Genomic DNA, 57,671 nt, shown 5'->3' with positions numbered 1-57,671 from the left:
TATAATCAAAAAGCAAAAATGTTATTTTTGAACGAGTTATTTTTTGACTATAATTTTCATACGGTCTTTCTCCGTATACGTGTTGAAAATTTAAAATCACAACGTGCTGCTTTAAAGCTTCCTTATGTGGTGAGCGCCAATGAAAGTCATCCAACATTATTAACGCAGGTTAATAGCGGTGAGGCACAATTTAATTTATTTAAAATTCCAAAAGATTTATTCTACCTAACAACGGCACATCAATTGCAAGAGGGCGAAGAGCAAGCAATGTAGTGTACGATATATATAAAAGAGAAGCTATAAGGTTTTGTCATTTCGACCTACCTCATAGCTTCTTTTCTTTTTTCAAATAGCACTTATTTCTTGTAACGTAAAATTAATGACGCCATTTCATCTGGTGTTTTTGGCTTTTGCGTTTTTGCCATTGTCTCCACCATTTCCACTTTACGCTCTGTTAGTGTATGAACAGACTTCATAAAAGATTCCTTCGTCAACTCGTCTTCCTGTAACACTTCTGCGTAACCTTGTTTTTTAAACAGGTTGGCATTTAAAATTTGATCCCCACGGCTTTTTTGCGCTGAGAGAGGTACTAATAGCATCGGCTTGTGAAGCGCTAAAAATTCAAAAATGGAGTTAGAGCCTGCTCGTGACACAATAAAATCTGCAGCATGCAATAAATCAGGTAACTCTGTTGTCACATACTCAAATTGCTTGTAGCCTGGCATTGCCTCCAGTGATTGGTCAAAATTCCCCTTCCCACATAAATGAATGATGTGAAATTGCTTGAGGAGCTCTGGTAAGTTTTTACGTAGTGCCTCATTTAAGACAACAGAGCCTAAACTCCCTCCCATAACAAGTAACACAGGCTTTAAAGTAGAAAAGCCGCAGAAAGCTAGCCCCCTTGCTCTTTCTCCCTCAAATAACTCAGGACGAATAATGGAGCCTGTGCAAGTAGCCTTCTCTTGAGGTAAATGCTTCAGTGTTTCTTCAAAAATTGTAAAAACATGTGAAGCAAAAGGTAAGGCTATTTTATTGGCAAGACCAGGTGTTACATCAGATTCATGGATGACAACTGGCACACCCGCTAATTTCGCCGCCATCACAACGGGTACAGAGACAAACCCACCCTTTGAAAAGACTACCTGTGGTTTCACTTTTTTTATAATACGAAAAGCCTGCATCATTCCAGCAAGCACTTTAAATGGATCTGTAAAATTTTTCATTGAGAAATAACGACGCAATTTACCACTCGCAATGCCATAAAACGGAACATCGGGGAACGCCTCGCCAATTAATTCTTTTTCAATACCTTGCTCTGAGCCAATATAGTGGACATCATAACCAAGTTCAAGTAAAGACGGGAGTATCGCCTGATTTAACGATACATGGCCAGCTGTCCCACCACCGGTTAAAATGATTGTTTGTTGTTTCACACAAATTCTCCTATTCCTAAAAAACCATTGTAGTTAGCACTACTTTTTGTTTACAGTGTTCTATTTTACTATATGCTGACGAAAAGATATAGATGAAGCATGAAAATTTCAGCTTTTCTCTCTTTACATATGCTATACTTGTTCATTATGTTCATGAAGGAAGTAGAAAATATGTATCAAACATCCACAATTAAGGAAAAATACGTGCTACTCTTAAAAATGATTGTCCCTATTTTAGTGACACAGGTAGCGATTTATCTTATTTCATTTTTTGATATTTTAATGTCTAGTCGTTACGGGACGGTTGATTTAGCAGGTGTTTCGATTGGTTCCTCCATATGGATTCCGATCTATACTGGACTTTCAGGTATACTCCTAGCTATTACCCCAATTGTCTCACAGCTTGTGGGAGCGAAAAAAGAGATGGATGCAAAAAAGGCAGTCCAGCAAGGCATTTATGTCGCGATATTGCTGGCGGTCCTTATTTTTACAGGACTCTTCTTTGGCATTGATTGGATACTTAGTAAGATGAACTTAGAATCTGCTGTACATAGCATTGCAAAAGGCTACATCTATGCGATGTGTGCTGGTCTTTTACCACTTTTCTTATTTTTTGTGATGCGTTGCTTTATTGACGCCCTTGGTCAGACACGGGTCACGATGATCATTACCTTATTGACAACGCCCATTAATATCGTGCTGAACTATATCTTTATTTTCGGCAAATTCGGTGCACCTGAGCTTGGCGGCATCGGGGCTGGTGTAGCGACAGCAATAACGTACTGGCTAATATTCATGATTACAGTATGGATCATCGCTAAACGAGTACCGTTCGAACGATTCCGTCTGTTTTATGATTGGCCTAAGCTTGAATGGCTTCGATGGAAGGAAATTTTATTGATTGGGGTACCGATCGGTATTTCCCTATTTGCAGAAACAAGTATTTTTTCTGCTGTGACCATGATGATGAGTAATTTCAGCACAGAAATTATCGCAGCCCATCAGATCGCCATCAATTTCACTTCCCTGTTATACATGGTTCCACTCAGTATTTCTATGGGTGTCACAATATTAGTAGGTTTTGAGATTGGCGCAGGACGCATGCGAGATGCTCGTATGTATAGTTATCTATGTGTAGGTACAGCCATTTTATTTAGCTTTATATCAGCTTGCATCTTATTTATTTTACGTGAACCTGTAGCGCATATGTATACGACAGATCAGATGGTTCTTGAGTATGCCGTACAATTTTTAGTCTATGCAGCCATTTTCCAGCTATCTGATGCGATACAAGCACCAGTGCAAGGCGCATTGAGAGGCTACAAAGATGTCATGATCACATTTATCATGGCCATTATTTCTTATTGGGTGATTGGCTTGCCAGTTGGGTACACCCTTGCCACACATACGGATTTCGGCCCATTTGGCTATTGGATTGGCCTTGTGGCAGGTTTAACAATGGGCGCCGTTACTCTATTAATCCGTCTGCTGATTGTTCAAAAAAGAGTAACTGTTTAATAAAAAATCGCCTTTTCTCCAAACTTGAGAAAGGCGATTTTTAACGTAAAACACCTGTACGAATGATTTTCACTTGAACAGACGGCACTAGCTGTAAGGATGCATAGATAGTATGCCAATCCTTCTGAAACATCTTGGGGTGATAGGCACGAATATATCGACCAATCCCCAACGTATCCGATTGCTGACCTTGAAGAATCCGCAAAACCTCCTCAAACTCTGCCTGCATTTGATTTTGAATCAGCTGCTGAACCTCCTTGAAAATGGGGTCTTTATATAAATGGTCATGTGCAAATTCCTCAATTTCTACCTCGATGAGATAATCCATGTCTATTCTTTTTAATTCCTCATTCACCGTCCATTGACGCTTGATATGAATGACCTCTGCTGTGATTGGCATCGCTTTTCCATCATGCTTCCACATATAGCTCATCCGTGCTTGTTTGCTAGGTTGATTCATTAAGAGAAGCATCGTGAGAGATTGTTTTGGTGTTAATACTGTACCCGTAAACCTTTGACCTGAAAACAACGTGACGCCTGCCGCAACAGCATGCTTTTTATCCTCACTTAACTGAATATACGGTAGTGCTATATCAATTGTCTGTTCAAATAGCATGGAGCCAACCGTCTGTAAATCTAATTTCGGAAAAATTGTATTTTCCTCTGTACTTTCCATAAAACGTTCATAATAGTCTCCTGAACCCCCTGCCAAATCCTTTGTGAGCTCTATAAACGGCTTGACATCCCCTTCTGTTACAGCAATTTTTATCGATATCGGGTTTTGGGGATTACGAAAATAAATATCCAAAATATCATAAAGAGGCTCTCTTACCGTTTGATCCGATACAAGGATAGTCGATAGCTCAGATAAATCAATTGTTTGTTCTACTTTTAAATTGGCTTGATTCCGTACATCTCTTGGTGAAATGCCGTCCGCTTCAATCACTTCATTTTGCTGAGCTGCTGTATTCGGATAGGCATAATACCCCTTGTATGCCCCCACATATCCGTCCACCCCAACAAGCGTCACAACGGAAGCGTTTTTATAAAGTCGTTCATCCCAACAACCAGCTAAAAGTAACATAGAGAAGAGGAGCATAATCCCTTTACGATACACGTTTTCCCCTCCATTTATTCCAACAAATAATCATCATTGGTAGTAGAATCGTAAACACGATGAGTACGTAGTGTATAGAATTTTTGACAAACTCAATGCGCTGAAATTGCATGACAAATAGCGGCAGGATAGCTAAGAGAAGATGATAAATAACAATACTGCGTTTCGGATGCTTCCGCTTTTTTGACAAATAGAGCACACGAAAGGACAAACCGTAGATCATGACCGTAACAATGGACCAAGAAAGCCAAATATAGATGAAAAAAATATCCAGCCGTTTTACAAAATTCACTTCCTGTGATTTTAAAATATACATAATAGGCTCTGGTATCAGTTGAATCTCCTCCAAAGCAAAGAACATTTGTGTAAAGACAACCGAAAGAAAATAAAAGATAAAAAGGACGAGTTGGTAAATCAATAAGGGCTTTCCCTTCACCTGTAAATCCTGTTTGAGAAATGGACGATAAATGAGGTACATTTCAATCCCAAAAAAAGCATACATGCTATGGATCATGCCCGCCATGATTTGCTTAGTATGATTCCATTCAACAGGGAAAAGATTACTCCACGTTAGATCCGGAACCGCCAGCATTAAAAAAATGACGAAGAGGAAAATGATAGGGATTAGCATGACACCAATGTTGATGACCGTTTCTGGTCTGACGAGGTTGGCATACAAGGATAATCCTACAATCAGCATGACAACAAGCCATTCAGGTGTTTGGGGCAAGACCCATGAGGCCAGAACATACCCCATATAGGCAATTAATACAGCTGTTATTAATAACCAATAGATAAGATAGACCCAGCGAAAGAACCCATTTAAAAAGAAAGATTGATAATAGCGTTCAAAAAAGAACAGCAAGCCGTAATGGAAGAGGCTAGCAAGGATGAAGACAAACCATGCACTATGCTGGCTGTATATGATTAACGGTGTTTGAAACGAAATGTAGACAACACCTGTCTGAATGATAAAGAGTAGTAAAAAAAATTGTGCCTTTGATAGAGAAAAATTCATGGTGTATCCTCATTTTTCCCCTTTTCATCCTTCGGTGGTTGAAAGGAAGTAACTTGGACTGTCGGTCTAATAAATGGCCAGCGTAAAAAAATTTTATAAACAGCTTTCGGTTGAAAAGGTACAATAGGTGAAAAATACGGCTGTTTCAATGACGTTAAACTAATTAAATGAATTAATAGGATGACAACCCCTACCACAATGCCTAAAAATCCAAATAATGAGGCAAGTAGCATAAACGGAAAACGGAGCATGCGAATCGTGCTATTCAATTCAACGGACGGGACGACATAGCTTGAAATGGCCGTTAAGGCGACAACAATAACCATTAAGTTTGACACGAGTCCAGCACTTACAATGGCATCACCGATCACTAATCCTCCTACGATCCCAATCGTTTGCCCTACTGATTGTGGCAAGCGAATACTTGATTCTCGTATGAGCTCCATAATAATCTCAAGTATCAGTGCTTCAATTAGCGGTCGATAAGGGATATCATTAACATCATTTTTCACTTGATTACTTAATTCTAACGGTAATACCTCAAAGTGAAAGCTAATTACCGCAATATAAAATGCTGGTAAAAAAACCGCCGTTACAAACGACAGTAAACGAACTATTTTATAAAAAGAGCCAACCACTACCCGACTATTATAGTCATCAGGTGTTTGATAGAAAGAGAAAAATGTCACAGGGCCAATCAAGGCAGACGGCGAAATATTGGTCATGACCACAACTTTACCCTCCACTAAATGGGCTACGACACGATCTGGATGCTCTGTATTTAACAATTGTGGAAATGGCGATAACACAGAATCCTCAAGGGCATCACTTAACTGGCCAATACTATAAAAATAGTCGATTTTAATGTCCGCAATCCGCTTTTCCATCTCTTTTAAGGTCTCAGGCTTTATGACCCCATCCATATAGAGATAATAAGCTTTTGTGTTCGTTTGTTGTCCAATTGTAAAAGATTTGACCACAAGAGCGGGATTATTCACTCGCTTTCGGATCAACGTTAAATTGGTATCCGCCCGCTCCACAAGCCCTTCATGGGAGCCTCGCAGAATATGTTCATTGTTTGGCTCCTCAAGGTTACGACGAACTTCATTGGGAATCGCTAAAGTCAGCATTTTTCCCATGTCAGGCAAAATCACGAGCGTTTCACCTTGGCAAACCCGTTCAATTGCTTGCGGTAGCGCAAAATTATCGAGTGTTGTAAGGAGGGTTTCACTCCAAAAGGGTTTTTCTGTATCTAAACGTGCATAAATCGTATCCAGTATTTTTTGTACTTCCTTCGCATCAACAAGAGAAGCGTAAAAGCATAAAATAGCCGTGTCCCCTTCATGCCAATCTATTTGTCTGACGGTCAAATCCGAGGAATGGTAGAATGCTTTTTGTAGGCTTTTCATCATATACTCCACTTTATCCATAAAACGCCTCCTCTACTGGAGAGTATAAGCATCTTTCGTGTATTTCAAACGCTTAGATCGTGTGATTCCACACCATGAAAAAAGATGCCCACTAGAACATTTGGGCATCTTCATGATTCGCTATTTTTTAAAATAAGCTTCAATATCCTCATACATAAAGGGCGTTCCCTCTATTTTTTCATGGTGATTATGCAGGGCGGTCATTCGATTGATAATCGGTGCTAATTTTCCTTCATCCTCCTGCGTTAGATTGAAGGCGACACCATAAGAGTAGATTTGGTATTTTTCTTCTAGGGTCCATCTAAATGTGCCCTCTAGGTTAAATGATTGATTCATCAAAATAAAGCTAAATTTAAATTTCATCGTTTGATTAACTGGTAGCTTCAAAGAAGAGCGTATCTTCATGCCGCCTAAGCTAATATTTTCGATGATGATAGGGGTATGTCCAATATTTAGTTTTTGTTCATTCATTTCAATAATCGTCATGAAGCCCTTCACATAGGCAGGGAATTGAAAGCGGTAATATTTGCGCCGTTCCACCACAGGCTTTTTATGAACACTAGCTTTTTGTGGTGTTAAAATGCCTTGTGCCAGCATTTTTTCAAAGGCTTTCGCGGGAACAGCCTTCGTATAAATGCTACCTTGCAGATAATCACATGCTTGCTGCTTTAAAAAGATAAATTGCTCGTAACTTTCAACTCCTTTTGCCACTACCTGAATACCAAGCATTTTAGCTAAATAAATCGTTGTTGAAATGAGTCCATTTTCAATCGGACGATCATGACGAATTTCACGAATAAACGCTTCATAGATATGGAGTGTCGTTGGTTGGAATGTTCGCAATGATTCTAAGGATGAATAGCCTGTTCCAAAATCACCAATAGCAATTTTGACACCAACTTCTTGTAATTCTTTGAGAACAGTCATTACACTTGTACTATTTTTTAAGATGGTACTTTCACTTATCTCGAATTGTAAATAATGCGCGTCAATCGAATTTACCTGTAATTGCTCTTGGACAAACTGAATAAAGCCCTTTTTCATCAGACGAATTGGCGATATCTTAATACTAATTGTTCGCAGCACATGCCCTTGCTGCTTCCAGTGCTGTAACAACGCACATGCTTTTTTAATCACCCAATCTGTAATGATATGAATCATATGGTTTTCTTCCGCTAATGGAATAAATTCACCAGGTGACACAAGGCCCCATTCTTTATGATGCCAACGAATTAATGCTTCTGCGCCGTTGATAATCCCCTTTTGCGGCTCCACCAATGGTTGGAAATATAATTCGAATTCCTCATTTAACATGGCTTGTCGCATATCTCGGTCTAACACGTACTGCTTATAGGAAGTAATATCCTCCGTAAAGGCATAAATATGAAAACGATTCCTTCCCTGCTGTTGCGCGTAGCATAAAGCTGAATAGGCATTTTCTAATAAAATGTTTCTCGTTAGGCCCTCCTCTGGATAAAAGGCAATGCCAATGCTAGCAGATAGGTGCAAGCGATAGTCTTTTATAGAAAAAGGTGTATCAAAGGTTTTCAGTATACGGCTAGCCAGCGCGGAAATATGCTGCTTGCTCCCATATTTTTTAATGACAATGATAAAATGCTGATTGTCTAGGCGTGCCATGTAACTGCGATCATCTGTTAGTGTGGAAAAGTAGTTGGTCACCGTGCGCAGAAGCTCATCACTGATTTTCGTACCTAGCGCATTATTTATGATATGAAAGCGGTTAATCGAAATATATAATAGCGCGAAGGGTTCGCCAGCTAAGCATAATGTATCGACTTTATCATGTAAGCTCAATCGATTTGGTAAACCTGTTAATTCATCATAATACACTAAATAATTCAGCTTCTTTTCTCGTTCGATTTCCTTTGTAATATCAGTTACTAAGCCAAAAATATGGTTGACCTCCCCCTCCTGATCTAGTCTCGGCACAATTTGCTCCAGTAACCACTTTGTCTCATTCTTCCCCGTTAGGATACGATAAATCACTTGATAGCTTTTGCCTGAAGCGAGATGATCTGTATACGCTAATACTTCCTCACGATGTGCAGGATGAATCATATTAATCCATACTTCTGAGTCTTCGTAAAGCTTAGCTAATGGAATACCTAGAATTCCCTCCAGTCCTTTAGAGGCAAACAGCATATTACCACGAATGGAATCCCGCATCCAAATCCCTGCATCTAAATTGTCAAAGATAGAATGATAGTTGGCTAACGTATCATTTAGCGTTTTCTCAAGTAGTTTGAAAGCCGTTTCGTCTTTGACAACCCCAATCATCTTAAAGGGCTTGTCATCCTTCCAAATGACTTCGGCGGCAGCTTGTAAAAAACGCAGTTCATTGGTTTTGCCGTGATAAATTCGGAAGTCACTGTCAAAATTAGTCCCTTTTCGCGCATGATTAAATGCATCATATGTCCTTTCATAATCATCTGGATGAATGAACTGAAATACGTGATCAATCCCATCGTTATCTGAACGCGTAAAGCCAAAAATATGATAAAAGTTATCTGAGCAATAAAGTTTGTCATGCTGAATAAAGTACTCCCAGCTCCCAACTGCCGCAATATGCTGGGCGTAATTTAAATGCTTCTCATGGAGCATTAACTGATGCTTCATGGCGGAATACGTCGACATATCTTCAATGATTAAATAAAGCCCCTCCGAATGATTGTCGTCATTTTTGATCGGTATAAACGTCAGCACTAGGCTTAGGTTTTGTCCTTGATGCTGTAGTCGTTCAATATCAATTTTGACCGACTTTCCTCGCAATGTTCGATTGAATGCTCTTTTTAATCGTTTATAATCTGCCTCAGTCAGAATTTTCTTAAAATCCTTCGCATGGCTAGGTCGATATTGTAATAGTTCAAAGAGTGCTTCTTGATTGACATAAATAATTTCGCCATCTGCCGAAAACACAATCATCATATCAGGGTGATACTTGGCAAAGGACATGGCATATGAAAATAAACGATGGTCTTGAGCTGTTGCTAGCGCAATCGTATGCGGTCTTTCTTCTTTTGCAAAAAACTGCTTTAATAGATTCGGCTTTTTCATCCTTCTCACCTCTCCCTACTTTTTACCCACTACTTATTTATCAATTCCCCCAAAATACAGTTTAAAAACTTCTATCTTATAAAAGAGAAAGAAAAGTTTCATCGACCGGTTTTCGCTGGAGAACTGCTCCTTTTCGAGGGAGAAGCGCTCTTTTTATTAGGTGATGCCCCTATCCAAAGAAATAGTTCATATGTTTTTCTTAAGGTACTACGATTAATTCCATATCCAGTAGCCATCGATCCATAGCTTGCTTTGGATAATAGACATTGTCCCCTACCTTCACATGAGGGATTTCGCTTATGTAACCATTTGATCCGTCTGGCACTTCTGTTAATTTTAACAATTCCACGACACTGATTCCTAAATAATCAGCTGCCTCTTCTTGAGATAATAGCTGGTGTTGCACGGGTTCTTTTGGCTGCTCTTTTAAACTAGTAGCGATGAGCCAGCTTCCTATTAAAAAAGACACCGCCAATGAGAAAATCGCTATTGCTATGCTATATTGTTTCAATTCTATCCACCCTTTCTCATCAAATTTTACCATTATTTCAATAAAAAAAGATGCCCTATAAGCTTTAAAGACTTATAGAGCATCTTTCAATTAATATAGAATTATTTTTGGATAAATTGTTGTGTCCAGTAGTTACCTGATTTCACGTATCCTACACCGATGTGCGTAAAATTACCGTTTAAAATGTTCGCACGGTGTCCTGGTGAATCCATCCACGCTTGTACTACTTCTTGTGGTGAGCGTTGACCTTGAGCAATGTTTTCACCTGCAGCTTTATAAGTGATGCCTAAAGCTTTCATACGATCAAATGGTGAACCAAATGTTGGGCTCGTATGTGAGAAATACTTGTTTGTTTGCATATCTTGTGATTTTTCACGAGCTGCAGCCATTAATTTTGCATCTGTTTGAAGTGGTGATAAACCAGCTTTTGTACGTTCAGCGTTCGTTAATTTCACTACCTCTTGTTCAAATGCGTTCACATCTGAAGTTGTTGTTGATGGTGTTGAAGTAGTTGGTGGTGTTGCTGGCTTTTCGTTTTGTGATGATTGATTATTATTTGGCTTTGTTGGTGTTGTATTATCTGTTGTTGGCGTCTCATTAGATGGTGTAGATGCCTGTGGAAGTTTAATCGTCCACTTATGATTGTTGTTTGACCATTTATAATAATAAACATTACAGTTTGTTGATTGCTGTTCGGAATTCCCCTCTGTTGTATTTGCAGCAGCAGAAGCTATTTGAATTGGAGCTGCTAATAGAAATGTTGCACAAATTGCAGTTAATGTTTTTTTCATGTTTGCAATTCCTCCTTCTCTGCCACTAATCGTAAGGGATGTTTTTCATTAAAATCTTACCAACATCTGCTAGCTACGCCAACGAAGAATAAAATGCCCGAAAAATCACGTTTTTTTCGCGCTATTTTTTAGCAGGTTTAACCAATCTATGAAATACTTACGTTTGAAAGAGGGTTGACACCCCTCCTAAACTAGTAAATATTTTAGAAAATAAACAACTAACATGAATAAAAAATGCATGATTTATACATGTGTTTTTTAGCCTCTTTTTTTCAGTGCCCTCTTTAAATCACCCTAGAGACGGCTAGTGTCGTAGCCTCTTGCCAACCTAATATTACAATTATGTTACAAGAGCGTTACATTTCGTTTACATAAAAATAAAACAACCTGTGTAAAACTTCACAGGCTGTTCAAGTGCAGAAACGCAATGGTTGCTTTATTCTTCAATTAACTCCAATAACAGGTAAAGAACCAACATTCTCTCCAATAATAACAAGTTTTGCTGGCATTTTTAGATATTCTGGGAGCCACTGAACCATTCCATAAGCATATTGGAACAGCATTGGGTTTTTGATGCCCTCAATCGGTACATAGCCTTTCATACGATAAATCGTTTCAGGTAATGCACGCACCCAATCTTCAAACTGCTCCTGTGTAAATTCTTGATCTGTAAAATCTACTAAGCGAGAGCCCAGCTGCATTGAGGCTATTGGCGCTTTAACTATATCTGCTTTATCGACCTGTGTTGTTGCCTTCAGCCCCTCTAATAAGCTGAGTGGTACGCGTCCATTTGTCGTTTGCAATATAAAGGCATGAGGGTTCAAGCCCTGCAGTTCATAGACGACCTGACCTTGCTCTGCCTCTGTTAATAAGTCTGTTTTATTTGCTAACAATAGATGTGCATGGCGAATTTGCTCCAGAAATAAAGAGCGCACTTGTGGTGTTAATGTATCACGGTGTAGCCAGAGCTTAGAATCAGCCACCGTGATAATGCCTTTCACATTGAGCTGATCTGCAAAAAGCGGTGAAAAAACGGCATCCAAAGCTTCTACAGGATGTGCTGCACCTGTTGTCTCGATAATGAGCACATCAAAATCACTATCTAATAGAAGAGATTGAATTTGTGCCTCTGTTTTTTCAGCACCCGAACAGCAAATACAGCCCTCTAGCATCTCCTTTAGCGGGATATCCTTTTCCACTGCCTGCGAGTCAAATGGCAGCTTCCCGAGCTCATTCATAATAACAGCAGGCTTTAATTTCTTTTCTTTTAGCTGGCGAATGACGTCTGTCAGCATGGATGTTTTGCCACTCCCTAAAAAGCCACTAAATAGGTACACATCTTTCATATTAGTTCCTCCCATAAAAAAAGCTGTCGCAGATGCCGTGAAAGACAACTGTTGCGACAGCTACATTGTTAGTTTGTTGTTTCCTCTGTTTTTTCGGCTGTTCCTACAAGAAGCTCTTTCGCTTTTAGTAACTGAGGATCATCGGCTTTCATTTTTGCACGTAACGCATCCATTAATGCATACGTTGTATTGCCTGTTAAAATACCTGTTTCTTCAAGATTGTTCGCGGCTTGTAGTTTTTCTACTGCCTGCGCGGTATTGTCATCGAAGATTCCATCTACTTCACCAGGCTCATACCCTAGCACCTGAAGCATTTCCTCTGCTGCTTTCACAGAGTCAGATTGTAAGCCTGTCTTCATTTCTAAAGAGGCATTCAAGTAAGGTAGAGAGGCATAGGATGGATACGCAACTTTGACATCAGGCTCAATTCCTTTTTCATTAATCCAGTTGCCATTCGGTGTTAACCATTTACCTGTCGTAAATTTTAAATTAGAGCCATCTTTTAATGGTGTAACATTTTGGACAGTCCCTTTACCGAATGATGTTTCACCAACAACTTTAGCACCAACGGACTCTTTTAATGCTCCTGCTAATATCTCAGAGGCTGAAGCACTGCCACTATCAACTAATACCGTGATCGGTAGGTTATATTTTTTACCTGCAATGGCATTTGTTATTTGAGGTTCCGCATCTTTTTCTTGTACCTGAACAATCGCTTTTCCTTCTGGTACAAAGAAATTAGAAATATCAACTGCAGCCTTTAGGTAGCCACCAGGATTTTGACGTAAATCCAATACAATGCCCTTCATTCCTTTACCTTCATACTCAGCAAGGATTTTTTCAAGCTCTTGGGCCGTTTGTTCACTAAATGACGTAATTTGAATATGGGCAATATTGCCATCAAGCATTTCACCATAAACGGTTTCAACTGGGATATCATCACGAACGATGGTCATTTGAATGGGTTCCGTATTTTCGCCACGTTTTACCGTGAGTTTTACGGGTGTTCCTTTTTCGCCACGAATGAGTGCAACTGCCTCTGTTGCACTTAAGCCCTGAATGCTTTTCCCATCAACTGTTAAGATAATATCTTTTGGTAATAAGCCTGCCTTTTCAGCAGGAGAATTTTTGATAGGTGACACAACTGTAATATAACCATTACGTTCTTGGATTTCTGCACCAATTCCTTGGAAACTTGAAGATAAGCCCGAATTAAATTGATCCGCTTCTTCCTTTACCATGAAATCGGAATAAGGATCGTCTAATGCATCAAACATACCATTAATTGCACCATCGACCACTTTTTCATCGTCAATATCTTTGTAATAGTTATTTTTCAGTAAATCAAATGCTTCATATAATTTTGTAAATTCCTCTCGTTCAATCGGAACTTTCACTTCTACTACTTTCTTATCACCAAAGGTTAACGCAAAAATCGTTAAACCTGCCGTAATAAGAATTGTAAAGAACATTAGCATAATAAATTTAAACGGTTTCAGTTGTATAAATTGTCCTGCCGGCTTAATTTCAGCTGGAGTCGGCTCCTGCTGCTGTTCTATACTTTCTTTTTTCTGTTCATCCATCTTGATTGTCACCACTCTCATTTACACTAACTTTGTCACACTACTACCATCTTAACAGGTTATCCAGAAGACGAAAAGAAAAAGACTGTCAAAATTTCATGACAGACCTTGTCCTATCATGCTTCATTTTAACTAGCATTCCAGCACCTATTCACCCATCATACTACTAAGTTTAGGCATATTATGGTACTGCCTTTTAATTTTACTCATTTCCTAGTAGCAGTCAACAAAAAACTCAAAGAATCATAGAAGTGCTATAAGAATATAACGTGCCAGTGTCCAAAAAAGTTGCATCCAATCAGGAATTATTCATGAGTTTTTGCAGTTTTTTATAAACGGAATGCACGGTTAATCGATGAAAGGAAATCAATTGTCCTTTATAAACCACTGAAAAAATACCATATGGCGTCGGTGATTTCTCCATCAGCTCTTCTCTCGTTTGAAGATCCACTAACGCTGGCTGCAGCCCTAATTTTTCGGCAGCTAGTTGAATATTTTCCGTGGCAACGTCTACATAGGGACATTGAAAGGAACGTAAAATCGTTAAATGAGGAAACCTCGTTAATCGTTCCTGCCAATTATCAGGAAAGTATGGCCGTTCATTGCTTTCATGAAATGGAAACACCCATAGTTCAAAATTATCGAGTGCTGTTGCAATATGTTGAAAATGGTGTTGTAAAAATAAATCCTTACTTGGCGTCCAGGAGGTTTGGTCATTCGTTATGACCACCACTCCCTTTTTCCCGCGTTCCTCGGCATCCTTTAAGCATCTCTTCAATAATCGTGTGCCATAGCCCTTGCCCACTGCACTTACCCATAAACAGTGAATTACCACGTAGCCATCTGCATGTACAACTCTTGAAGAGTATTCCGCGTCCGTATATTCTATAAAACCCACTTGTTTTTGATTTTCAAGTACTTGTATGTAATGTAAGCCCTTTTCAAATTGTTGATTAAGCCATTTGTTTTTGTTCTGATAGCCCTCTGTTTTTTTCTTGCTTCGTAAACAATAGCTGCCCTTCCCCTCTAGCAGCTCACCATTCATTTCAATCAGCTCTACATGTTGTGTCAATGCTAGTCCCCCAATCCGTTGATTGTGCTAATTTTACCATTTTTAGTGAATCATTCAACGATTCGGAATCGCCTTTTCACTTGTTGTCGCATATGATGCAAGTAATAACAAATGTAAGGAGGCAAAATAATGGGGAGAACGAATAAACCGAACCAAAATAACGATTCGCTCGAAATTTATGCGGCAAAGTTAGCCTATATTGGTACAGCCATATCAACATTAGGAGATGGTTTACAAACCATCGCAGCAGGCTTAGCTTTAGAAGCCCTCCAAAATGCCAACAATAATTCATCTCCGTCAAATGGTGAACAAACAGTCAAAGTCGATAACATGCAAAAGCAAATTGATTATTTAATTGCTGAACTTAAGCAAATTAAAAAAATGTTAAAATAATCCTTCCTTTACATAAAGAGAAGTGTTGAAGATGTATCGCTTCAACACTACTGTTTTTTTTCAATTCTCTTATTTGTCCTTTGGATTTCCAATAATTCAGAAACTGTCACAAACTGGTAGCCCTGTTTTTCAAGCTCTGGTATGATTTGTTCCATTGCCTTAACCGTTTGTGCTCGGTTTCCCCCGCCATCATGAAATAGCACAATATTACCTGCCTTCACACCTTTTAAAACCGTATTCACGATCCGATGGACACCAGGACTTTTCCAATCAAGCGTATCTAAATGCCAAGACCACATAACAACCTTATAGCCTTTTTTTGAAATTGCATCAATCATCGCATCGGTATATTGTCCTTCAACTGGTCTAAATAATGTTGGCTGATAGCCTGTAATCCCTGCAATCACTTCATCAGTTTGCTGTATTTCTTTCATTAAATTGGCGACATTGGTTCTTAAAGGGTGTGAAAAGGTATGATTGGCCAATTCATGCCCTTCTTCATACATTCTTGTAATCAGCTCAGGATTTTTTTCTGCATTTTGACCGACAATAAAAAAGGTTGCTTTTGCATTATATTTTTCCAGTACATCAAGGATTTCCGCTGTATATTTGCGATGCGGCCCATCATCAAATGTTAAGGCAATGATTTTTTCATCCGTCTGAATTTCCCAAAGAATTTGACCTGCTTCCTCATAATATTTTCTCCCTTTATTTTCAGAAGAACTCACTTTTACATAAAAAAGCGACACCGTGATTAGACTAAGTGGTAGTAAAAGCAATAAAAACTTTTTCACATTTTCACGTCCCCAAATAATTATTTTCGTACTTTATTATTTGAGGATTTCATAAAAAAATGCCTACGTTTCACATTCATTTATTAAAATTTGATGGTTGATATGATGTGCGAGATGTTCCATAAACTCCTCGTTCAACCATGCCAAAGTCCTATGTGGTTGATTGATCCTACCTGGAAGGGCAACGTCTCTTCAGCTAGGTGTTCTTGATTTTTTTTCATGCTTGTCCAAATATCCTCTATTAATGGAACGCGACCCATTGTACTTGGTCGTATGTAGTCACTACATAAGGGGAAAGCTTCATACTCAATTTGAAGAAATCGTTCGAAATTGACAATAGCTGAATCATATAAATGATCGTTTACTTCTTTTTTTCGAAGCAGGTAGCAGGTTCCATCTTCACATGAAATATTTCCGATACTTTTATAAGCCAATCATGAAATCGATCTGCAGTCTTTTGCATGAAGGTCACTCCCCTCAGAAACAATTGTTACGTAATAATCTAATAATGCGATTACTGCTTGCACTCGCTTATGTTCAATTTCAATTTTAAATGAAATCCATATAATGGCGATATGAAAACTTAAGACGGCTAATGCTACAATTTGGACAAGTGACACGTCCATCATGACCTTGCTGTTTATGGCTGTTGCAATGAATGTAAACACGAATAGAATGGCCCCACTCATAGTAATAAACATGGGCTTCATGCGTAGTATCTCATTTGCCTGTACCTTTAAAAGATGGACGATAAATTGTAGCTCTTGTCTTGTAAATTGTTGCTGAAGGATAACAAAATAGGATTGGTACACATCCTTATCAAGCTTTTTATGCAATATGTTTTTATGCATCTTTTGCACAAATTGATCACAGAAATCGTGCGCCAATGCTTGCTCTGGCTGTAGCTGCTCTTCTTTATGTGCTATAAAACCTCCTCACCCTCTCATCATTAAAACTTCATTCCATTTACTATATGAAGGAAAGAGAGCCGTATAGTACGAATTGAAGCAAAGTCGTTTATTTTTGAGTCTCTCTTCGCCATCCTCTACTTAATCCAAAAATAGCTGTTGCGAAAACAAACCCTACCGTACAGAGCTACATTGTCAGCCCATTCCAAGCGCCTTTAGCAATCGTAATATTCACTAATAGCGTTATTTGCATAATACAAATGGCGCTATAAAGCATACATGTGTAACTCAACTGAGCACCGCCGTATTCTATGATCCAAAAGCGAAAACAAGATCCGTTTCACATACGATTTCTCCATCTACCATTGCAATCCCTCTGCCTTTCCCAACTGTACCCTTCACACGCGTGATCTCTACCTCTAGATATAGCTGATCACCAGGCTTAACTTGCTTTTTAAAGCGACAATGATCAATTCCTGCCAATAAGCCTAATCGTCCCTCATTCCCTACCTTTGTCAGCATAATCACTGCACTAATCTGTGCTAATGCTTCAACAATTAGCACACCTGGCATGACAGGATACTGTGGAAAATGACCTTTAAAGAACTCTTCATTCATCGTCACATTTTTCATCCCTACCGCGCGCTTGCCCTCTTCTAACTCCACAATACGGTCTACCAACAGAAATGGATAACGGTGTGGCAAAATAGCTTGTATTTGTTGACTTGTTAACATATGAAAATTCCTCCAAAGCATTTTTTATAGTCTTATTCTAACACTAAATATTAATACTAGGTAACAAAATCATATTAGCATTGTTCATTAGTTTTCTGAATTATTTTTCATTATTTTTTCAATATTTCTTTATCGACAGCCGTACAATAGCTAGAATATAATATTTCATGCATTCACCCTAGAATGATTAGTTTATTAGAATAGGATGGTTTCGCATGTTATCTTTTATCGCAATAGTTCTTTTATTATTTTTAATCCCAGGTCCTGCCGTTATTATTACCATTACCCAAACACTAAAAAGTGGGAAAAAGAATGGTATTTATACAGCTTTAGGCATTGGTCTCGGTGACTTGGTTCATACATTAGCGGCTGTTTTAGGTCTTTCTGCTATTTTAATGAAATCAGCCACAGCCTTTGAAGTGGTGAAATATATTGGGGTGGCATACCTTGTTTACTTAGGCATTCAGATGCTCCTCACAAAACCAAAGAAAATCGAGCAACCAACCGTTGAACAAAGTCCTGCTAGTACTTCGTTTCGCCAAGGCTTCTTAGCAGAAATTCTTAATCCAAAGACGGCTCTGTTTTTCCTTGCCTTCTTACCGCAATTTGTTCAGCATAACGAGCAATCTGTCACAAGCCAATTGCTCACACTAGGTATTACATTTGTCGTGATGAGTGCTTTATATACAATCCTACTCGCAGTTATTACAAGCTTCATTGGCGAAAAAATCTTTACAAAAACAAGCGGCAGTTCACGCTGGCTTGAAAAGACAGTTGGCTTCGTTTATATTGGTCTCGGTGTCCGTTTAGCATTACAGACACAAAGTAGATAAATTGGAGAAGAACACAAAAAGTGTTCTTCTTTTTTTGCAGGAAAATGGAGTATTATAGCCAATAATATTAAAAAAGGAGGGTTACATTTGAATCAACGTCAAGAAAATTTATTTCAGCAGCTAGCCAATTATCGTGGCGAGTTGCTTCACTTACTCGAGCATGTGTCAGAAGAAAAAGCGAACATCATCCCAGCTGGATTTCATAATAATATTCGCTGGAATATGGGTCATGTTTATCTCGATCAATATTTATGGATAGAGGCTTTAACAAAAGAAAAGGATACAGAATTAGAAGCTCTCCAGAAATGGTTTGGCTTTGGTACATCGCCTAAGCACTTTGACGACGAAACGCCAACCTTTGAGGAGTTAAAAATGTATTTGGCTCAGCAGCCTGAACGACTAAAGGAGCGATATGGTCATCGATTGGCTGAGGAATTCCCTCCTATTGATATGGGCATGCAAACCATCGAACAGGTACTGTTACGTACCATCTTTCATGAAGGTATGCATTTACAAGCGATTTTAACCATTCATCGATGCCTAAACGAAGCAACAGACCGAGTTTGACACTGGGTCTGTTGTTCTTGTTTCAAAAGAACAACCTTGACATAATTCATGCTTTTCATCCGTCCTTTTCATCACGTTCATTAACGATATGCCCTGTCCTCGTCCTCGACTGTTAGTTTCCATTATTTGGTATCCTTTCCATTCAAAAAATGGTCTCGTTGTAAGAAGAGCATCCGAATATGGGTAAGACCAATTTTTTTGTATCTGCTTCTATAAATCTAAGATGGCTTATAAGTTGGTGCCAAGCCGCTACTTTAACTGGCTAAAATAATCGCAAAATTTCTTCTAAATCATCGTCATAATAGCTTTGTTAAATCGAGCATTTATTTTCACAATCTATTATACAGATGATAGTATATTTATGTAAAAAATAGTAAGCTTATAGATCCCTATAATCTATAAGCTTTTGTTTTACTGTTTTGGTGTATTGGCTGTCAGCGGGTTTGCATTGGCGACTAATTGTACAGGCGTTGTTGTTTGTTGAAAGCTATCTTTCTGTCCTTGATTTGATTTCCCGTAACCTTTCATCACAGCAAACAATGCTGCACCAACAATGCCCCATGTCAAAAACTTCATTTAAAAACCTCCTTTCAGCGTTAGTATTCGAGAACAAATTCAGATTATACGCTGTCAAAAAGTAGCTATTAGCGATGGTGATTTTGTGTCATTATGCATCTGATAATTAAAACGTTTATTGATTTTAGAGAAAAAATAGTAAAATTTTTATTATATACTAAAGAATATTATGGTAAAATTTCGAAGGTGGTAAGTGTTTTGAGTAAAGGAGGTTTATTACCATGAAGAAAATTTTCACAGGACTATGTCTAACAACGATGCTGTGGATGGCAACGCCCGCAGATGCTGCAACAACACAAATCAAAATCGACGATGTTGTGGTAAAATCTGATACAGCACCTGAGCAAAAAAACAATCGAACAATGGTGCCATTACGAGTGATCAGTGAAAATCTTGGTGCACAAGTTCATTGGCAGGATTCCCAAATCACCCTTGCAATGGATCAAACAACCATTAAATTGAATCTTAATAACCGAACAGTCATTAAAAATGGTGAAAAAGAGCAATTGGATGTACAACCATACATGAAAAACAATCGCACCTATGTACCAATCCGCTTTATTGCTGAAACATTTGGCAGCCAAGTGCATTACAATCAAGGCACAGTGAATATTACGACTGAACCATTGCTAATTGAAGATGAAAAAATCAAGGTGCTACGCTATGAATACCATATGACAATGGGCGGTGTCATTCAGGACATCAAGGGCAATGCCTATCACCAAGCGCTTTTCAAAATTTTCCAAGAAAAGAAAGGCGACAAAGTTGAGGCTCCAAAAGAATATTATTGGCACTTCAATTTAGAAGCACCTGGATCTTATTATAAGCTCGGCCAATTTGATTTTATGAGCCATGATCAGAACAGTGTCAAACAATATGATATCTATACATTAAATCAACCTTTCCCTGAGGAACTATTACAGGGCTATCCTAAAGTTCTCCTACATGATGCAACAGAGGATAACTGGTATCTATTCTCTGAACAAGCTGTAAAGGCAATTCAGCAGCTGATTAATAGCGCAGATAGTAACGGCTTTAGCAAAATAATTAGTAATACAGTCGCTTAAATAAATTTTTTTATGGCAGCTATACACAACATATTCTGTAAGAAAATGTGCAAAATATTCATATCAACGATTGATTGATGGAGGTTTGCCTCATGCAGAAATTCCTGTCATTAAGTATAGCGCTACTATTCCTCTTATCTGCTTGTTCGTCGGAAGAAGCTCCGCCCAGCGAGGAAGCAGAAGCCAAAGAACAGACCGTAAATGCGCAGCCAAAAGAAAATTTAAACATTTTGAACGATGACAAAGGTTGGGCAATGGCTGAGTAATAAGAAAAGCGTGTTTTGATATTTTTTTATCAAAACACGCTTTTATACACTATTTTTGTATAATCTGAATAAGGTTGCCACATGTATCATTAAAAACTGCTAGTGTGACTTCTCCCGCTTTTGTCGGCTTAATTGTAAATTCAACACCTTTCTCCAGTAGGCGGCTATACTCCTTTTCTAAATCACTAACGCCAAACATTGTTGCTGGAATGCCATCAGCGAAAATCTTTCTTTGATAGTCCTTTGCTGCAGGATGCTCATCTGGCTCAAGTAATAGCTCAGTGCCCTCTAAATCATCAGGTGACACAAGCGTTAGCCATCTATGTTTTCCTACTGGGACATCCACCTTTTTTACAAATCCTAGCTTTTCCGTATAAAAGGCTAGTGCCTTTTCCTGATCTTGTACAAAGATACTGTTGACAATAATATTCAATTGATTTTCCTCCTTTTGAGTCGTTTAAGAAGCATCCTTCACATGTAAGCTTTACTCTACCCATCCCTTCAGTAAATCTTTAAGGGGTTCCTTATTGAAGAAAATGACTCGATATTTTCCCTTCCGCTGTGATAGGACGAGTCCAGCACCCTCCAATACAGAGAGATGCTTAGCAATCCCCTGTCTCGAAATTGAAAGCTCATGTTTCATTAGAAGACGCACCGTCAGTTCATACAACGTCATCTCTTCACACTCAGCTAGTTCATCTAATATAAGTCTCCGAGTCGAGTCCGCAAGTGCTTTAAAAACAGCGTCTTTATCCCAATTCATAGCTTGATTATAGGCAACTAAATGGTTGCATGTCAACTATAAGCAACTTATGGGTTGCATGATTTTTGTGCGGGTGATCGCTTTATTCGAAGCAGGGCTAATCTCTCGTGATCGGGGTTCTACTGATTTAGGGCGGCTGCTAACCTTTCATGAGTAAATTTCACCACTCTATAGAGAAAATAACAAAAGATCCTCATGAATACTAAAAAACAGCAAGCCTGAGTTAACTCACTCAGGCTTGCTGCTTTCTTCGATAGGTAATACCGTAGAATATTTAATTTCCCGTAAGGATAAATTCGTTTGAATTCTAGAAATGCCAAGCTTATTTAATTTTCGGATGAATTGATCTAAGCCTTTGCGGTCTCGAATTACGACCTTTAACAAATAATCATAGGCACCCGTTAAGCAATGACATTCCAAAATTTCCGTCATTGTTTTCAAGCTGTTTTCTAACTCCTCTATTTCCTTTTCCTGATGAATATTCGTGCTCATAAAAATATAGCACAATAAATCAAAACCTAGCTTTTCCTGATTTAAAATTGCCACTTGTTGATCAATATAGCCTTCATTTTCTAGGCGTTTCACCCTTGTATGGGTTGCTGGTGGGGACAAATTCACCCGTCTAGCTAATTCCGCATTGCTAATTTGAACCTCTCGCTGCAAAATCGCTAAGATTAGCAGATCCACATTATCTAATCCTTTATTTTTTAAATCCTCCATTGCTTTCTCCTCTTTTGATTATTTTTAGATAAGTAAGTTTTTAGCACGATTTCAAAATATTATTTCAATAATCGTTAAATAACTTTTAATTATTTCGAATTTATCCATCTATACAAAATATTATACTGACAAATAACCAATAATGCTATGATTCTTATTATATATGAAATTAAAAGGAGTGTTCCTATACTGTGGCAAAATTTTATATGGGCTTAATGCTCGTCACAAGCTTACTATGGGGAGGCAATTTTGTTGTGGCTAAGACGCTAGTGGCTCATGCTTCTCCAATGACATTAACGATGGCCAGATGGTTAATTGCGGTAATCGTCCTTCTACCGTTAGTTTGGTGGAAAGAGAAGAAATTGATTCCTGCTAAGGCCGCTCTTGTGCCATTATTCCTGATGGGCATTACAGGTGTTGCCTTGTTTAATCTATTTCAATTTTTAGCGTTAGAACGAACAACATCCACGAATGCTGGTCTTATTTCTACAATGAATACCATGTCCATCGCCCTTTTTTCCTTCGCCTTTTTGAAAGAAAAAATAAATGGCTTGCAGCTTCTGGCGATGGTACTCTCTTTAATTGGTGTCGTTCTTGTCCTTTCAAAGGGAGATTGGCAGCTGTTATGGAACGTCCAATTGAATACAGGAGATTTATGGATGGTGGCAGCCGTTTGCGTATGGGGACTTTATTCTGTATGTAGTAGGTGGGCTATGCAAACAACCTCTCCGTTAATGGCGACATTGTATGCAGGTTTGTTTGGGGTGCTCATCCTAGTCCCATTCACGATTTCGAATTTTTCCTTCTCTGAAATCGACTCCACTTTCATTCTTTCACTTCTTTATACAGGGGTCATCTCTACAGTGGTTTGTATGGTGTTTTGGAATATTGGCGTTCAACAATTAGGTGCCACAACCTCTGGTATTTTTCTAAACTTTAATCCCATTTTTACAGCTCTGCTCGCCTTTTTATTTATCGGAGAACAGCTAAGCTGGCTGCAAGGCATTGGGGGAATAACCGTGATTATGGGGTGCTACTTATTTACACATTTTAAATCGAAGACGCCTCAGGCTGTGCTTTAAATTCATATTTTTCAAACATGCAACTAAATAAAAGATGCATTCCCCTCTTAATACTTATCGAGAGGCAATGCATCTAATGGTGTTTTTGCTACTACAACAAACGAAACCGACGTTCCTTCGTGAAGCTTGCTTGTAATACGTAAGCCTTGACCATAATGGTGTTGCAATCTTCTATGGGTATTGATTAAACCAATACTGCTGGATGAACGTTCTTTAGGCTGCAGTAGTTTTGCCAATTGCTCTTCATCCATTCCGACGCCATTATCCGCTACGGTAATTTCAAGATGGGTATCAATATTGATCATACGAATATGTATCGTTCCCCCCTCAGAACGCTTTAAAATACCATGCTTTAATGCATTTTCAATTAATGGCTGGATAGTCAATGATGGAATAAGGACATTTGTCTCGGCCTCTAGTTGCCATACAACCTGAATACGCTTACCAAAACGCTCCTGCTGAATATAGAGGTAGGCTTGAACCAACCTAAGTTCATTTTCTAGTGGAACAAGTGCTTCACCATTTTGAAAATTATAGGACTCTCTTAAAAAATCGCTCAATGCCTCTACTAATTTACTTGTCCGCTCACTATCTAATTCGCTTAACGTCAATATGGCATTTAACGTATTAAAGAGAAAATGTGGCTCGATTTGTGCCTGAAGCCATGCAGCCTCCATACGATGTAGCTCTTGAATGGAGCGCTTCACCTTTGTTAACGCCTCAACACGAGATCGTAGCTCCAAGGCATCCACAGGCTTGACGACGTAATCATTGGCCCCTGCTAAAAAGCCATTTTCAATATCATGGGGTTGACTGCGCGCTGTCAACAATAAGACAGGTAAATCGGTCATTGTAAATTGCTTGCGAATGCTACGTACTAACTCATATCCAGACATTTTCGGCATCATCACGTCTGATATCACTAAATCCCACTCCTCAGACAAAAGGCATTTAAGAGCCTTCAAACCACTTGTCACAGTCACCACTTCATATTTTTCATTCGTTAATATCGTTTCGATTACTCTTAAATTTATGGGCTCGTCATCTACGACTAAAATGCGGGGACGGTTACATACTGTTAAACGCTTTTTCTCCACGTCTGACTGTTCAACTACGCTTTCCTGTTTTATGTGATTCTGTTCTTTCTCATAGGTACCTTGAATCTCTGCTTCGTCCGATAAAGGTAAGGTAAAGGCAAAAGTTGAGCCTTGCCCTACTATAGATTGTACCTCTAGTGTTCCCCCATGTAATTCAATAAGCCGTTTGCTAATATTGAGCCCTAGTCCAAATCCCCCTTCGACTATGGTCTTACTAATGGTCCCTTGTTCATATGGCTCAAATATACGCTGCATTGTCTCCGCATCCACACCAATGCCAGTATCTGCTATAACAATTTTCGCCATACCCTCTCCTGTCGTATAGCCTGATAGCGTAATAGCTCCTTCATCGGTAAACTTTACTGCATTATGTACTAAATTAAAGACAATTTGAATCACTCGATTTTCATCTGCTAATACCTTGTGAAAGTCCCTTGGAATTTGGTTAACAAAATCAATCGGCTTCCCTTCAATCATAAAGCGAAGCATTTCTAACACTGCCTCGACAATTGTGTGTATGGAAACAGGACCTAGATGAAGCTTTTTCGTATTTTCGTTTAGACTCATTACATCAAGTAAATCATTTAACAATAAGGACATGCGTTTGCCAACAGCTAGCACCGTTTCTAAATCATTGACACTTTTATGAGTAAGAACGGCTGATTCACGCTCTAACACGGCTTCTGACATATTGATAATACTATGAAGTGGATTACGCAACTCATGAGAAGTACTAGCTAAAAATTCATCCTTGAGTCGATTTGCCTTTTGTAGTTTATGTGCAAGTTCTTTTGTATCGGCATGTACTTTCACATAATCCTTAAACCACAATGTGGCTAAACAGGCAATGGTAATAATCAAATCAAATGGATACGATATTACCTTAATCCCTGTAATAAGCAGCAAGACATCCCAAAGAATGCTGTTGACAAAAGCAAGGATGGCTAAAAGTAGAAACACATTATGACGTATATCTTTTATTGTCCTTCCTAGCATTAATACCATTGTAATAACAATAGGCACAGCTAAAAGGACAATATAAACACCTTGCATTGTGACAGCATAACGTGTTGGTAAAAGAATCGCCAATACGACTGCACAAGCACAAACAAGGGCAAAACCCTGTTTAGCACGATGGATATGGCGGGGTAACCATGGATCAATACATTGGAGCAGTGAATATCCAATGCCAACCATCGAAAGATGAACGAATTTAAAGCCCCATTCATAATTGATTGGAAACCAAAAAGAGAGAAGCTTATCATCACTCCCTAAAAGGTAATAAAACATAATACTAATGGTTAGAACAGAAAAGAATAGTAAACGTCTATCCTTATTGCCAAGTAAGTACAGAATAACAGAATAGATAGCATGTAAGATTAACACAACTGCTACAAGAAGCTGCATTGTGATAGATAATTGTGTTTCCCGAAAAATCATCTCTTCTTGTCCGAATTTAATGGAACGTACAATCCCCCCATTCCGTGGGTCTTGAAAGTTCGCAGCCTGCACGATAATGTCGATTTCACTACGTCCTTTTGTTTCAAACGAAGCGGTAAACGGTACATTTTTGGCAACCGTTTGCTGTCGATTTTCACCTAGTTCTCCTGCAGCCGCAATTAAATGCCCATCCACATATATTTCTGCAGCACTACGAATACTTGGTACTCTCATACTAAATGTAAAAGCTCTTTCAGGGTCTATCAATAGTTTCAAATGATAAGAACCATAACCATATGGTGTCCATTCATCCTCTTGAAAAACTTCGTCCCAGCCATCTGGAACCTGTATATATGTCGTGGACGTCGGAGGATTGTCCTTGTCCATCAACCAGCCAGATGGATAAAATAACCATTCCCCATCTAATGTCAGCGTGCGATGTTGGAAATCGAAATCTCGTAAATCCATTTGTCCCTTTTCAGCATAGGGTTGATGTGACTGTATAAATAATTGCAACCATAACAATCGCGAGCCTGTTAACAATAAAATAAAGAAGATAATAATAACTACCATCTTTTTCATAAGCGATCTTGGCAAAAGGTGATGTTTTAATGAATGCCGTCATAGTGTCATCCGTACCAACCTTTTTTATAAAACATCAGAAAGGCTAATGGGGATATGGATCTTTTTAATAACGCCCCCTTTTTTAGTGGATGGCTGAAAGAAGCAAATCAGTATTCATGTCTGTCCTGATCCAACACTCTTTTACAAAATACACCTATTCACTTTTGCCTATTTCACCTCCTAGGTCACGATCCAATGATGAATAACATCTGTTCTATGAACGCAACCATTGTACTAATCGCACATCTACACCTCCTGAACAATTAAAAACAGGTGAAATTAGCGCTAGACTACAGGTATAATAAAATAAAAAAGTAAACTAGATTGGAGATACCATGAACATTCGATTAGAAAAATTAACAAGGGATGATTTTGAAAACTTATTTGCTTTTGAGGTTAAAAATAGGGCGTATTTTGAAAAAACAGTACCAAGTCGAGGGGATGACTATTACCAATTACCAAATTTCATAAGAAAAAACGACATGCTATTAGAGGAACAAGCACAGCAGCTATCCTTTTTCTATCTAATAAAAAATGAGCTTGAAGAAATTATAGGCAGAATCAATGTAATTGATATTGATAAGGATCAACGATTAGGTCATATCGGTTATCGAGTGGGAGAAGAATATAGTGGAAAAGGGGTTGCCCATACAGCCTTACAATTAGTCTTAGACCTTATGCGCCAGCAAGGCATGCTCATCATTGAGGCACAAACAACGACGAACAATAGAGCCTCTCAAAAAGTATTAGAAAAAAACGGCTTTAAACAATTGGATAGAAGCGGAGAATCATTTGAAATGAATGGTCAAAACTTCACTTTTACTTATTATCGGTGGATTAATTCCTAGAATGATCTGACAAACCGTATTGTCAGATCATCCAATTTAAAAGCATGTGTCTAGTCTAATGAAACACCTTTAATCGCTGTTTTCAATTCCTCTAAGCTCTTAATCATTTGCAGTAAAGAATGATATTCAGCTGCATTCAAGTGGTCACCATGCATTGTTATGTATCTTTTGATACTACTTTCCATCGTTTGAATTTCTAGCATAGCTTTTGATTGAACGTCAGGTGCTTGCTGTCTACTCTTCTCTGTATTTTGTTGGTTTCGATTTTGGGGCACTGCGGTTTGATAACTCCTTTAACATATCGTATACCTCCATAGATATACATATTTTGCATGACAAATTACTAATAATGAAAGGTAATTCTAGTATAATAGATATCCTTTCATTCCTTTCTCATTGTAAAAATACAATTATTGAAGCCTACTTTATAATATAGCACGCTACAAATTCTATACAACGCAAAAAAATCAAAATGAGCACCTAGCCATCTTGATTTTTGCATGTGAAAGCCAATAACTTTCACACCTTTTGTGGTGGAATAATGCCTGTTACAAGTAAAATAAAGAATACCAATCCAATAAGGAAAAATAATAGTGACGCTATAAATACGGGGCCAAGTTTAACCTTGAACCGTTCCCGCTCATGAATGATCCCTGTTTGTGCACTCACTTGGGATGTATAAAACCTTGACATGGCACCACCGCTACTCGAAAAGTAAAACGTTCCTAAGGTAAAGGCAACGCCCGTGAAAAACATCACTTCGATAAATCGCACAGAGAACATTTTGGCAACCCAATACGTCAACGATATTTCTACAATCCATGCAATGATGATAATAAGAATGTGTTTCCGTGGCATTCAAAGAGCCCCCTTCCCTTTTTCTTTAACTTCTTCTACGCAACTTTTTAGAAGAAGTTTCATTTTTCTGTTCTTAGAGCTCATCAATCAACTGTGTTAATTGTTGTTGAGTGAGTTCACCTTTCACGCTGTGCTGTAATTTCCCTTCTTCATCAAAGATAAAGGTACTAGGATAATTCATCACTTCAAACGTTTTCTGTAGTACTCCCTCTTCGTCTAGGAAGATAGGAAACGATAAATCATAGGTGTCTTTAAATGCTACCGCCTTCTTATAGCTATCATAGGCTGTGGCATTAATGGCTAGTAGCTCGACATCCTTTGATTTTTGTTGATAGAATGCCTCTAGTTCAGGTGCTTCCTGTTGACAAGGTCCACACCAGGACGCCCAAAAATTCACTACTACTATTTTGCCCTTATAAGCTTCAAACGTTGTGGAGGATTGATCTAGCTTAGTTAAAGCAGTTTCATAATTAATTTGTTTTGTGCCATCCTCCAAAACAGTCATAGCGGGTGTAAGAGTTGCTTGAAAAAAAACATTTTTTAATGCCACACCAATAAAAATTGCGATAATAAGTGCTGAGATAATAAAACTTATTTTTTTACGATTCATACTACTTCTCCTTTTAAAATATACAAATATTTGTATATTTTACCATACTATCAACTAACAGGATATAAACTTTTCCTAAAAAATAGCCCCTACTCTGAAAGTAAGGGCTACTCTTTCTTACGTGAAAGATGTTTTATTTTTATAGGCAATCACACTTACGAGAAGTAGCAAACTAGCTGAAAGGAAAAAAACAACTCGTATCCCATACCATTCTGACAACATGCCCATCATGAAAGATGAAAGGCCGAATACCCCTGTCACAATGACATTCAACGATGTATAGACCGTTGGTAATTTCTCCTTTGAGACACTTGTTTGAATGATGGTTTGCTGTGGAATGTTTTTTAATTGCCCACATAAGCCAATCAGTAAAGAACAGAGTAACGCCATAAATGGTGTGATACTCACCGCAAAGCATAATGTAAAAATAGCGGATAGCAGCGCACCTCCACTTATGAACATAGCCTTTTTACGCTCAATAAATTTGGTCCATTTTAAACAAATCATACTGCCTATGATCATGCCAATAAAAAAAATGCCGTTGAGATAACCCCACCATTGAGAAGAAGCCTGCAATGCTTCTTCTACAAAGACTAGTAAAATCGCTGCGACCCACACTGCTCCTGCCATCGATTCCAGTAAATCCATACGTGCAGCTACTTTTAGTACAGGCGTTTGATGGATGGATTGCCACCCTTCCATAATTAACGGCCATTTCTTTGTTTGTGGACGTTCCATACGTGCCACATCTGGTAGAAGCTTTAAAAGCAAGGTTGCGATGAAAAAAAGGACGACAACCCCCCATATAAGCTGTGATGGAGTAAAGAGAAGAAGCAAGGAACTGCCAACAAACCAAGAACCCACCTGAATGGATTGGATAACCGTTTCTGCAATGCTATTTGCTCGTAATAAATCCCTTTCTTCCACATAATGAGGCAGCAAGGATTGACGAATAGGATTGGCACAGCCATCCAAGAACGCAACCATCGCAATCAATAAAAACACAAGGACAATCATCGGCTGGTCACCTACCCATTGTACATACAAGGCGAGGCCCAAAAGGACAGCGGTTTTAACGCCCTGAGAAATAGTTAGCAATTGATTCAATGAGATTTTCGCCGTAATAAGAGGTGTTAGCAGACTGGAAATCAACATACAAGTAGTAATAATAAACGGTACGAAGGAAGTAGCAATCGCCGAGTTGGTTAAACGATAAATTATACTAATCACGCTTACAATATAGAGAATATCGCCAATATCCGCTAAAGATTGACCTGTTAATAAAAGTGAAAAAGATCGGTTTTTAAACACGTTTTATCCCCCAAAATTAAGATTTTATTTTTTCTTGGGAGATTTTTAAATTGGACGAGCCTGCATGTCTGAACTCCTTTTTACGCCTAGTTGAAAAAAACAATGGGGGATTTCATTTTTTCCATTTCTATGCGTGATTTTGATCGCCTTGCTATTAATTTCAAGAAAATTCTAAAATATTACTCTTATTTTAGCATTACAACAGCTTTGTTGCCAGCACACAAAAAGACCAGGTATCCTCAAAAAATTTGAGCCCTGGTCTTTTTGTGAAAAGTGAAACCTACTAGTTTGCTTTAGTGTTTTGTATTCTACTAGTACAGTAGTCGTGCCAGCTTGGCAAAGGTTACACATTTTTGAAGAAAATTTCGCAAAACATATTTTCCTCATTTAATCTTTGAACCGTATTAAGTTGTACGCCTTCAAAAATGCATTGATAGATATCCGGTTTAGATGTATTTTTCCAAAAATCATAGCCATAACGGGTATCGAAATAATGTAAGATGATTGCCATAATATTACCATGTGTACCGATGACAATTGTTTGACCTGCATATTTCTCTAATAGATGAATGATTTCTGGCATGGCTCGATTTAGGACATTCCTGCTCGATTCTCCACCCTCCAAACAGTAATCGAGGTCTTGAAATGATTTTTTTATCGCTTCATCTATTTCTTCGGCAGGAAGTTGATAAGCTCCCTTTAACTGTTTTTCTCTTAAACTTTCAATTATGCGTATCTCCAGCTTGTGATCATCAGCCAATCCTTGGATTGTTTGAATAGCTCGTGTATAAGGACTTGAAACAATCACATCTATGTTAAATGAATGGAGCACTGTCGTTATTGCACTCGCATCTTCCTTACCCTTTTTAGATATGCCTCTTGTCCGTTCCTTTCCAAAGAGTAATGGTGATTCTGCATGTCGAATCATTAAAACGGTTGTTTCCATTGCTATCCCCCTTGCCTTATTACTTATCTGCATATCTCCTCGCAAAAGTGGAAGGCTTATAGAATACCTTGTATGTATCGGCAAGCTCTGCTCTCACCCGTTCTGTTAGCTGCATTCCTTGCTGATTAAATCGGTCTTCTAATTCAACGCCATGCGGAAAAATGCCATCATTCTTCCAATCAATCCATTCTCCATATTGTCGAATCCATATTTCTAATTCGTGTTTTAATGGAGCTGATAGTGGGACATCCTCTATATTTAAATTACAAAAACAACGATGACACCAAATTGGGTCTGCCCCTATATCCCCTTCTACTCTTAGCTGATCGGTCATTTGTGATGGACATGCACATTCCATGTGTGAGTCGACTCCTTTAACTAAATCTGAACTTACAACAATACCAATAATACCCTTTTAAAAAGGATTTATCAAAACGAGTGAATTATAAAATCCACGTCATACAAGAGGGGAAACAGTGTATTGGATTGATCTAAGCCATGAGATGCGCAATAAAAAATTGTATCCAACACTTAAACCAGGACTCACCCTTTTGATGAGACCTGGTTTTATGCTTAGTTAAGCTTAAACTGTCCTACCTGACTATTTAATTCTTCCGCCATTTTTGCAAGCTGATTGGAGCTATTCGAAATTTCCTCCATCGCACTCGAAGTTTGCTGCATTGTTGCGGAGGTTTCTTCCACCCCTGCTGCAGATTCCTGAGATATCGCAGCAATTTCTTCGATGGCTTCATCAATTCTTACAGAGTTTTCTACTAGCTGATTTAAATTTTGAGAGACACTTGTAATGTTTGTGGCCATCTCTCTAACAGCCTGATCAATCTCGATAAATGTTTGATTCGTTAAAGAGATTTGTTCTGTCCCTTGCTGTACCTCTTCATAGCTACGCTTTAAAGAATTTGTGACATCATTGGTTTCCTCTACAATTTGCCCAACGATGAGTTCAATATCGATAACAGACAATGACACCTGCTCTGCCAATTTACGAACTTCTTCTGCCACCACGGCGAAGCCCTGACCTTGCACGCCTGCCCTTGCCGCCTCAATCGCTGCATTGAGTGCCAATAAATTCGTTTGTTTGGCAATATCATTTATAACAACGACTAGCTTGGAAATATCCTGAGATTTATGATTTAATCCCTCTACCTTATCTACTGCATCATGGACGATGGCATCAATCTTTGTCATTTGATTAGTAGACGCTTCAATTAAATGTTGACCTGAATTCGTGAGAGAAAGTACATGATTGGAATTACTCTGTACGTGTTCACCATTTTGACTTGCCTCATTCATTCGAATGACAAAATCACTCATTAGATTGGATAGGTCACTCGTATTATTTGCCTGTGATTCTGTGCCCTCCGCAATATCATTCATTGTCAGTGCTACCTGCTCGGTTCCTGACTTTATTTCGATGGAAGATTGTAGAAGTTGTTCACTGTGTGCAGCCACCTCATTGGACACATCTTGAATTCGCTGAAGCATGTCCTTCATTTTTCCATTCATCATATTGGTGGAAACACTTAATTCTCCTATTTCATCTTTGGCCTTAATGGTTAGCATCTCATGGCTTAAATCACCCTCCGCAATCAGCTTCACTCGTTCAGAAATTTGCTGAACAGGTCTAGAAATTGACAATGCAGAAGTGAGACCCGCTCCAATTGCTAATAATACAACGATACCAAATGCCACCATACTAATTGTATTGAGACGGTCAATATTCGCTATTAATGTTTGTCCAGCCTGGCGAATTGACTCCTCACGTGAGCTTGCCAGCGCTTCAAAGCCTTCACGCACTGCCTTAATTTCATCCTCTTTACTAATTAGGTTTTTAACGGCTAATTCGGGATTACCTCCTTCATAGATTGGAAAGACATTTTCCTCCACATATTGACGCCATGCCTTTGCTCTTGCCGCCACTACCTCCAGTTCTGGTGATTCAATTATTTGACGAGCTTTTTCCTCGTTTGCTAAAGACAATTTTGTATATTCTTCATATGTATCTTTGTATACTTTTTCGCCTGTTAATACATACCCTCTGGCAGCACCAATCCTCACCGAAATGGAGTTGGCTAAGTGCTGATCGACGATGGACAATTCCAGCTCACGATGCACCATATCTTCAATCTCTTTATTCATTTTGATATTTGAATAAATGATATAACCACTTTGTATCATAATCCCTATTAGAATGATGAAAAATCCAAATAAGATTTTTGTTCGCAATGATTTGAACTTCATAACGATCCCCCTCTTTTATTCAATAATAAACCTTTAAATGAAAATTTTTACACTATTTAATCTAGTAATACTTTCCCTCTGCGTAATCAAGGGAATAGGCCTTCATTGCTACCATGGATCAGTTAGCGTTCTTATTATTTTTACTTTTTATTGATGATATTTTTACTTTTCCACAAAAAATCACTATTATAACCTTTAATATTCATAATTATTTCACCACCATCCTTAATAAATAGGCACATCCACATAATTTCTAGGAAATTAGAAATAAACATGCAGTATTTTTGTAAGGATTATTTTACTTCAATTTTCCTAAATTGGAAAGGGTTTAAATTAAATTTTTTAATAGATGAATTTTTATACATTAATTTAATTAACACTGCAATACTAAAAAACCAGGTACTGTTGAACAATACCTAGTTTAATAGAGAATTTTTATTCTATTTTGTTGGCAGAAAAGGTAGCCGTTTAAAGATTTTTTATGAGACTTATATTATAGAAGCAGCGACATGCTACTATGAAAACTATCACTTTTTTACTCTATACTACTATAGTATCTAGGAAAATATTTTACAGGCTAAATGATGTAAGCTTTATTATGAGCTGTTCATCATTACGCTACTGAACTCATAAAGCTATCCTATCATATTATTTCACAAACAGTTTAGATATTTCTTCAGGTGGATATGGCTTGGTTAAGTATTTTTTAATTTGAAATTGGTCCACCATTTCTTTTACCTCATCTAATGCTGAAGATATAATAATTGGCAACTCTTTTGTTTGCTCTCTTTTCCTTAGTTCACGGACTAAATCCCAGCCGCTCATTTCTTCGCCAAGCATTATGTCAATCACCATACCAAGTAAAGGCGTATTGAGTGTATCTTCAAAAGCTTTTTTTGGGTCATGATGATGAATTACGGTAAAGCCCTTGCTTTTTAGCTCTTCTGACAACAGTAAAGCTAAGCTTAAGTCATCCTCGACAATCATAATGTTTAAGCCACTGCTATCCTCCATTACATCCTCTTCATCGAAGGTGATACTGTTATTTGCAAGTGGTAAAGTAAAGTACACAGTAGTACCTTGTCCTTCTTCGGATTCTATCCATATTTCGCCTTCATGCTTTAAGATGATTTCTCTACAAATGGAGAGACCCAGTCCAGTCCCTCCTATTTTACGTCTAAGACTATTATCGATTCGTTTGAATTTTTGGAACAACTGAGCAATATCCTGTTTAGGAATACCAATGCCCTCATCTTTTATACTCACTTGAATTCTATTATTTATGTTTTCTAACAAAATCTCCACATCTCCCCCTTGTGGAGAAAATTTGATAGCATTCCCTATTAAATTAATAAATAATTGAACGAGTCTATCTTGATCTGCATTGACATAGACCTCTCTTGCCTTATCAATTAGATGGACATTATGCTTTTGCTCATGTCGGAATCGATTGACAATTTCAAAGGCTATTTCATTTAATTGTAGTGTCTCCATGTTATATTGCTGCTTGCCTGACTCCATTCGCTGTAAATCCAAAAAGTCATTTATAAGATTGGTTAGGCGTACCGCTTCTCTATGAATTGTATCGATATATTTAATTTGTCGTTCGGGTTTTATCGTTTTCGTTAACAGCAGCTCTGTAAAGCCAAGTACGCTCGATAATGGCGTTCGCAGCTCATGACTTACCGTACTCACTAATTCGGATTTCATTTGATCTACTTCATATTCTCTAGTGATATCACGATGTACAAAAATTGTACCTACCTTTTCCTGACCATCAAAAAGACAAGTTGCATACACCTCAACAAAGATTTCATGTTCAATCGTCATACAATAGCGGTATTTTCGAGTATCCTGAAAGCTCTCCATAATAGATGCCTCTAAAAATTCAATTAATTCATCAGGTTGGGCACTACATTTTTTGAAGTGCTGGAGCCAATCCTTTTTAGGGATACTTGTTTCCGTTGTCAAGTTAAGGAAGCTGACAATGCCACATAGTGCTCTATTGATTAGAACGGTATCGCCTGTAATAGAAACTAACTGGATACCCTCGTTGACATTATCAATAATCGTTTGATTTAACGTCCTCGACTTTTCTACCTCTTCATACATAAGAATGCGTTCAAATGCGATGGACACACGATTTAATAGCCCGTTTAAACTATCTATTTCCCGCTCATTATGAGGATGTCCCTCTCGTGTCGCCATTAAAATAGCGACTAGCTCTCGTTTAGAATTAAACACGGAAGAATACAAGTCATAGGCATAATAAGACTCTTGTGCAATTCCCTTTTCTTTCGCTGTCAATTGACGTTTAATAACAAAGGATTTTTCCTGCTTTAATCGTGCCTGTTTATCCATGTCAAAATTCTCGACTAGGGCTGCAGCAGATTGGTGTGATAAACCTTTCGTCGCATACACATTGCCCTCCATCCAATAAAGCACACTCGTATCATATTGATAAATGTCGTTTAAATAATTATGGAGATTATCTATTAATTTCTGTTTATTTAATGTAAACGTCAGTACATGATTTAATTGATTATACTTTTCTAAATAATTTAATGAATTTTGTAATTGTAGTTGATTTTCTTGAAGCTCGTCCTGCTGCGCTAAAAGCTCCTCATTTTGTGTAGTCAGTACCTCTTCCTTATCCTGAATGGACAGTATCATTTTAAGAAATGAGTTTGCTAAAATGCCTAATTCATCTTCCTTTTGCACAAGATTACCTAAATCAATGGATTTCCCTGAAGCCAAAGCGTTTGTCGCAAGTGTTAATTGTTCAATTGGTCGAATCATATTATTCAGTACTCTTCGTAAAATGACGCCTACAAATAGTAAAATAAGAGCGCTTATCATTAACGAAATAAAAGTGAATAATTGCCCCTGCTCCACTGTCTTGCTAAAAATTTGGTTTAAGGAGTGGTCTGTTTTTTTCTTATAGGATTTTGTATAGGCAATGAATTTATTAACAAGGTCATTTGCTCCGCTATTCGAAAGCTCTCGCAAAGCCTCATAATCCCCCATTTTCGCAAAGCTGATCGCTTTTGGGAGTGTAACCGTTTTGTAATTATAGTGAAACTCAACTAGCTCATTATAGAGCCCTCGTTCTTCTTCCGTTAAATCGAGTTGCGAAAACTGCTGTAATAGGACCTCAAATTTCTCCAGGTTTTCATACAATAGCTTTAATTCCTGCTCATTCTGAAAGGCATAATAGCCTCTTGCCCGAAAAAATATGCCATTAAAATTTTCTTCCAATTCATCGACAAGCATTGATTTTTCATACATTTGCTCTCTCTTCTGCTGTAAGGCATTTTGACTTGCATTGACTACGACAAGAAAAGCAGCAATGATGATTAAAAAGCTAACAACAAGAAAAAGCAGCATTTTAAAGAATTGGCTGCGTATACTTTTATTCAGCAAGGGTGTCGACTTAATCATTTAAGATGTCCTCCACCAAATTCATTAGCTTAATGGGACTAAATGGTTTTGACATAAAGTAATCGGCCCCTAAATCAAATACCTTTTGACGATCACTTTCCTGTGATTTAGCTGTCAGCATGAGAATAGGCATCGACTTTTTAATCTCTTGTGGGAGAAGTTCAATCACCTCAATCCCTGTTAAATTCGGCATCATATAGTCGAGTATCATTAAATCGTAGGTGCTTTCCTTCAGTTTCTTAAGGGCTTCTTCGCCATCCTCTGCCTCATCAATATCAAACTCTAAATCTTCTAATGTTTCACGTATTAACATGCGTAATATTTCTTCATCATCTACTACTAAAATTCTAGCCATCTTGTCTTTTTCTCCCTTTCCCATTAAAGAAACATTTGATGAATTAAACGAATAATACGTTCCGATACTTCAGCTACATTAAATGGCTTCACAATATAATCGTCTGCCCCATTAATTAAAGCTTTCATGACGTATTCTTCCCCCACACGTGAAGTGAGCATGGAGACGATTACATCACTTGAAGCATGCTGCTCTCTTATCTTACTAAGCACCTCGATGCCGTCCATTTGCGGCAATATCCAATCTAATAAGATAATGTATTTGCATCCAGGGTCATACCAATTGGATTCCAGAAAACTAATGCCATCAGGGAAGGCCAATGTTTCAATCCTATAATCCTCATTTTCCTCCAAATGCTTAAAATGATTGGTAATCAGATCACGAATAATATACACATCATCGATGACAATGATCTTGATTTTCGCTTTTCTTTTTTCCACAGCAGCTACATGATCAAAGATGATCGTCTGATTTCTCCCTAATTGCTTGGCCGTATAAAGTGCTTGATCTGCCTCTTCTAGCATCTTTTTAGGATGTAAATTGGAAGAAGTGGCTTCCATGATTCCACTAGAAAATGTAACATGAAAATTTGTTCCATTTGCTGTAAATATCTTTTTCTCCATAGAGGTACGAAGTTTTTCAATAAAAATAAATGCCTCTTTATTTGTTGTACGAGGCATTAAAATTACGAATTCTTCTCCTCCATAGCGACAAGCAATTTCCTCATCTCCTTTTAGTTCCTTCACCAATGAAGCGAAACCCTTGAGCACCTCATCCCCCACTAAGTGACCATATGTATCATTTACTTTTTTAAAATAATCTAAATCGATAATCGCAATTGAAAAATGCTCTTTGTTTTGCTGATGGTATTTAATGAAAAGCTTCATTTGAGATTCCATAAATTTACGATTATAAATTTGGGTTAATTCATCAATGACGATGGCCTGCTCTAATTCTCTTTTATAGGCTAAGCGATTGGAAACATAAGCGATTAATAGCTCTTCATCGATTGGCTTCGCCATAAAATCCATAGCCCCCATCTCCAATGTACGAACGCGATTTTCTTTACAATCATTACTACTAATCACGGTCACAAACATGAGCTCTTTTTTCGTCTTTTTAATATTGTCTAAAATTGAAAAGCCACTAGAGTCAGGAAGCATGATATCTAAAAACACGATGGATGGTTGCAATTCATAAATTAACGCTAATCCTCGTTCGCCATTATGAGCTGCAATGACAGAGTAGCCCTTTTTCTCTAAAACATTTTTTAAATAGGAAATAAATACAACATCATCATCTATAATCAGAATAAAATCTTGTTTTGCTGGATTTTTAATGATGGTTGCAGGATGTTCCATATTTTGTGCCCTTGAATCATTTTCTTGATAAAAATGTACGCTTTCTATAAAAGGAGCAAGATACTTTTTCCATTCAGATTTGGTCCATTGCTTGTTACGATCTCCAGTCAAAAGCTCTAGCTTTTCACTAGCAATCGAAGTTAATTCATGTAAACCGATTGATCCAGCTGTGCCTTTTAACGTATGTAAAAATGAATAGAGCTCGTCTTCTCTAACAAAGTCACTATTATCCCATTTTTGTAAATTTTCACATATACGTGTATAAACCATTCGGTGATATTTAGCTGTTTCCATCCTCTTTCTCTCCAATCAATCATACTTCTATAAATTATAACTTACTATTTTGTAAAAACCATTGCAGAATTTGAACGTTTATTGTATTGAATTGGTTACGCCAAGCCCCTATTTAGTTGCTCCCAAAAGAAAAGGTTCCAACTTTCTGCTTTTCGATTGACTTATAGAAGCGTGAATGCTAAATTTACTAAAGCAGTAATTTACTAAATTACTAAATTTGAAATGATAAGGAGTACGGATCCATGAAAATTCCAACACATTTAAAACATAAACCTGTCATCGTGGCCGAAAATTATGCCAATATTGATGGGCGCACGGCTTATCAAACAGATGCACAAGGGCTTTCACTTGGTCTGGCCCAATGGAATGATCGAGGAAAGGTTGATATTTCTGCGAAGGTTTGGCGACATACAGGTGGCAAATGGTCTCGCCAATCAGAAGAACTTCCCCTCCATCGCGTGCTTGATCTCGCTATTTTAGTGTGTGAAACAGAGCTTTATTTTAAGGAGGCTTATCGTCATGAGCATTTATATGATGAAGAAAACCCTGTGATTAACCGTGTAGGCTTACAGGGAGATGCTATGACAGTGGAAGTTTGCACAGAAAATGAACAGATTAAAGAGGATATTCAGCTTTTTCAGCAAGCACTTAATAATGATGGTGAGCTCATTGGAGAACGCCTACGCACACTATCAAGAATCTTAAAAGAAATGGGTTATTAAAACTCAAGAGGAACTTAATTATGAACGAACAAATGTTACAGGATGATCAACAGCTACGCAAAGCTTTTTTTAATTTCTTAATTCCCGTGATGCTAGCGAATGTGCTGCAATCTGTCGGCCAAGTATTTGCTATGTTTATCGTCGGACGCAATTTAGGGGTCGATGCCCTAGCAGCCATTTCGGCATTTTTTCCCTTTTTCTTCTTTTTAATGGCCTTTGCGATTGGCATTGGCTCAGGAAGCTCTATTTTAGTCGGGCAAACATTTGGAGCTGGTAATCATGCGAAAATGAAAGAGGTTGTTGGCGTAACACTCGCCTTTACAACCATTTTATCCATTGCTGTCGCGATTTTTGGTGGCTTTTTCATTGAATGGATTTTACGCTTTATGCAAACACCTGCGAATATTTTAGATATGAGTATTAGTTATGCACAAATACTTTTCTTCACGTTACCGATTATGTTTTGGTATTTGGTGTATACAACCTTTATGCGTGGAGTCGGTGATTCCAAAACACCATTTCTATTTTTAGTAATAAGTGTCGTGTTAAATATTGCCTTCCTACCACCTTTAGTATTTGGATGGTTGGGGTTGCCTGCGTTTGGCTTAAATGGGGCTGCCTATGCTTCCGTGTTATCAAACCTGGTGACAATGATCCTATTGTTAGCCTATTTGCATAAAACAAAGCATTTACTACGTTTTGATAAAACAATTTTACAGCATTTTAAATTAAAAAAGGATATTTTAACATCCTTATTAAAGCTAGCCATTCCAGCCAGTATTAGCATGGTTGCCATTTCAGTGGCCGAAATTGCCGTTATTGGCTTTGTCAATGCCTATGGTTCAGATGCCACTGCCGCTTATGGCGTTGTCAATCAGGTGGCTAGTTATGCTCAAGTCCCAGCAATGAGTATTGCCATTGCCACATCTGTCTTTGTAGCACAGGCGTTAGGGGCCAATTCCACGGAGATGATTAAAAAAATTCGACAAATGGGTGTGCGCATTAATTATCTTCTAGGTGGGGCCATCATACTCATTATGTATCTGTTTGCAGAGCCTATTTTGGCTTTCTTTATTGATTCACATGAGACTGTGCTTATTGCCAAAAATTATTTATATATCGCCTTTTGGAGCTATTTAATTTTTGGGCACACACAAACTGTTTCTGCCACTATGCGTGCTACAGGTGTCGTATTATGGCCAACCATCTTCTTAGTCATTACAATTTGGGTTGTACAGGTGCCATTAGCGTTCCTATTATCTCACTATACATCTCTAGAATTAAATGGCGTTTGGTTAGCCTATCCAATCACTTTCTGCGTCCATTTCATTATGCAATATGCATACTTCAAGCTAGGCTGGCAAAAACGAACATTAAAAGCTATGCTAAGCGAATAAATCATCGAGGAGGGCATGCCATAGGTGCATGCCCTCCTTTTATTATGGCAACAAAATAACCAGGCACTCAAAATTGAGCCCTGGTCATTTTGTGAAAAGTGAATGTTACTACTTGCTTTAGTTCTTTTGTATTCTACTAATAGAGTAGTCGTTTAATATTGAAAAAGGTTACAATAAATTTTTAATTTTTTTCTCGCTTTTTCTAATGGTAGTAATTACCAAAATATAGAAAATGAACTATTTACTTTGAATACAAATCTCCTTCTAAACCGTATCTAGATGTTTAATTCCCCATTCAAAACTTGAACTGCTGCACCTGCAATCAATACCTTGTCGTGGTGAGGGGTCACATACATTACACCTCCACGTTTAGAAAGCTGCTTGCTGACAAGTTGCTGTTTGGATAATTTCTCACACCAATATGGACCTAGTGCACCATGACTTGAACCATTTACATGATCCTCGTCAATGCCTTGGGCTGGAGAAAAAAAGCGAGATACGATATCAATGCCTTCTTCCTTCGACTTGCTAGTTAGACATATTCCTCGAACAGGAAACTGCTTCATCGCAATAAAGTCAGGTTCAAAGTGTGCGATTTGGTCTTCATTGCCTACTTCCACGATATAATCTAATTCAGTTCTCCCTACAAAGACGGGCTTACATCCTAACCAGTCCTCCAATGCTGAAGGACATTCCATTTCAGCAATTGGATACGTTTTGATGGCGATTTCCACTCGTTCATGTTGCCACTTGGCATGTAAAGGACCACCTGCTGTATGAAATGTAATTGTATGCTCCTTTGGCACAATTCCTTGCTGCCAAAGCACAAAGGCACTAGCAAGGGTGCCGTGACCACAAATGGGTATTTCCATATGTGGCGTAAACCATTTCAGCGAAAAATCAACCTGTCTTTTTTCAATAAAGGCTGTTGTTGGGACAGGTATCTCCTGTGCAATTTTTTGCATGGTCTCCTCAGAAAATTTTTCATCTAATAGACATACTGCTGCAGGATTCCCTTTATACAGCTCATTCGTGAATGTATTAATTAGACAATATGAAACACGAGTCACAATCTCACCTCCTTGCCTCATCATATCTGAAAGTTGTCTCATTGGATATAATTTTCCAAATTTCATTTCCTCAGCTAGCACTTTATAAAAAAGCCATCTTTTGTCTAAGCTAACACTATAAAATACAACTGTAGAGCAATTCGAGTGGAGAAACCATGAAAACTTATTTCAAATTTTTATTGATCATCGGATTGACGACCTTACTCGCTGGATGCTGGGATATTACGGAGCCGCAAAGAATGTACTATATAAATGCAGTAGGTGTAGACTACCAAAACGACGAGTATATTGTCTATTTACAAGTGATTAATTTCGCCGATGTCGCGAAATCTATACAGCCTAGCGCAACGGTGGCGCCTGCTGAAGTGGGGCGTGCCACTGGAAAAACAATAGAAGAGGCGATTTACAAATTGTATCGCTCCTCGGATCAGGAAATCTTTTGGGGGCATATGCGGTTTATGGTCTTTTCGGAGCAAGCTATGGAGAATGAACACATTATTCCAGTCATTGATACATTCATACGCTTTCGCGATACAAGGTATCAAATCTGGGTATACTGTACAAAAAACCCAGTCGAAGAAGTACTGCTTGTCACACCTATTTTAAGGAATTCATTATCCTCATCAAAATTAAGTAACCCCATCAACCCAACAGAACAAGAAACATTTGTTGAACCAAAAGACTTAAGAGATGTTGTCATTGGTTTAAATGAGCCAAGTCATGAAGTAACAATTCCCTATGTGTCCATTAAAGAGGTTTGGCAAACTGATAAGGAGCAAATAAAGGAAACCTATTTTTCAGGGGTTGGTGTCCTGTCGAAAGATGGCTTTAAGGGGTTCGTGCAAGATACTGCGGCGCGCGGCAGTCAATGGATGCATAACTATACAAATCGTGGAGAGATTACCTTTCAATTAAACTCAGATGACCAGGACGAACTAACGGTCAGTATTGAAAAAATACATGTCGATGTGAATCCACATGTCAAACAAGAGGATGTAACATTTGAAGTTGAATTGAGAATTAATGCGACCATCAATGGTTTTAAAGGGAACGTCACCGAACAAGAGCTGAAAGAGCTTATTATTAAAGAAGTGAAAAAGGAAATTCTGGATACCTATAAAGAAGGCTTAAAATTAGATGTCGATATCTTTCGTTTGTCTGAATATCTCTATCGCGATAACGTCAAGGCTTGGAAAAAGTTTGAGAAAGATGGGAAAATTCCATTATCAGAGGATTCAATTAGTAAAATTGATGTGGAAGTAGCCAAAATCAATCCAGGTCGAAAAACATTTACAGAAACAATAAAAAAATGACCAGATGCCGACGTAGGTATCTGGTTAACATTTTATTTTATGAGTGAGTAAATATAAGTATCGTGTGGCACATTGTTTTGATGCATATATTTTTTTAATAGCCCTTCTTGGTCGAAGCCTATTTTTTGCAATAGTAGATTAGAAGCTTCATTTTCTTTAAATACAATGGCGCCAATCCGTACTAAATCCATCTCTTCAAAACCATAGGAAATGGCTCGTTTCACAGCTTCTTGAGCATAGCCCTTGCCCCAATATTCAGGAACAAGTGCGTAGCTGATTTCTGCTCTTCGATGCTCTATTGACCACTCTTGAAAGCCGATTGTACCAATAATTCCTTCTTGATCCTTTAATGCAATGCCCCATTTAATACCCCGTTTTAGAGCGAAATTGTTTGCGAAATTTTGAATGATTTGCTGCACTTGAACTAAGCTCGTTAAGGGTTGTTGTCCATAATGGCGCAAAACTTCAGGATTCGAAAAGCAATCAAGGAGAGCTTGTCCATCAGAACTCGTCAATTCTCTTAATTCTAATCGTTCAGTATGTAATATTGGAAACATCGTATACCTCTTATATCGTGGATTTATTAATCCACATTTTACATTTGCCAACTAACTATTGCAATCTTTATTTCCATTTGATGCCACTTTGATAAAAAGGATGAAGATTCCCACAGCAATCTAGAGATTCTCTCAACAAACCTTCAACGAGTTCTCAACACACGACTGCATAAAATTGGCCTATTTGCCCACAATAAGTACTAAATAGTAATGAGAGGTGAACGGAATGGAACACTTTCCACTAATACATACAAATTTTTGGGATGCCGTCGTTGCAGTCCCTGTTGTTATGATTATTACCCAGCTAATCAAGAAAATGTGTCATATAAAGCCTTTTTGGGTTCCAAGCATTGCATTAATTATCGGCTTACTCATTTCCATTTTCATCAGCCACCGACATAATCTTCTTGCTGGACTATTCATGGGCTGGTTTTATGGCTATGCAGCAATTGGGAGTTACGCTTCCTTAAAAACTTCTTATCTTACCTATAAACAAAAGAAACGAAGAAAACAGAAGAACACTGCTCCTTAATGGTAACAATTGCACCTACATGCACAAAAGTTTATACTAAATTTTAACAAAAATACTTAATAAATTTTATACTAGTTAAGTTGCCTTTTGACAAACAATGAATTGGAGAGGAGGAAAAAATATTTCAGAATGAGATCTTACACCTGAAGAAATCGATGCTATTTTATGACAACAGCAATCACTTTTGAACTAGAAAAAGAAACAAAAGCTGAAACATCGAATGAACAAATAATCAACAATTAAAGCAATTGCTAGAAAATTATGCTACTTACACTGTCTATATTAATGATAATTCAGCCGACAGCATTTTCTATTCTTTTTACCAAAGAAAAAAAGTTTATTTACAAATATCAACGACATTCAATTTCTAATAATTCGCCCATGAATGTACACGCTAGAAAACGGAGGAAAATCAACGTGTCTAAACTCATTACGTTTACCTTTAATACGAAATATACCGATCAAATTCAGGAAACATTTTCGTTTGAACAATTAGGGATTAATGAGCAATTACCTAGCGATGAAATAAAAAAACAAATTGATCATTTATTTAAAAATTGGGTATGTGATCGTCTCAACCTATCCTATAGCATCGTTGTAGAAGAGAATGAATGACCGTTGTATCACCTTTTACTTTTGAATTTCTTTACTTGTTCTCGCAAAGTGGTAATGAACACTCGGATTTGTTCCATCGTCACAATAATACATAATGCAGGCCCACATTCTCTTGCACCATGATGATTCTTCTCATAAGCATCTAGTACAAATACTAATTTATAACGTTGCTCTGCTTCCTCCCTCTCCTCTTTAGGAATTTGAAAGATACCGTATCCAGGAAAAAAATATTCACCATAATGAGGGATATGATAGATGCATAGGCCAGGATCATGCGGCTCCAGCATACTTAAATAAGCAGGCTCCAATTGTGTTATGTCTTCTAATAATTGAAGGAAATCTCTTTTTAAACAATAAATCTCCGTATTTATCGCTGGGAAAGCTGGCCCAAAGCGAAATTCAATACGAAACTTTACACTTTCCTCGTTCACCATTAAAATATTTAGCTCTACCTCACAACTAGGATGACTCGAATCATCTTTTAAAATTGCCACTATACCGCCCCTTACACTTGCTTAATCGTTGTTCTCTTTACAATATACTACGAAACTATATTTTTACCATATAAATGAAAAATATACACATTTATGTATGGTATAATAGATTTTATTCATTTTTTGGAGGTGAAGGTGTTGAAAAAGTATTTGGTGACAAGCATTGTAGTAGGAGCCATCTTCCTGACAGGCTGTGATAAGGATGAAAAAGCCTCCTTACCACTATCTACATCGGTAGATGAACAAATAATAGAAAAGGAATCTGTCATAGCACCTGTTCCATTAGTTTTAACACTGGCACAGAAAGAACATTACTATAAAGAATATTTGGCTATTGTCAATCAACTAAATGAAAAGTATGGTACAAGCTTAAAGCTAGATCCTATTACAACATTTTCAGCGGATTATTGGCTTGAATTAAAAGATTTTGAGGACATGTTAAAAGGTAGAATAGACACTTCATATGTCGTGATCGATAATAAGGAAGTTTTCTCTCCAGTTAAAGTACCAAAATTCGTTGAATTACATATGGGGTCACAGCAAACAATCATTCGTGTTGATGGTTCATTTGACACCCAGCTAAGCAAGGATATGCCTGGTGGAAGACAGCTATTCTCGGTTATGCATTCATTGTCGTCAAAAATTGAACAGGGCGAGGGTAACTGGACACAAACAGGATATGACCCTTCCATTAAAGATCAGGGCAGTGCTTACAATATTACGATCGGTGGCTACTATTCATATAATGGTGTATCCTCACCTCATATAATTGAGGTCGAATATTATTGTAATATATATGGTGGCATTACTTAATAACTAGTAACAAGGCTTGTCTGTAATCTTTTTTACAGACAAGCCCTTTTCCTTTCATCATCTTAAATGCTCCCTTTGAACGACAACTTTGATGATGGTATTTCAGTATCGTTTATTCACTGTTGTTCTTAATCCAGACACCATAACCATCACTTTCATTCAATTCTACATGAGACAAAAGCAGTTGATTCGTTAAATCTTCGTTCAACAGCTTAAAGTTCATGAGTACACACCAGAACTTTGCCATATCCTCCCCTGTGACAAATACACCCACCAGAACCACTTTTTTACAGAAGATGTCCTATTAGCTAAAATGTCCTTACGAGCATAAAGCTAAAGTAAAGATGCTTTCCCTCAAAAATCCAAAATTTAAATCGAATAATTAAACTGTATTAAAAAGTATCGTTGCTGAAACACCATTTGAAAACGCTCCTCCAGTTGTACTTACTTGTACAGCGAGAAGTGTACAACTAGTAATTGGGTAATTTGCTACCACTTTTGCACAACAATTTGGTGTTGTAGATGAATTTGGTCCTGACACAGACGCAATAATACCTGTAGCAACGCTAGTAAAACCACAATTTGTACTGACAAATATTTGTGCTGAAGCTGTTTGACCTGCACTTAGAGCATGATCCCGTATATTCAGAGTTAAGCTTCTAATTATAGCATTTTCAGGAATAACAATAGAACTCCTAACAAATGAAGCCGAAGAATTACCAGTACCAAGAAAATCATTATTACTAACTGATTGATCTGTAGAGAGAAAAACTTCCATTAAACCTGAACCACTTGGACCCGTTGATCCAGTAACACCTGTAGTCCCTATGGCACCAGTGGCTCCTGTTACTCCCTGCAATCCAGTCGCTCCTGTGCTACCCGTTACGCCTTGGGCTCCTGTTGCCCCTGTCATTCCTACTAGACCTCGTTCTCCTGTTGCGCCAGTTATTCCAGTGGCTCCTGTTACTCCCTGCAACCCAGTCGTTCCTGTGCTTCCTGTTATTCCTCGGACTCCTGTCGCCCCTGTACTTCCTGTCATACCTTGGGCTCCTGTCGCCCCTGTGCTTCCTGTCATACCTTGGGCTCCTGTTGCCCCTGTGTTTCCTGTTATTCCTTGGGCTCCTGTTGCTCCTGTGTTTCCTGTTATTCCTTGGGCTCCTGTTGCTCCTGTGTTTCCTGTTATTCCTTGGGCTCCTGTGGCCCCTGTACTTCCTGTTATTCCCTGGGCTCCTGTTGCCCCCTGTGGACCCGTCGATCCTGTGACTCCGACTACTCCTTGAGGACCTGTTGCTCCCTGAGAACCCGTTGCTCCCGTGATTCCTGCTACTCCTTGAGGACCTACTTCTCCCTGCGGACCCATGACTCCTGCTATTCCTGGAGGACCTGTTGCTCCCTGCGGACCCGTTGCCCCCGTAACTCCTGCTATTCCTTGAGGTCCTATTTCTCCCTGCGGACCCGTTGCTCCAGTGACTCCGGCTATTCCTTGGGGACCTCTTTCTCCCTGCGGACCTGTGACTCCTGCTATTCCTTGAGGACCTGTTGCTCCCTGCGGACCCGTTGCTCCAGTGACTCCGGCTATTCCTTGGGGACCTATTTCTCCCTGCGGACCCGTTGCTCCAGTGACTCCGGCTATTCCTTGGGGGCCTGTTCCTCCCTGCGGACCCGTTGCTCCCGTGATTCCTGCTATTCCTTGAGGACCTATTTCTCCCTGTGGACCCGTGACTCCGGCTACTCCTTGAGGTCCTGGTTCTCCCCGCGCTCCCGGGGGACCTGTGGCACCTGTAGGACCAGTAGCGCCTGTTGCTCCTGTTACACCTATTGGTTCTTGAATTCCATAAACATAGGGATATCCATTACAACCAAATTCATTACATTTATATTTCAATGGATAATTACATTTTGCATCACATTTAAAATTATCAAAATTACGGATGTAACTAAACCTCAATGAGATTTCACCTCCTGTCCTTTTTCATCATATTCAAAGGTATAATTGTAAGGATAATGAATGCACCTAGAATATTAGAATGAAATAAATATGAATCTTAAAATAAAAAGAGCATTAGGCTCCTTTAGAACCTAATGCTCAGAATATGTTTCAAAACTATCTATTAGCTTTTGTCATGTCTCGGTAATTTGCAACTTTAGTAAGTTTATGTTGGATATACCATTCCATCACGATAAAATTGGGCACCCAGCATAGCCAAGCGATGGAGGCGTAACTATACTCAAAATTATTAAAGCCAAATAATACCGTAAACAATGGTAGCCAGATTCGCAATGTGACAGCTGCAAAGGTTAATGCATAATTTCTTAGCATCCATTTCTGATGGCCTTGGATATTTCTTTTTTTAATCTGGACCAGCGCTTGAAACATGGTAAAGAGCCACCCTAAAGATAATAAAGCAAAGCCTAGCTGTGCCACCCATCCACCTGTTGCGTTTAGGGCTAAATAAAGTCCTGCCAAGCCGCCAAACAAAATACTGACCATATAGATATAGCCTAATATTCTATGGCGTTTCACATTTTTCTCTCGTAACTTTGATGACAACGTAAAAGGACCAATGACGAGGGCTAATACACCGAATACAATATGTAGATAGAGCATGATATACCAAAATGAATTCAATGTTGCACTAAGCATAAGCTTTAATTGAACAAATCCCGCCTGTCGTGCATCGAATAGTAAATATTGAACAATCGAATAACCCGCTATGAACAAGGCCAAGCCACATACGATCCACCACCACAACCTCTTTTGCATTTTTATAACTCCTTTCTATTTTAGTCTATCATCCAAATTTACTAGCTTTAATATAATCAAATAACAGGGCGTAAAAAGCACCTAAGTGGACGATTATCGACAGTACAACGAATTGACCATTAGGTAGTGCAGTTTAATAGACAGGCAAAACGCTCCACCCCTGGGTATTTTTCTCCTAAGCTCGTAATATGAAAGCCAATATTTTTATAAAAGAGTACGGCTTCTTGATCTGTTTCTGCATAAATGGAAGAAAAAGCATGATGTTCTTCTACATACCGAATCATCTCACGTCCAATGCCTTTTCCACGATAAGCAGGCGATACGGCTATATGTATAATTTCACATTGATTTGCCTCTCTTTTAACAATCCCTATACAACCGATAGTGTCTTGTGCAAAGGTATAGCCATACAATACTCTTTCTGGACATGCAATGTACAATGAGTATTCCTTCTCCACTTTCTTTTCGGATGTGGCATAGGATAATAATGTTTTCACTTCGGGATGTATCTTGCTTGAATGGATCATTTTCATGGACTTCTACCTTTCTGGACATCGTCTCAACTTACTAATAATACCTTTAAATTACTATAATTGTAAATAACGTATTCGTATTATCACTAAATACTTCCATAATATACTAAAATATTTTCTTTTATGTTATGATGGCTTTAAAATTGAGGAGGGTGTACCTTGCTGGTGAAAGGCTATAAATTTAGTTTACCACGCTTTTATTGGTTACTTTTCATCCCTATCTTTTTGGGGACGAGTTACAAAGCATTGTTTTTTGATTGGCACATACAAACATATACTTTTCATGAATTAGAAGATTTCGGTCGTTATGTAATGATACTTTCAACAAGCTTAATTGAAGCTTTTATCTATCTATTCATTATTCGATTGATTGTCTATCTGCTTCAACTCGTTTTTCAAAAGTCTAATACGAATTAGAGCTAATGAGCAGGAGGATGAATAATCCATTGAAGATAACAGAAATTTTGCTGCTGGCATGATTTCCTATGAAGCGTTTATCGTTCTTATCAGAAGTAAGGGATCATGTGCTATCGATTGTTTTCCTACCCATTATTTTGTATTACTGCTTATTGTGGTCATCGACACTGGTTTAATTCTCTTCAAATAGCATCAAAAAAAGGGTAACCTTTTAGGCAAACCCTATTTCATTTCCCACCTCAATTAGTATTCATGCTAGGAATAAGTTGATTCCACGTAATGATTTCCGCATCGTCTACATTGACATTGCCTAAGCTGAAGAGATGTGGAACATACGCAAAAAGTCCAAAGTTCTTCCCTTTTCCTTTTTCCGTTTGGAAATAGTCAATGGTTGCTGCTGGTAGCTGTTCTAGTTCTCTATAATCATGTAACGACAGAAGTATTATATCCTCTGCTGCAATTGCCCCTGCTGGCCCGTTATAGCGTTCCTTTGAATACAAGTACATCGCATTTTGATTAGCTGCTAGTTTTTGGATTGGAATTTGATAAAACATTAGGTTTTCTTTCGTTTCAATATCTAGCTCTGTTAATGCCTTATAGAGATGACTAGGATGGATTGGTAGGAAATGGACAACATCATTCCACAAGCAATTTAGTTGAGGGATTTCTTTCATTAAAAGCTTCGGTCTCTCTGGATGATCAAAATATTTTTTCGCATAGCGTTCATATAAATCTGGATACATTGCCCCTAACCTATTCAGTGGCATCAGCTCCTGACCGACCATTTCCCTTGGAACCATATGATAAACATAGCTCTGCATAACAAGCACCTCCACCTAACTAATTCTTCAACCATTTGGAAATTCCTGTTACAATCAATGTAAAAATAAAAAGTAGGTGCAAGATGGAATTATTAGTTATCATTCTTATTTTTGTGGGGATTTTTGCTATATATGATTCGATTAGACGAGTCAACAATACTATTTTGGAGCAAACGGAGGAACTAAAGAAATTACGAGAAGAGCTGAAAGGCAAGAATAAAAATTAGAAGAGCTAATACTTTTGCTTTGGATAATCAATTGAATTAGCAATATCAATCAGGACCTCAGCCGTTGCTTGATCTGCAACATCACGATCAATACTAAAGACATATTGCCAATCGTCTCTTTCAAAAACGAGTAAATGAAAACCAATTCTTGGATTTTCAATATAGGCTGCCTCACTGCCATTTTTCAGCTTGAATACATCCATTATATATTTTTCAAATGGCATTTTATGCTCAACTGGTCGAACCTTGATTTTGAAATGATTTTGTGGCATTTGATCACTAATCATTACCACCTCCAGCTGATCATTCATTTCTCCTTCTAAATCACTAAATCTACCAAAATGATGTGTAAAGCTGATCGGCGGTACTCTTAGAGGTAGCTTCAGCTCTTTATTATAGTGGTGTTCGAACTCTTTTACGGCTACCTCTACTGTTTTATAGCCGATTTCTGGAAGAAACACTTCAAGAGGTTGTGGCGAATCACTGTCCTTGGCAGAAACGAAATTAAGAGGGAAAAAAGACGTAAATAAAGCTAGTCCAATAAGAATACGCTTGTTCATATTAACGCTCCTCTATCCTGTTTAAGTATTGATTAACCTACTGAATCAAAATTATGCTGACATAGATCACTAATACTGCGTAGTCTTATCGTTAATAATGGATGTAAAGTAGCCTAGTGTCGGTACTACTTTATTCGCGTGAAACATTTTTTCAACCTCTAGCTTTGTGACCCATCGAATTGCTGTCACTTCCCCCTCTTGAAGGATGGTCTCACTAATTTCAAAGCTTTGGTCAAATAACCACACATCGTAAAAATCATTGAAGCAATCACGACGTTCACTCTTTACTAATTGTCCATTGGTCCTCAATAATGGTATCCCTATTTCCTCTTCCACCTCACGAATAGCCCCGTCCAAACTGCTTTCACCCGTTACTATAGAGCCTCCCGGACATTCCCATAAATGAGGATAATGTTTATTGGGATGTCTTTTTGTTAAAAGGAATTCTCCCTTGTTATTGCGAATCCATACGTGCACAACGATATGGTAATCTTCAGCTGCTAATTTTGTCCCTCGCACATGACGCTTATTTGTTTTTTGGCGATTTTTATCGTAGATATCCCAGACTTCCATAGAGCATCTCATTTCTGAATTTGAACAAGCACATACTGCTTCGTCCACATTTCCGTTGTCACAATGGAACGTTCCCCATTTTTTTCGAAAAATAACCCGCTCCCCTCTTTTTCAAGAAATGCCCATCCTTCATTAGCCATCATTTGCTGAATGTCCTCGTCCACCTTCTGTATGCCCCTAGCTGAAATGGCTGTGAGGTACCAAGTTGCCTTCTTATCATTAGAGAGCGCCACTAAATCAACGGGGGATGCATTTAATTTTTGGATGGCTTCCTTTGGTGTAAGGGAATCGATTGGCAAAGGAGGATATAATAATTTATTGCTATCAATCAAGACCCCAATTACTACGAAAAGAGCTGCTAGTAGTAAACCTATTTTTTTCAAGGCTCACACTCCTCCTTCTCTGGTTAAGAATCGGCTGCTGAAATCTATCTGTAAAAGAGAGCTTCTATTTTGAAGCGGTCATACGTACACGATAATAAGTATTAAAATGTCACATATACTTATTTTTCAAAAATATACCACCATAAACCTATACATTTCATATTTTACCTCATTAAGTAAATAATCTGTAGAACATGTTATCATTCCGATTAAAGGTAACTTTCCATATATTTAACATCATAAGATCAATCAATACGATACAAACTTTTACCTACCGTCTTAATGTCTATGAAAACTTCATCAACGTCAACAATTATTCCTCCTGTCTCCTATGCTTTTATTTTTAAAAAGTTTAGAACTTTACCAAAACATGATAAAAGAGAATGGCTAGGTAAACGTACAACAAGCCTAGCTCTTTACGCATAAAGTAGCCATATATGACTGAAAGGATGTCCTGTGTGGGGAAAGAACATAAATATTTAAAAAAATTCAAGTTTACGTCAAATCCAAATTGTCATTGTCGCTGTTGTTGCCCTTGTTGTCGTTGTAAATGTAAGCCCCCATTTTTACCCATACCACCAAGTTGCCATTATCTCGTCTATGTGACAGATGCTGGGCAGCTAGCAACGCCTGATAATAGAGTTTCTGTAATTGATACCGCAACAAACACAATCGTCGCTACCATTCCAGTAGGGACTGCTCCGCTAGAAGTAGCGATTACACCTAATGGTGCGTTTGGTTATGTTCCAGCGTTCTTCTCAGATAATGTAACGGTTTTTAGCACTGCCACAAACTTGCCAATCGCTACCATTCCCGTGGGTGTTAACCCTCTTGGTGTTGCCATTTCGCCAAAAGGAACGCTTGCTTATGTATCCAATCACGGATCAAACACTATATCGGTCATTAATACAGCCACCAATACCGTAACAGCCACTATTCCAGTAGGGCTACAACCTCAAGGTATTGCCTTTACGCCAAACGGTGCGTTTGCTTATGTTGCCAACGAGAATTCCAATTCAGTATCGGTTATCAATACTGCCACCAATACGGTGATTGCTACAATCCCTGTGGGAATTCGACCTAGATCCATTGTTTTGACTCCAAGCGGGCAATTTGCTTATGTGACAAATGAAAATAGCAATTCGGTATCGGTTATTAATACCACTACCAATACAGTAGTGGCTACCATTCCTGTTGGTACAGGACCTGTAGGAACAGCGATTACCCCTGATGGAACGCTTGTTTACATTGTGAATAAAGGCAATAATACCGTATCTGTCATCAATACAGCCACCAATACGGTGATTGCAACTATCCCTGTAGGTGCATCTCCAGACCAAGTAACCATCTTGCCAGATGGTACTTTTGCCTATGTTACAAATCAAGTAGACAATACGGTGTCTGTCATCGACATAGCAACAAACATGGTAATCGCCACAATCCCAGGATTTAACGGGCCTACTGGCATCAAAACTGGAACAATCTGTCTATAATTCCCACAAAAAAAGCAACCGACTACTTCCACCCATCTTAGAAAAATGGTCTGTTTTTTTGTCGGTTGCCTACATTCATTATAAAATTAAATATGTCTAAAGTTAGCTTAGTCTTGAATCGCTGCGTCTAATGCTACCACAATCATGTCATTGAACGTTGTTTGACGTTCTTCAGCTGTTGTTACTTCACCTGTAATGATGTGGTCACTTACTGTTAGAACAGCAAGTGCTTTACGGCCGAATTTTGCTGCTAATGTGTAAAGAGCTGCTGATTCCATTTCTACAGCTAGTACACCGTATTGAGCTAATTTTTCGTTTTGGTGCTCATCTGAGTAGAATAAATCTGCTGTGAAGATATTCCCAACTTGTAAGTTAAGACCTGCATCTTTACCTGCATTATATGCTTTTAATAAAAGATCAAAGTCAGCGATTGGTGCAAAATCGATAGCACCACCCCAAATGATTTGGTTCATACGTGTATCAGATGTTGCTCCTTGCGCTAAAATCACGTCACGCACTTTTACATCTTTTTGAATTGCACCACAAGTACCTACACGGATTAATTTTTGAACATCGTATTCTTGCATTAATTCTGTTGCGTAGATTGAAATAGATGGCACACCCATACCAGTTCCTTGTACAGAAATGCGTTTTCCTTTATACGTACCCGTATATCCGAACATATTACGTACTTCGTTGTAGCAAGTTACATCTTCTAAAAATGTTTCCGCAATGTATTTTGCACGTAATGGATCTCCTGGAAGTAAAATTGTGTCAGCGATTTCACCTTTTTTTGCATTAATATGAATACTCATACTGCAATCCCTCTTTTCTGTCAGTTATCACTATAAATAATACTGTGTTTCTGTCATTTACGCAATGCTAGACGTCTAGCAACTGCAAAATTATTTATAGTTTTCGTACAATTATGCTTGTTCCTCATAAAGTGTCCACAAAGAATCAAAGGTCTGGATTGTTAAGTTTTCCGTTGCATAGGTTTCTATATAGTCGGACAACTCATGAAAGTCTGTGCTCTGCTTTGGAAAATTATGCTCATGAAACACTTCCTCTGCAAAGCGTACTTTAGGGTCGGACCAATCGCCACCTCGATAGGTTAGGACGTATAAATAAAAACTTTTCTTCATCAAACAATTTCCCCTTTTATGCATTGGCTTTTCGCTAGTGTATCAAAAAAATTAGCATTCGTCATAATTTCCACTACTACTATATTGTACCCACTTATGATTTTAGAACTATCTTCACGGTCTATCCTGACTTTTGTCATAGTTATTTTATCTGAAAAATTTTAATTATTAGAAATAAAGATAGAAAAATCTAGTAAAATAAGATAAAATTGAAATCGATTATTTAAAAAAATAGGAAGGTGATGGCGATGAAAAAGACTAAAAAAACTCATGATACAGCGAAAAAACGCCCGTCTCTCTTTACTTTTAGCTTTTTTAAGAAGAGGAAAGCTTCTACACAAGGGGAAACTGGGAAAAATCCCCCTCCTATTAAAGAAAAACGACAACGTTTTTACCATTTAATTCGGGGTAAAGTGCTTATTATGTTTGCACTTCTTATTGTAATTAACGGTATAATGGGTATATTGTCCTATGTCAATATACAGAACTTGCAGCAGCAAATGGAAGACTTTACAAAGAAAAATGTGCAGGAGCAACTAACGGTGAATCAACTTGCCTATGAAATTGCTAGACTGACCAATTTAGAGCAATCGTATTTAATTACAGGTAACGGCATTTATTCTACTTCCTATCATTTAAAAATTGATACCATTAATAAAAAGCTGGCTGCTTTAAAAGATCAATTTCAAGATCGACAAGTAGAACTCGGTCATATGCAGGCAATCGAGCAATATTATAAAAATTACCTTGATTATTCAGATAAAGTCATGACAATGCGTGATGAACTTGGTCTTGAGCAGGCACGTAAGCTGATGATGGGTGCTACTGGGGAAACTATGAAAACCCATATCGATAAAAATATTGAGACCATCAATACTGTCATGGACGATGCGAATAAAACAAAATTAGACAAGCTTAACCAGCAGGTAAACCTTTCTATCACTACATTCTTTCTCGTTTCCATCGTCGGTTTTTTAGCGATTGTAATTTTTGGCTTTATGCTATTTAAATCATTAAAACGTAATACACAGGCGATTAATGACTCTATCCTTGATATTGCGCAAGCTGGAGGCGATTTGACAAGACGTGTAAATGTGCGTAATCGTGATGAATTTTCGATAATTGCAGCCTCGACGAATACGTTAATTGAGTCGATTTCTAACTTAATTCGACGGGTGAGTGAATTGGCGGATCATGTATCAAGCAGTAGTCAGGAGCTAATGTCATTAGCAGATGAAAATGCGCGTACAATTCAGGATATTGCGGATGCGACAGCGGATATTGCGAGTGATAGTGACAATACGATTTCCAGTATGAATAGTGCGCAGCAAAAAATGAGCGACTTAGAGCATTCAATGCATCAATTAAATGAGCAAGCGAGTGCTGTCCATCGTGCCTCTATCGCCATGCAGCAAGCAGCCGATGAAGGTAGCCGCTCTGTGGAACAATCATCACTTGTGATGCAATCTATTGAAGAAACAATGGCTTCTACAACATCCACTGTAGAGGCGTTGGGTCGTAAATCTGCGGATATTACGTCCATTATTGGCACGATCACGGCCATTTCTGAGCAAACGAATCTCCTCGCTTTAAATGCGGCGATTGAAGCGGCACGAGCTGGCGAGCATGGACGAGGCTTTGCGGTCGTAGCTGATGAGGTTCGCAAACTGGCAGAGCAATCCCAAAGTGCAGCGAAAGAGGTTACATCAATTGTCACATCCATCCAAGATGAGGTCACATCCATCATTGCCCAAAATCACGAAGGTGTGACAACCGTTATCCGAGGCGTTGAAGTGACAAATGAAACAAATCAATCCTTAGCCAACATTTTATCGCATACCGAGGAAACAACATCAATCATTGCAGCCATGGTGGATAAAATTGCGACAACGCTTGAAAATAGCAATGCAGTGGCAAGTGACTTCATTCATGTCAATGCCTACGCAGAACAATCCGCGGCCAACACCGTGACATCTGCGGCAGCAGCCACACAAGGCTCCGCCTCCATGCAGGAAATCAACGCCGCAGCCACTGAGCTTGCCCAACAAGCAGATAGCCTACGCAACCTCGTGAGCGAGTTTAAAGTTTAAGCAAATTGAACGGCAGAGGGAGAACCAATTTTTTATTGGTTCTCCCTTGACTTTGCTGGGCTATCCTTCACTTTAAGCATTCTATCCGCTACTTTTTCTGGTTTATCCTT

At 38.3% G+C, this 57,671-nt stretch carries 60 protein-coding genes (1 of these 60 running past the window's edge); 19 read left to right on the top strand and 41 right to left on the bottom strand.

The annotated features are described in order from the left end of the window. Positions 1 to 273 carry the end of a GNAT family N-acetyltransferase gene (locus tag CD31_RS15790; protein ID WP_036078985.1) on the top strand. It extends 276 nt beyond the left edge of the window, so 273 of the gene's 549 nt are visible here — the last part of the coding sequence; the start codon falls outside the window, past its left edge; the stop codon is at positions 271 to 273. Between the two features lie 83 nt (positions 274 to 356). Here the strand turns inward: CD31_RS15790 and CD31_RS15785 are convergent, their stop codons facing one another. Continuing rightward, positions 357 to 1,433 (bottom strand): undecaprenyldiphospho-muramoylpentapeptide beta-N-acetylglucosaminyltransferase, encoded by a 1,077-nt coding sequence (locus tag CD31_RS15785; protein ID WP_036078983.1) that lies wholly within the window; start codon positions 1,431 to 1,433, stop codon positions 357 to 359. 171 nt (positions 1,434 to 1,604) lie between these two features. On the opposite strand from CD31_RS15785, the gene CD31_RS15780 reads away from it, so the two are divergent. Then, positions 1,605 to 2,951 (top strand): MATE family efflux transporter, encoded by a 1,347-nt coding sequence (locus CD31_RS15780; RefSeq protein ID WP_036078981.1) that lies wholly within the window; start codon positions 1,605 to 1,607, stop codon positions 2,949 to 2,951. 40 nt (positions 2,952 to 2,991) lie between these two features. On the opposite strand, the gene CD31_RS15775 is transcribed toward CD31_RS15780, so the two are convergent. From CD31_RS15775 to CD31_RS15735, 9 genes are all read right to left on the bottom strand, one after another. Further along, a complete protein-coding gene (locus CD31_RS15775) occupies positions 2,992 to 4,068 on the bottom strand; it encodes a Ger(x)C family spore germination protein (protein ID WP_036078978.1) in 1,077 nt (358 codons plus the stop codon). Continuing rightward, positions 4,058 to 5,086, bottom strand: a complete 1,029-nt coding sequence (locus CD31_RS15770; RefSeq protein WP_036078976.1) for a GerAB/ArcD/ProY family transporter — start codon at positions 5,084 to 5,086, stop codon at positions 4,058 to 4,060. The genes CD31_RS15775 and CD31_RS15770 overlap by 11 nt, the downstream gene beginning before the upstream one ends. Beyond that, positions 5,083 to 6,516, bottom strand: a complete 1,434-nt coding sequence (locus tag CD31_RS15765) for a spore germination protein (protein WP_036078974.1) — start codon at positions 6,514 to 6,516, stop codon at positions 5,083 to 5,085. The genes CD31_RS15770 and CD31_RS15765 overlap by 4 nt, the downstream gene beginning before the upstream one ends. Positions 6,517 to 6,636: 120 nt before the next feature. Continuing rightward, positions 6,637 to 9,591: an EAL domain-containing protein gene (locus CD31_RS15760; RefSeq protein ID WP_036078971.1), complete on the bottom strand. Its 2,955-nt coding sequence runs from the start codon at positions 9,589 to 9,591 to the stop codon at positions 6,637 to 6,639. A 199-nt stretch (positions 9,592 to 9,790) separates the two neighbouring features. Then, the gene (locus CD31_RS15755) at positions 9,791 to 10,102 is read right to left on the bottom strand and encodes a helix-turn-helix domain-containing protein (RefSeq protein WP_036078969.1); all 312 of its coding nucleotides are present in this window, start codon (positions 10,100 to 10,102) and stop codon (positions 9,791 to 9,793) included. A gap of 101 nt (positions 10,103 to 10,203) precedes the next feature. Next, complete coding sequence (locus CD31_RS15750; protein ID WP_036078967.1) at positions 10,204 to 10,893, bottom strand: CAP domain-containing protein; 690 nt, start codon at positions 10,891 to 10,893, stop codon at positions 10,204 to 10,206. Positions 10,894 to 11,336: 443 nt separating this feature from the next. Then, positions 11,337 to 12,239 carry a CobW family GTP-binding protein gene (locus CD31_RS15745; protein ID WP_036078965.1) on the bottom strand — a complete coding sequence of 301 codons (903 nt, stop codon included), beginning with the start codon at positions 12,237 to 12,239 and terminating at the stop codon, positions 11,337 to 11,339. A gap of 68 nt (positions 12,240 to 12,307) precedes the next feature. Then, a complete protein-coding gene (locus tag CD31_RS15740) occupies positions 12,308 to 13,822 on the bottom strand; it encodes a lmo1851 family serine protease (RefSeq protein WP_036078963.1) in 1,515 nt (504 codons plus the stop codon). A 298-nt stretch (positions 13,823 to 14,120) separates the two neighbouring features. Then, positions 14,121 to 14,894, bottom strand: coding sequence for a GNAT family N-acetyltransferase (locus CD31_RS15735; protein WP_036078961.1), 774 nt, complete (start codon positions 14,892 to 14,894; stop codon positions 14,121 to 14,123). A gap of 129 nt (positions 14,895 to 15,023) precedes the next feature. Between CD31_RS15735 and CD31_RS15730 the strand changes: the two genes are divergently transcribed. After that, positions 15,024 to 15,287 (top strand): hypothetical protein, encoded by a 264-nt coding sequence (locus CD31_RS15730; RefSeq protein WP_016994046.1) that lies wholly within the window; start codon positions 15,024 to 15,026, stop codon positions 15,285 to 15,287. A 47-nt stretch (positions 15,288 to 15,334) separates the two neighbouring features. Here CD31_RS15730 and CD31_RS15725 read toward each other — a convergent pair whose 3' ends face one another. The 3 genes from CD31_RS15725 to fabZ all read right to left on the bottom strand — a co-directional run bounded on the left by CD31_RS15725 (position 15,335) and on the right by fabZ (position 17,724). Beyond that, complete coding sequence (locus CD31_RS15725; protein ID WP_036078958.1) at positions 15,335 to 16,081, bottom strand: polysaccharide deacetylase family protein; 747 nt, start codon at positions 16,079 to 16,081, stop codon at positions 15,335 to 15,337. Between the two features lie 434 nt (positions 16,082 to 16,515). Then, the gene (locus CD31_RS15715) at positions 16,516 to 16,917 is read right to left on the bottom strand and encodes a hydroxymyristoyl-ACP dehydratase (protein WP_238542924.1); all 402 of its coding nucleotides are present in this window, start codon (positions 16,915 to 16,917) and stop codon (positions 16,516 to 16,518) included. Positions 16,918 to 17,298: 381 nt separating this feature from the next. Next, positions 17,299 to 17,724 (bottom strand): 3-hydroxyacyl-ACP dehydratase FabZ, encoded by a 426-nt coding sequence (gene fabZ, locus CD31_RS15710; RefSeq protein ID WP_036078956.1) that lies wholly within the window; start codon positions 17,722 to 17,724, stop codon positions 17,299 to 17,301. A 215-nt stretch (positions 17,725 to 17,939) separates the two neighbouring features. Here fabZ and CD31_RS15705 point away from each other — a divergent pair, with 215 nt between their 5' ends. Next, entirely contained in the window at positions 17,940 to 18,557 is a 618-nt protein-coding gene (locus tag CD31_RS15705; protein WP_004230157.1) for a LysE family translocator, read from the top strand. A gap of 87 nt (positions 18,558 to 18,644) precedes the next feature. Then, positions 18,645 to 19,124, top strand: a complete 480-nt coding sequence (locus CD31_RS15700; RefSeq protein ID WP_016994050.1) for a DinB family protein — start codon at positions 18,645 to 18,647, stop codon at positions 19,122 to 19,124. A gap of 411 nt (positions 19,125 to 19,535) precedes the next feature. On the opposite strand, the gene CD31_RS23570 is transcribed toward CD31_RS15700, so the two are convergent. After that, positions 19,536 to 19,700, bottom strand: a complete 165-nt coding sequence (locus tag CD31_RS23570; RefSeq protein WP_004230164.1) for a hypothetical protein — start codon at positions 19,698 to 19,700, stop codon at positions 19,536 to 19,538. A gap of 221 nt (positions 19,701 to 19,921) precedes the next feature. On the opposite strand from CD31_RS23570, the gene CD31_RS15695 reads away from it, so the two are divergent. Both CD31_RS15695 and CD31_RS23565 read left to right on the top strand, forming a co-directional pair. Next, positions 19,922 to 20,767 carry a copper amine oxidase N-terminal domain-containing protein gene (locus CD31_RS15695; RefSeq protein WP_036078954.1) on the top strand — a complete coding sequence of 282 codons (846 nt, stop codon included), beginning with the start codon at positions 19,922 to 19,924 and terminating at the stop codon, positions 20,765 to 20,767. Between the two features lie 92 nt (positions 20,768 to 20,859). Next, positions 20,860 to 21,033 (top strand): hypothetical protein, encoded by a 174-nt coding sequence (locus CD31_RS23565; RefSeq protein WP_167334369.1) that lies wholly within the window; start codon positions 20,860 to 20,862, stop codon positions 21,031 to 21,033. Between the two features lie 49 nt (positions 21,034 to 21,082). Here CD31_RS23565 and CD31_RS15690 read toward each other — a convergent pair whose 3' ends face one another. From CD31_RS15690 to CD31_RS15680, 3 genes are all read right to left on the bottom strand, one after another. Continuing rightward, positions 21,083 to 21,466, bottom strand: coding sequence for a VOC family protein (locus CD31_RS15690; RefSeq protein ID WP_036078951.1), 384 nt, complete (start codon positions 21,464 to 21,466; stop codon positions 21,083 to 21,085). A gap of 51 nt (positions 21,467 to 21,517) precedes the next feature. After that, positions 21,518 to 21,796 (bottom strand): ArsR/SmtB family transcription factor, encoded by a 279-nt coding sequence (locus CD31_RS15685; RefSeq protein WP_036079349.1) that lies wholly within the window; start codon positions 21,794 to 21,796, stop codon positions 21,518 to 21,520. Between the two features lie 228 nt (positions 21,797 to 22,024). Next, complete coding sequence (locus tag CD31_RS15680) at positions 22,025 to 22,516, bottom strand: Lrp/AsnC family transcriptional regulator (RefSeq protein ID WP_036078949.1); 492 nt, start codon at positions 22,514 to 22,516, stop codon at positions 22,025 to 22,027. Positions 22,517 to 22,722: 206 nt separating this feature from the next. Here CD31_RS15680 and CD31_RS15675 point away from each other — a divergent pair, with 206 nt between their 5' ends. Beyond that, complete coding sequence (locus CD31_RS15675; protein ID WP_244905029.1) at positions 22,723 to 23,598, top strand: DMT family transporter; 876 nt, start codon at positions 22,723 to 22,725, stop codon at positions 23,596 to 23,598. Between the two features lie 47 nt (positions 23,599 to 23,645). Here CD31_RS15675 and CD31_RS15670 read toward each other — a convergent pair whose 3' ends face one another. After that, positions 23,646 to 26,717, bottom strand: a complete 3,072-nt coding sequence (locus CD31_RS15670) for a hybrid sensor histidine kinase/response regulator (protein ID WP_052125392.1) — start codon at positions 26,715 to 26,717, stop codon at positions 23,646 to 23,648. Between the two features lie 377 nt (positions 26,718 to 27,094). On the opposite strand from CD31_RS15670, the gene CD31_RS15665 reads away from it, so the two are divergent. Beyond that, on the top strand, positions 27,095 to 27,607 hold the full coding sequence (locus CD31_RS15665; protein ID WP_016994060.1) for a GNAT family N-acetyltransferase: 513 nt from the start codon (positions 27,095 to 27,097) through the stop codon (positions 27,605 to 27,607). A 50-nt stretch (positions 27,608 to 27,657) separates the two neighbouring features. Here CD31_RS15665 and CD31_RS15660 read toward each other — a convergent pair whose 3' ends face one another. The 10 genes from CD31_RS15660 to CD31_RS15615 form a co-directional block, all read right to left on the bottom strand. Continuing rightward, on the bottom strand, positions 27,658 to 27,882 hold the full coding sequence (locus tag CD31_RS15660; protein WP_016994061.1) for a hypothetical protein: 225 nt from the start codon (positions 27,880 to 27,882) through the stop codon (positions 27,658 to 27,660). A gap of 244 nt (positions 27,883 to 28,126) precedes the next feature. Then, entirely contained in the window at positions 28,127 to 28,465 is a 339-nt protein-coding gene (locus CD31_RS15655; protein WP_016994063.1) for a hypothetical protein, read from the bottom strand. 73 nt (positions 28,466 to 28,538) lie between these two features. Then, positions 28,539 to 29,075, bottom strand: coding sequence for a TlpA family protein disulfide reductase (locus tag CD31_RS15650; protein WP_036078943.1), 537 nt, complete (start codon positions 29,073 to 29,075; stop codon positions 28,539 to 28,541). 117 nt (positions 29,076 to 29,192) lie between these two features. Beyond that, complete coding sequence (locus tag CD31_RS15645; RefSeq protein WP_036078941.1) at positions 29,193 to 30,386, bottom strand: MFS transporter; 1,194 nt, start codon at positions 30,384 to 30,386, stop codon at positions 29,193 to 29,195. A 343-nt stretch (positions 30,387 to 30,729) separates the two neighbouring features. Then, entirely contained in the window at positions 30,730 to 31,332 is a 603-nt protein-coding gene (locus tag CD31_RS15640) for a histidine phosphatase family protein (RefSeq protein WP_036078939.1), read from the bottom strand. Positions 31,333 to 31,351: 19 nt separating this feature from the next. Further along, positions 31,352 to 31,690: a hypothetical protein gene (locus CD31_RS15635; protein WP_016994068.1), complete on the bottom strand. Its 339-nt coding sequence runs from the start codon at positions 31,688 to 31,690 to the stop codon at positions 31,352 to 31,354. 215 nt (positions 31,691 to 31,905) lie between these two features. After that, the gene (locus CD31_RS15630) at positions 31,906 to 33,591 is read right to left on the bottom strand and encodes a methyl-accepting chemotaxis protein (protein ID WP_036078937.1); all 1,686 of its coding nucleotides are present in this window, start codon (positions 33,589 to 33,591) and stop codon (positions 31,906 to 31,908) included. A 648-nt stretch (positions 33,592 to 34,239) separates the two neighbouring features. Beyond that, positions 34,240 to 37,032, bottom strand: coding sequence for an ATP-binding protein (locus tag CD31_RS15625; protein ID WP_036078935.1), 2,793 nt, complete (start codon positions 37,030 to 37,032; stop codon positions 34,240 to 34,242). Then, complete coding sequence (locus tag CD31_RS15620) at positions 37,025 to 37,387, bottom strand: response regulator transcription factor (protein WP_036078932.1); 363 nt, start codon at positions 37,385 to 37,387, stop codon at positions 37,025 to 37,027. Before CD31_RS15620 ends, CD31_RS15625 begins: the two co-directional genes overlap by 8 nt. A 23-nt stretch (positions 37,388 to 37,410) precedes the next feature. Further along, positions 37,411 to 39,042 (bottom strand): diguanylate cyclase, encoded by a 1,632-nt coding sequence (locus CD31_RS15615; RefSeq protein WP_036078930.1) that lies wholly within the window; start codon positions 39,040 to 39,042, stop codon positions 37,411 to 37,413. Between the two features lie 242 nt (positions 39,043 to 39,284). Between CD31_RS15615 and CD31_RS15610 the strand changes: the two genes are divergently transcribed. Together CD31_RS15610 and CD31_RS15605 are read left to right on the top strand one after the other, a co-directional pair. Next, positions 39,285 to 39,764, top strand: coding sequence for a DUF6530 family protein (locus CD31_RS15610; RefSeq protein WP_016994140.1), 480 nt, complete (start codon positions 39,285 to 39,287; stop codon positions 39,762 to 39,764). 20 nt (positions 39,765 to 39,784) lie between these two features. After that, a complete protein-coding gene (locus tag CD31_RS15605) occupies positions 39,785 to 41,161 on the top strand; it encodes an MATE family efflux transporter (protein WP_036078928.1) in 1,377 nt (458 codons plus the stop codon). 275 nt (positions 41,162 to 41,436) lie between these two features. Here the strand turns inward: CD31_RS15605 and CD31_RS15600 are convergent, their stop codons facing one another. Next, a complete protein-coding gene (locus CD31_RS15600; protein ID WP_036079347.1) occupies positions 41,437 to 42,231 on the bottom strand; it encodes a PhzF family phenazine biosynthesis protein in 795 nt (264 codons plus the stop codon). 155 nt (positions 42,232 to 42,386) lie between these two features. Here CD31_RS15600 and CD31_RS15595 point away from each other — a divergent pair, with 155 nt between their 5' ends. Next, positions 42,387 to 43,544, top strand: a complete 1,158-nt coding sequence (locus CD31_RS15595; RefSeq protein WP_036078926.1) for a Ger(x)C family spore germination protein — start codon at positions 42,387 to 42,389, stop codon at positions 43,542 to 43,544. A gap of 32 nt (positions 43,545 to 43,576) precedes the next feature. Here the strand turns inward: CD31_RS15595 and CD31_RS15590 are convergent, their stop codons facing one another. After that, on the bottom strand, positions 43,577 to 44,101 hold the full coding sequence (locus CD31_RS15590; protein WP_016994143.1) for a GNAT family N-acetyltransferase: 525 nt from the start codon (positions 44,099 to 44,101) through the stop codon (positions 43,577 to 43,579). 226 nt (positions 44,102 to 44,327) lie between these two features. Here CD31_RS15590 and CD31_RS15585 point away from each other — a divergent pair, with 226 nt between their 5' ends. Further along, entirely contained in the window at positions 44,328 to 44,633 is a 306-nt protein-coding gene (locus CD31_RS15585; RefSeq protein WP_036078924.1) for a hypothetical protein, read from the top strand. 417 nt (positions 44,634 to 45,050) lie between these two features. Next, positions 45,051 to 45,248 (top strand): hypothetical protein, encoded by a 198-nt coding sequence (locus CD31_RS15580; protein WP_009371305.1) that lies wholly within the window; start codon positions 45,051 to 45,053, stop codon positions 45,246 to 45,248. A gap of 8 nt (positions 45,249 to 45,256) precedes the next feature. Here the strand turns inward: CD31_RS15580 and CD31_RS15575 are convergent, their stop codons facing one another. Then, positions 45,257 to 45,742: a hypothetical protein gene (locus CD31_RS15575; RefSeq protein WP_016994145.1), complete on the bottom strand. Its 486-nt coding sequence runs from the start codon at positions 45,740 to 45,742 to the stop codon at positions 45,257 to 45,259. A 135-nt stretch (positions 45,743 to 45,877) separates the two neighbouring features. Between CD31_RS15575 and CD31_RS15570 the strand changes: the two genes are divergently transcribed. Continuing rightward, complete coding sequence (locus CD31_RS15570; RefSeq protein ID WP_128568322.1) at positions 45,878 to 46,555, top strand: hypothetical protein; 678 nt, start codon at positions 45,878 to 45,880, stop codon at positions 46,553 to 46,555. A gap of 112 nt (positions 46,556 to 46,667) precedes the next feature. On the opposite strand, the gene CD31_RS24060 is transcribed toward CD31_RS15570, so the two are convergent. The 4 genes from CD31_RS24060 to CD31_RS15555 form a co-directional block, all read right to left on the bottom strand. Further along, positions 46,668 to 46,802 carry a hypothetical protein gene (locus CD31_RS24060; protein WP_280522763.1) on the bottom strand — a complete coding sequence of 45 codons (135 nt, stop codon included), beginning with the start codon at positions 46,800 to 46,802 and terminating at the stop codon, positions 46,668 to 46,670. Positions 46,803 to 46,937: 135 nt separating this feature from the next. Next, positions 46,938 to 48,503: a collagen-like domain-containing protein gene (locus CD31_RS15565; RefSeq protein ID WP_052125391.1), complete on the bottom strand. Its 1,566-nt coding sequence runs from the start codon at positions 48,501 to 48,503 to the stop codon at positions 46,938 to 46,940. Positions 48,504 to 48,659: 156 nt separating this feature from the next. After that, positions 48,660 to 49,319: a DUF2306 domain-containing protein gene (locus tag CD31_RS15560; RefSeq protein WP_036078920.1), complete on the bottom strand. Its 660-nt coding sequence runs from the start codon at positions 49,317 to 49,319 to the stop codon at positions 48,660 to 48,662. A gap of 119 nt (positions 49,320 to 49,438) precedes the next feature. Continuing rightward, positions 49,439 to 49,846: a GNAT family N-acetyltransferase gene (locus tag CD31_RS15555; RefSeq protein ID WP_342446855.1), complete on the bottom strand. Its 408-nt coding sequence runs from the start codon at positions 49,844 to 49,846 to the stop codon at positions 49,439 to 49,441. Positions 49,847 to 50,017: 171 nt separating this feature from the next. Here CD31_RS15555 and CD31_RS15550 point away from each other — a divergent pair, with 171 nt between their 5' ends. After that, a complete protein-coding gene (locus CD31_RS15550) occupies positions 50,018 to 50,269 on the top strand; it encodes a hypothetical protein (RefSeq protein ID WP_244905028.1) in 252 nt (83 codons plus the stop codon). Positions 50,270 to 50,508: 239 nt separating this feature from the next. On the opposite strand, the gene CD31_RS15545 is transcribed toward CD31_RS15550, so the two are convergent. Then, on the bottom strand, positions 50,509 to 51,090 hold the full coding sequence (locus CD31_RS15545; RefSeq protein WP_036078914.1) for a hypothetical protein: 582 nt from the start codon (positions 51,088 to 51,090) through the stop codon (positions 50,509 to 50,511). Positions 51,091 to 51,173: 83 nt separating this feature from the next. On the opposite strand from CD31_RS15545, the gene CD31_RS23560 reads away from it, so the two are divergent. After that, positions 51,174 to 51,317, top strand: coding sequence for a hypothetical protein (locus CD31_RS23560; protein WP_167334368.1), 144 nt, complete (start codon positions 51,174 to 51,176; stop codon positions 51,315 to 51,317). A 5-nt stretch (positions 51,318 to 51,322) separates the two neighbouring features. Here CD31_RS23560 and CD31_RS15540 read toward each other — a convergent pair whose 3' ends face one another. The 3 genes from CD31_RS15540 to CD31_RS15530 all read right to left on the bottom strand — a co-directional run bounded on the left by CD31_RS15540 (position 51,323) and on the right by CD31_RS15530 (position 52,833). Then, positions 51,323 to 51,877: a hypothetical protein gene (locus CD31_RS15540; protein WP_036078912.1), complete on the bottom strand. Its 555-nt coding sequence runs from the start codon at positions 51,875 to 51,877 to the stop codon at positions 51,323 to 51,325. Positions 51,878 to 51,946: 69 nt separating this feature from the next. Next, on the bottom strand, positions 51,947 to 52,450 hold the full coding sequence (locus CD31_RS15535; protein WP_036078910.1) for an NUDIX hydrolase: 504 nt from the start codon (positions 52,448 to 52,450) through the stop codon (positions 51,947 to 51,949). Positions 52,451 to 52,458: 8 nt separating this feature from the next. Then, on the bottom strand, positions 52,459 to 52,833 hold the full coding sequence (locus CD31_RS15530; RefSeq protein ID WP_036078907.1) for a hypothetical protein: 375 nt from the start codon (positions 52,831 to 52,833) through the stop codon (positions 52,459 to 52,461). Between the two features lie 458 nt (positions 52,834 to 53,291). Between CD31_RS15530 and CD31_RS15525 the strand changes: the two genes are divergently transcribed. Then, a complete protein-coding gene (locus CD31_RS15525) occupies positions 53,292 to 54,326 on the top strand; it encodes a beta-propeller fold lactonase family protein (protein ID WP_342351933.1) in 1,035 nt (344 codons plus the stop codon). 107 nt (positions 54,327 to 54,433) lie between these two features. Here the strand turns inward: CD31_RS15525 and deoD are convergent, their stop codons facing one another. Together deoD and CD31_RS15515 are read right to left on the bottom strand one after the other, a co-directional pair. Beyond that, positions 54,434 to 55,141: a purine-nucleoside phosphorylase gene (gene deoD / locus CD31_RS15520; RefSeq protein ID WP_004230212.1), complete on the bottom strand. Its 708-nt coding sequence runs from the start codon at positions 55,139 to 55,141 to the stop codon at positions 54,434 to 54,436. Between the two features lie 111 nt (positions 55,142 to 55,252). Next, on the bottom strand, positions 55,253 to 55,471 hold the full coding sequence (locus tag CD31_RS15515) for a YozE family protein (RefSeq protein ID WP_016995579.1): 219 nt from the start codon (positions 55,469 to 55,471) through the stop codon (positions 55,253 to 55,255). A gap of 248 nt (positions 55,472 to 55,719) precedes the next feature. On the opposite strand from CD31_RS15515, the gene CD31_RS15510 reads away from it, so the two are divergent. Further along, positions 55,720 to 57,561 carry a methyl-accepting chemotaxis protein gene (locus tag CD31_RS15510; protein ID WP_036078903.1) on the top strand — a complete coding sequence of 614 codons (1,842 nt, stop codon included), beginning with the start codon at positions 55,720 to 55,722 and terminating at the stop codon, positions 57,559 to 57,561. Positions 57,562 to 57,671 lie beyond the last annotated feature (110 nt).

Source organism: Lysinibacillus boronitolerans JCM 21713 = 10a = NBRC 103108 (genome assembly GCF_000772935.1).
GTDB lineage: Bacteria > Bacillota > Bacilli > Bacillales_A > Planococcaceae > Lysinibacillus > Lysinibacillus boronitolerans.
This window is presented reverse-complemented; position numbering and strand designations above follow the sequence as displayed.

Coding starts and splice junctions, on each gene's coding strand:
- CD31_RS23560 (WP_167334368.1), top strand. CDS start 51,174: ATGGAATTATTAGTTATCATTCTTATTTTTGTGGGGATTTTTGCTATA.
- CD31_RS15510 (WP_036078903.1), top strand. CDS start 55,720: ATGAAAAAGACTAAAAAAACTCATGATACAGCGAAAAAACGCCCGTCT.
- CD31_RS15650 (WP_036078943.1), bottom strand. CDS start 29,075: ATGAATCGTAAAAAAATAAGTTTTATTATCTCAGCACTTATTATCGCA.
- CD31_RS15695 (WP_036078954.1), top strand. CDS start 19,922: ATGAAGAAAATTTTCACAGGACTATGTCTAACAACGATGCTGTGGATG.
- CD31_RS15740 (WP_036078963.1), bottom strand. CDS start 13,822: ATGGATGAACAGAAAAAAGAAAGTATAGAACAGCAGCAGGAGCCGACT.
- CD31_RS15705 (WP_004230157.1), top strand. CDS start 17,940: ATGTTATCTTTTATCGCAATAGTTCTTTTATTATTTTTAATCCCAGGT.
- CD31_RS24060 (WP_280522763.1), bottom strand. CDS start 46,802: ATGGCAAAGTTCTGGTGTGTACTCATGAACTTTAAGCTGTTGAACGAA.
- CD31_RS15760 (WP_036078971.1), bottom strand. CDS start 9,591: ATGAAAAAGCCGAATCTATTAAAGCAGTTTTTTGCAAAAGAAGAAAGA.
- CD31_RS15780 (WP_036078981.1), top strand. CDS start 1,605: ATGTATCAAACATCCACAATTAAGGAAAAATACGTGCTACTCTTAAAA.
- CD31_RS15615 (WP_036078930.1), bottom strand. CDS start 39,042: ATGGAAACAGCTAAATATCACCGAATGGTTTATACACGTATATGTGAA.
- CD31_RS15620 (WP_036078932.1), bottom strand. CDS start 37,387: ATGGCTAGAATTTTAGTAGTAGATGATGAAGAAATATTACGCATGTTA.
- CD31_RS15640 (WP_036078939.1), bottom strand. CDS start 31,332: ATGGAAACAACCGTTTTAATGATTCGACATGCAGAATCACCATTACTC.
- CD31_RS15655 (WP_016994063.1), bottom strand. CDS start 28,465: ATGCCACGGAAACACATTCTTATTATCATCATTGCATGGATTGTAGAA.
- CD31_RS23570 (WP_004230164.1), bottom strand. CDS start 19,700: ATGAAGTTTTTGACATGGGGCATTGTTGGTGCAGCATTGTTTGCTGTG.
- CD31_RS15670 (WP_052125392.1), bottom strand. CDS start 26,717: ATGAAAAAGATGGTAGTTATTATTATCTTCTTTATTTTATTGTTAACA.
- CD31_RS15685 (WP_036079349.1), bottom strand. CDS start 21,796: ATGAATTGGGATAAAGACGCTGTTTTTAAAGCACTTGCGGACTCGACT.
- CD31_RS15515 (WP_016995579.1), bottom strand. CDS start 55,471: ATGAAGAAAAGTTTTTATTTATACGTCCTAACCTATCGAGGTGGCGAT.
- CD31_RS23565 (WP_167334369.1), top strand. CDS start 20,860: ATGCAGAAATTCCTGTCATTAAGTATAGCGCTACTATTCCTCTTATCT.
- CD31_RS15745 (WP_036078965.1), bottom strand. CDS start 12,239: ATGAAAGATGTGTACCTATTTAGTGGCTTTTTAGGGAGTGGCAAAACA.
- CD31_RS15675 (WP_244905029.1), top strand. CDS start 22,723: ATGGGCTTAATGCTCGTCACAAGCTTACTATGGGGAGGCAATTTTGTT.
- CD31_RS15625 (WP_036078935.1), bottom strand. CDS start 37,032: ATGATTAAGTCGACACCCTTGCTGAATAAAAGTATACGCAGCCAATTC.
- CD31_RS15590 (WP_016994143.1), bottom strand. CDS start 44,101: ATGTTTCCAATATTACATACTGAACGATTAGAATTAAGAGAATTGACG.
- CD31_RS15555 (WP_342446855.1), bottom strand. CDS start 49,846: ATGATCCATTCAAGCAAGATACATCCCGAAGTGAAAACATTATTATCC.
- CD31_RS15535 (WP_036078910.1), bottom strand. CDS start 52,450: ATGGAAGTCTGGGATATCTACGATAAAAATCGCCAAAAAACAAATAAG.
- CD31_RS15540 (WP_036078912.1), bottom strand. CDS start 51,877: ATGAACAAGCGTATTCTTATTGGACTAGCTTTATTTACGTCTTTTTTC.
- CD31_RS15730 (WP_016994046.1), top strand. CDS start 15,024: ATGGGGAGAACGAATAAACCGAACCAAAATAACGATTCGCTCGAAATT.
- CD31_RS15560 (WP_036078920.1), bottom strand. CDS start 49,319: ATGCAAAAGAGGTTGTGGTGGTGGATCGTATGTGGCTTGGCCTTGTTC.
- CD31_RS15610 (WP_016994140.1), top strand. CDS start 39,285: ATGAAAATTCCAACACATTTAAAACATAAACCTGTCATCGTGGCCGAA.
- CD31_RS15665 (WP_016994060.1), top strand. CDS start 27,095: ATGAACATTCGATTAGAAAAATTAACAAGGGATGATTTTGAAAACTTA.
- CD31_RS15585 (WP_036078924.1), top strand. CDS start 44,328: ATGGAACACTTTCCACTAATACATACAAATTTTTGGGATGCCGTCGTT.
- CD31_RS15595 (WP_036078926.1), top strand. CDS start 42,387: ATGAAAACTTATTTCAAATTTTTATTGATCATCGGATTGACGACCTTA.
- CD31_RS15765 (WP_036078974.1), bottom strand. CDS start 6,516: ATGGATAAAGTGGAGTATATGATGAAAAGCCTACAAAAAGCATTCTAC.
- CD31_RS15545 (WP_036078914.1), bottom strand. CDS start 51,090: ATGCAGAGCTATGTTTATCATATGGTTCCAAGGGAAATGGTCGGTCAG.
- CD31_RS15680 (WP_036078949.1), bottom strand. CDS start 22,516: ATGGAGGATTTAAAAAATAAAGGATTAGATAATGTGGATCTGCTAATC.
- CD31_RS15630 (WP_036078937.1), bottom strand. CDS start 33,591: ATGAAGTTCAAATCATTGCGAACAAAAATCTTATTTGGATTTTTCATC.
- CD31_RS15750 (WP_036078967.1), bottom strand. CDS start 10,893: ATGAAAAAAACATTAACTGCAATTTGTGCAACATTTCTATTAGCAGCT.
- fabZ (WP_036078956.1), bottom strand. CDS start 17,724: ATGTTAACAAGTCAACAAATACAAGCTATTTTGCCACACCGTTATCCA.
- deoD (WP_004230212.1), bottom strand. CDS start 55,141: ATGAGTATTCATATTAATGCAAAAAAAGGTGAAATCGCTGACACAATT.
- CD31_RS15605 (WP_036078928.1), top strand. CDS start 39,785: ATGAACGAACAAATGTTACAGGATGATCAACAGCTACGCAAAGCTTTT.
- CD31_RS15770 (WP_036078976.1), bottom strand. CDS start 5,086: ATGAATTTTTCTCTATCAAAGGCACAATTTTTTTTACTACTCTTTATC.
- CD31_RS15635 (WP_016994068.1), bottom strand. CDS start 31,690: ATGGAATGTGCATGTCCATCACAAATGACCGATCAGCTAAGAGTAGAA.